Source organism: Streptococcus equinus (assembly GCF_900104225.1).
Lineage (GTDB): Bacteria > Bacillota > Bacilli > Lactobacillales > Streptococcaceae > Streptococcus > Streptococcus equinus_D.
This window is the reverse complement of sequence record NZ_FNJK01000010.1, coordinates 1-41,738: the sequence shown is the minus strand read 5'-3', so window position 1 is coordinate 41,738 and position 41,738 is coordinate 1. Positions and strand designations below refer to the sequence as shown.

At 38.2% G+C, this 41,738-nt stretch carries 38 protein-coding genes and 1 pseudogene; 29 read left to right on the top strand and 10 right to left on the bottom strand.

What is annotated here, in order from left to right; all coding sequences use genetic code 11:
* The 8 genes and pseudogenes from BLP98_RS09035 to BLP98_RS09000 form a co-directional block, all read right to left on the bottom strand.
* Positions 1-770 (bottom strand): annotated as a pseudogene (locus BLP98_RS09035) (hypothetical protein); the annotation flags it as partial.
* Positions 771-947: 177 nt separating this feature from the next.
* Positions 948-1,817, bottom strand: coding sequence for a DUF4299 family protein (locus BLP98_RS09030; protein ID WP_074482977.1), 870 nt, complete (start codon positions 1,815-1,817; stop codon positions 948-950).
* Positions 1,818-1,832: 15 nt separating this feature from the next.
* The gene (locus tag BLP98_RS09025) at positions 1,833-2,312 is read right to left on the bottom strand and encodes a hypothetical protein (protein WP_074482976.1); all 480 of its coding nucleotides are present in this window, start codon (positions 2,310-2,312) and stop codon (positions 1,833-1,835) included.
* Positions 2,309-4,261: a T7SS effector LXG polymorphic toxin gene (locus BLP98_RS09020; RefSeq protein ID WP_074482975.1), complete on the bottom strand. Its 1,953-nt coding sequence runs from the start codon at positions 4,259-4,261 to the stop codon at positions 2,309-2,311. The genes BLP98_RS09025 and BLP98_RS09020 overlap by 4 nt, the downstream gene beginning before the upstream one ends.
* Entirely contained in the window at positions 4,262-4,960 is a 699-nt protein-coding gene (locus tag BLP98_RS09015; RefSeq protein ID WP_081341185.1) for a DUF4176 domain-containing protein, read from the bottom strand.
* Positions 4,957-5,244: a hypothetical protein gene (locus BLP98_RS09010; RefSeq protein WP_074482974.1), complete on the bottom strand. Its 288-nt coding sequence runs from the start codon at positions 5,242-5,244 to the stop codon at positions 4,957-4,959. Before BLP98_RS09010 ends, BLP98_RS09015 begins: the two co-directional genes overlap by 4 nt.
* Positions 5,245-5,252: 8 nt before the next feature.
* Complete coding sequence (locus BLP98_RS09005; protein ID WP_074482973.1) at positions 5,253-5,693, bottom strand: YwqH-like family protein; 441 nt, start codon at positions 5,691-5,693, stop codon at positions 5,253-5,255.
* 129 nt (positions 5,694-5,822) lie between these two features.
* Positions 5,823-6,821, bottom strand: a complete 999-nt coding sequence (locus BLP98_RS09000) for a LacI family DNA-binding transcriptional regulator (RefSeq protein WP_074482972.1) — start codon at positions 6,819-6,821, stop codon at positions 5,823-5,825.
* Positions 6,822-6,973: 152 nt separating this feature from the next.
* On the opposite strand from BLP98_RS09000, the gene BLP98_RS08995 reads away from it, so the two are divergent.
* The 12 genes from BLP98_RS08995 (at position 6,974) to BLP98_RS08940 (ending at position 22,857) form a co-directional block, all read left to right on the top strand.
* On the top strand, positions 6,974-8,146 hold the full coding sequence (locus BLP98_RS08995; RefSeq protein WP_074482971.1) for a galactokinase: 1,173 nt from the start codon (positions 6,974-6,976) through the stop codon (positions 8,144-8,146).
* Between the two features lie 19 nt (positions 8,147-8,165).
* Entirely contained in the window at positions 8,166-9,638 is a 1,473-nt protein-coding gene (gene galT, locus BLP98_RS08990) for a UDP-glucose--hexose-1-phosphate uridylyltransferase (RefSeq protein ID WP_200795921.1), read from the top strand.
* A gap of 11 nt (positions 9,639-9,649) precedes the next feature.
* Complete coding sequence (galE, locus tag BLP98_RS08985; protein WP_074482969.1) at positions 9,650-10,648, top strand: UDP-glucose 4-epimerase GalE; 999 nt, start codon at positions 9,650-9,652, stop codon at positions 10,646-10,648.
* A gap of 77 nt (positions 10,649-10,725) precedes the next feature.
* Positions 10,726-11,607: a GNAT family N-acetyltransferase gene (locus BLP98_RS08980; RefSeq protein ID WP_074482968.1), complete on the top strand. Its 882-nt coding sequence runs from the start codon at positions 10,726-10,728 to the stop codon at positions 11,605-11,607.
* Positions 11,608-11,678: 71 nt separating this feature from the next.
* Positions 11,679-12,023: a preprotein translocase subunit YajC gene (gene yajC, locus BLP98_RS08975; protein WP_074482967.1), complete on the top strand. Its 345-nt coding sequence runs from the start codon at positions 11,679-11,681 to the stop codon at positions 12,021-12,023.
* 134 nt (positions 12,024-12,157) lie between these two features.
* Complete coding sequence (locus BLP98_RS08970; protein WP_074482966.1) at positions 12,158-12,913, top strand: isoprenyl transferase; 756 nt, start codon at positions 12,158-12,160, stop codon at positions 12,911-12,913.
* Between the two features lie 12 nt (positions 12,914-12,925).
* Positions 12,926-13,720: a phosphatidate cytidylyltransferase gene (locus BLP98_RS08965; protein ID WP_074482965.1), complete on the top strand. Its 795-nt coding sequence runs from the start codon at positions 12,926-12,928 to the stop codon at positions 13,718-13,720.
* A gap of 94 nt (positions 13,721-13,814) precedes the next feature.
* Positions 13,815-15,077 carry an RIP metalloprotease RseP gene (rseP, locus tag BLP98_RS08960; protein ID WP_074482964.1) on the top strand — a complete coding sequence of 421 codons (1,263 nt, stop codon included), beginning with the start codon at positions 13,815-13,817 and terminating at the stop codon, positions 15,075-15,077.
* 149 nt (positions 15,078-15,226) lie between these two features.
* Positions 15,227-17,083: a proline--tRNA ligase gene (locus tag BLP98_RS08955; RefSeq protein ID WP_142349373.1), complete on the top strand. Its 1,857-nt coding sequence runs from the start codon at positions 15,227-15,229 to the stop codon at positions 17,081-17,083.
* Between the two features lie 176 nt (positions 17,084-17,259).
* Complete coding sequence (locus BLP98_RS08950) at positions 17,260-21,654, top strand: PolC-type DNA polymerase III (protein ID WP_074482962.1); 4,395 nt, start codon at positions 17,260-17,262, stop codon at positions 21,652-21,654.
* Between the two features lie 110 nt (positions 21,655-21,764).
* Positions 21,765-22,211: a MarR family winged helix-turn-helix transcriptional regulator gene (locus BLP98_RS08945; RefSeq protein WP_074482961.1), complete on the top strand. Its 447-nt coding sequence runs from the start codon at positions 21,765-21,767 to the stop codon at positions 22,209-22,211.
* A 100-nt stretch (positions 22,212-22,311) separates the two neighbouring features.
* Entirely contained in the window at positions 22,312-22,857 is a 546-nt protein-coding gene (locus tag BLP98_RS08940; RefSeq protein ID WP_074482960.1) for an NADPH-dependent FMN reductase, read from the top strand.
* Between the two features lie 357 nt (positions 22,858-23,214).
* Here BLP98_RS08940 and def read toward each other — a convergent pair whose 3' ends face one another.
* Positions 23,215-23,829 carry a peptide deformylase gene (def, locus tag BLP98_RS08935; RefSeq protein ID WP_074482959.1) on the bottom strand — a complete coding sequence of 205 codons (615 nt, stop codon included), beginning with the start codon at positions 23,827-23,829 and terminating at the stop codon, positions 23,215-23,217.
* A 66-nt stretch (positions 23,830-23,895) separates the two neighbouring features.
* A complete protein-coding gene (locus BLP98_RS08930) occupies positions 23,896-24,567 on the bottom strand; it encodes a Crp/Fnr family transcriptional regulator (RefSeq protein ID WP_074482958.1) in 672 nt (223 codons plus the stop codon).
* A 61-nt stretch (positions 24,568-24,628) separates the two neighbouring features.
* On the opposite strand from BLP98_RS08930, the gene BLP98_RS08925 reads away from it, so the two are divergent.
* From BLP98_RS08925 to rpsI, 17 genes are all read left to right on the top strand, one after another.
* The gene (locus tag BLP98_RS08925; protein ID WP_074482957.1) at positions 24,629-25,789 is read left to right on the top strand and encodes an MFS transporter; all 1,161 of its coding nucleotides are present in this window, start codon (positions 24,629-24,631) and stop codon (positions 25,787-25,789) included.
* Between the two features lie 157 nt (positions 25,790-25,946).
* Positions 25,947-26,216: a 30S ribosomal protein S15 gene (gene rpsO / locus BLP98_RS08920; RefSeq protein ID WP_003063161.1), complete on the top strand. Its 270-nt coding sequence runs from the start codon at positions 25,947-25,949 to the stop codon at positions 26,214-26,216.
* Between the two features lie 478 nt (positions 26,217-26,694).
* A complete protein-coding gene (adhE, locus tag BLP98_RS08915; protein ID WP_074482956.1) occupies positions 26,695-29,376 on the top strand; it encodes a bifunctional acetaldehyde-CoA/alcohol dehydrogenase in 2,682 nt (893 codons plus the stop codon).
* 145 nt (positions 29,377-29,521) lie between these two features.
* Complete coding sequence (locus BLP98_RS08910; RefSeq protein ID WP_006531339.1) at positions 29,522-29,752, top strand: GlsB/YeaQ/YmgE family stress response membrane protein; 231 nt, start codon at positions 29,522-29,524, stop codon at positions 29,750-29,752.
* A gap of 216 nt (positions 29,753-29,968) precedes the next feature.
* The gene (pnp, locus tag BLP98_RS08905; RefSeq protein ID WP_074482955.1) at positions 29,969-32,161 is read left to right on the top strand and encodes a polyribonucleotide nucleotidyltransferase; all 2,193 of its coding nucleotides are present in this window, start codon (positions 29,969-29,971) and stop codon (positions 32,159-32,161) included.
* A 45-nt stretch (positions 32,162-32,206) separates the two neighbouring features.
* Positions 32,207-32,962 (top strand): SseB family protein, encoded by a 756-nt coding sequence (locus BLP98_RS08900; RefSeq protein WP_074482954.1) that lies wholly within the window; start codon positions 32,207-32,209, stop codon positions 32,960-32,962.
* Positions 32,963-32,977: 15 nt separating this feature from the next.
* Entirely contained in the window at positions 32,978-33,595 is a 618-nt protein-coding gene (gene cysE / locus BLP98_RS08895; protein ID WP_074482953.1) for a serine O-acetyltransferase, read from the top strand.
* Between the two features lie 32 nt (positions 33,596-33,627).
* A complete protein-coding gene (gene cysS / locus BLP98_RS08890) occupies positions 33,628-34,974 on the top strand; it encodes a cysteine--tRNA ligase (protein WP_074482952.1) in 1,347 nt (448 codons plus the stop codon).
* Positions 34,967-35,368: a Mini-ribonuclease 3 gene (locus BLP98_RS08885; protein WP_074482951.1), complete on the top strand. Its 402-nt coding sequence runs from the start codon at positions 34,967-34,969 to the stop codon at positions 35,366-35,368. The genes cysS and BLP98_RS08885 overlap by 8 nt, the downstream gene beginning before the upstream one ends.
* Positions 35,369-35,428: 60 nt before the next feature.
* On the top strand, positions 35,429-36,178 hold the full coding sequence (rlmB, locus tag BLP98_RS08880; RefSeq protein WP_074482950.1) for a 23S rRNA (guanosine(2251)-2'-O)-methyltransferase RlmB: 750 nt from the start codon (positions 35,429-35,431) through the stop codon (positions 36,176-36,178).
* 48 nt (positions 36,179-36,226) lie between these two features.
* The gene (locus tag BLP98_RS08875) at positions 36,227-36,739 is read left to right on the top strand and encodes an NYN domain-containing protein (RefSeq protein ID WP_074482949.1); all 513 of its coding nucleotides are present in this window, start codon (positions 36,227-36,229) and stop codon (positions 36,737-36,739) included.
* A gap of 156 nt (positions 36,740-36,895) precedes the next feature.
* The gene (locus BLP98_RS08870; RefSeq protein WP_074482948.1) at positions 36,896-37,756 is read left to right on the top strand and encodes a DegV family protein; all 861 of its coding nucleotides are present in this window, start codon (positions 36,896-36,898) and stop codon (positions 37,754-37,756) included.
* A gap of 82 nt (positions 37,757-37,838) precedes the next feature.
* Complete coding sequence (locus BLP98_RS08865; RefSeq protein WP_074482947.1) at positions 37,839-38,321, top strand: ABC transporter permease; 483 nt, start codon at positions 37,839-37,841, stop codon at positions 38,319-38,321.
* Between the two features lie 111 nt (positions 38,322-38,432).
* A complete protein-coding gene (locus BLP98_RS08860; RefSeq protein WP_074482946.1) occupies positions 38,433-39,062 on the top strand; it encodes a helix-turn-helix transcriptional regulator in 630 nt (209 codons plus the stop codon).
* A gap of 105 nt (positions 39,063-39,167) precedes the next feature.
* Positions 39,168-40,124, top strand: a complete 957-nt coding sequence (locus BLP98_RS08855; RefSeq protein WP_074482945.1) for a ketopantoate reductase family protein — start codon at positions 39,168-39,170, stop codon at positions 40,122-40,124.
* 202 nt (positions 40,125-40,326) lie between these two features.
* Positions 40,327-40,773, top strand: coding sequence for a 50S ribosomal protein L13 (gene rplM, locus BLP98_RS08850; protein WP_074482944.1), 447 nt, complete (start codon positions 40,327-40,329; stop codon positions 40,771-40,773).
* A gap of 22 nt (positions 40,774-40,795) precedes the next feature.
* Entirely contained in the window at positions 40,796-41,188 is a 393-nt protein-coding gene (gene rpsI / locus BLP98_RS08845) for a 30S ribosomal protein S9 (RefSeq protein WP_003067667.1), read from the top strand.
* Positions 41,189-41,738 lie beyond the last annotated feature (550 nt).

The following is a 41,738-nucleotide window of genomic DNA, read 5'->3' as shown; positions in this document are numbered from 1 at the left end:
TTTGTATAAGGACCAGTTTGAGGTAAATCAGAAAAGTTTTCACCTCCCATGTAACCTGAACGTTCCCAAATATCTGGCAATCCTGATTCTCGTGTGATTGCCTGAATAGAATCTTCTTGGAAACCGAACTTCCCTAGCCAATCATAATTTACTCTACCGTTTTCAATTGATTTAACATATCTAGCATGAATAGGCACTTGAATATCGGTTTTATCTTGAATACGATAGTATGCTTTTTGTAGATTCTCTACCTTTTCTTCTAGTGATAGATTGCTATCTCCAACCTCTTTAAGAAAATTAGCATATTCTTCATAGCCATTTAATTGTTTAGGAATTGATAAGGCTTTTGAGTCGTTAATGTCAGTTACTACAAAATCTATTTTATTTATTGTCTTTGTATTATTAAAAGTAACAGATTTTATATTCTTTTTGTTTAATTTCCCAAACAATTTATCAAATTTAGAAACTTTCACCCCATCTTCAACTTTACCAACGGTTGAGGCGACTTCCTCGGTTTTGGCGAGTTTAGCGAGGTTGCTTGCTTCGTCGACGTATTTGAGTTTGCCAACAGCAGCAGGGCCGACAAGTGTGGCGACATCGAAGAGGTAGCCACCGATTTCAAAAGTGTTTCCTGAGGTGATATTATGAAATACTTGGCTGGCAGAATTTTCAATGCCTTTATAAACGGCTTTCCAAGCATCTATATCGCCGTGTTGGAGTTGTTTGATGAAAATATCTGTGGTAAGGATAGCCATTCCAGCACTTGTCACATCATCTTTAACCCATTGAGGTGTTTTTAGGTTAAATAGGGGACTTGCGCCCCATTCAATTCCTTCGAAAGCTAGTTGGCCAAGTTGAACAGCTCCAAGGGCCAGTTGGTCAATGGTTGTTTAGAAAGGATTATAGAAATAGGCGCATTGTGCGCCTAAATATATATTATGAAAAGTTTATTGTAAGCTATTGATTTTTTCTTTGGACAGTGGCTTAACTGCAACAGATTTGGCATCTACCATAAAAATACCATCAGTTAATGATGTTAAGAATTCTTCGTAACCAACATCAGCAAGCTTTTTTCCTTTGGTATCCATGATAAATAAACGTGGAGTTAACATTTTTTTACCTTGGTACTGTTTCTGATGTTGAAATGTTAACTCAGGTGTTGCAGGTAAAACAGTTAACACTTCGCTATTAAGATAATTGACAGGAAGGATGAATTCATCGTTGTTTTGTTCAATTTTAAAAACTTGTTGCTCTGAAAAATAAGCATTAATTTGTTGGGTCAGCCCTAGTCGTTTATCATAACTATCCAAAAATTGGTCATCAGGAACATTAATAATTTGTCCAAAGTAATTCTGATTAATAAAAATAGGTCGTCTAATACCTGATAATTGGACACCTGAGTGAACTTGAAGTTCTTTTACTAATTTACTAATAGCTTTTAAAAGAACAGGTGTGAAACGGTAGTTTAAAATACTATCACGTGTAAATGTTTTTCCTTGACTTTGTACAGTATTCACCTCAAGAGTCACCAGTAACATGTTTAAAAACATTAAAGCACCAGTCCAATCAGAAGGTGTTGCTAACTCTGAAATTGAAAGCTGATATTCAGAGCTTTCATAAGAAAGGCGAAAGCCAAATGTTGATTTTCCTTTTACTGCAAAAAGAACAGATTGGAAAAGTGAAATTTTAGAATTTGCACTTGGTGTATTTTGTGCATCTTTTGCAGCAACGCTTATACATTCAAAAATGTCACTTTGAAGTAAATCTCCAATAGTTAATATCTTATCGCTGTTAATTGTAAAAATAATTGATTCCAATACGATGTCCTTTCTCTAGTCAATTGGTAAATCTTTTCTTGTCCTTAAAATTGTAACCTCACTGACAGGGATTCGAGAAGAGTGGTAGAAACGGTGGCCGTATTGATTATCTACAACTTCAGCGCCCTCCCAGATATTATTTGCTTTTAAAAACTCCACATCATCAGTAACAATAGTAATCCATGAGTCAGGTTGATCAAAATTATCGTCACTTGATTGGAAGATTTCACATTCTCTTCCATTGATTAATGCAGTATCAGTGATACGGTATTTTTTTTCGATTTCGTTTTTGGGTATTAATTTTTTATAAGTGACTAGATACCCTTTCTCTATTTCTCCAGTATTGTAATTTTGGTATACAATAATTTCTTCTTTTATTGCTTTATACCCCTCTTTTAGTGATTCTTTACTATCTGAAACTAAAAAATAATTATTGCCATCTGTGCTGTAACCAGAAATGGCTTTACCATTATGTACTATAAAATTTTTGTTCATTCTATTCCTCCGATATAATTAAAAACTCCATTATTGTCAGATATACCAACTAAAATTTCATTTCCATCAATATTTAAAAACATTTTAGCGCCTTCTAATAGATGGATTCCTTCTCGATTATTTGAATTAATGTTATATTCTGGTATTGAATATTTTGTGGATTTAGTAAAACCATTTCCTGTTGCAGGGTCTGGATCTAAACCGACTCCATTATGCTCTCCTAATGGAATATTTATATACTCTGTATCTTCGGTTTGAAATTCAATACGAACATAGCCACTAGTAATAATATTACCATCAGCATCAACAAATTTTGAACCGTCATAATCTAAACGTAAACCTTTAACGGCTTCTTCAATATTAGTGATATTAGTGACATCTTCTCGTTTGGTAATATATCCCCTAATTCCCCAAGCATTTTCTCCGAAATAATTATCCGCCTCTTCGATTGGAATAATTTTTTGCATGACAGTTTGGCTTGTTGGATGTGGAATGGCATTCCGAATATCAACCATCATATCATATTCAGCTTGGGTCATATCTACAACACGAGTAGCACGCAACCTGTTGAAATTTGCCATAGTTGTATTATGTTCAATGAGTTTTTGTTGGATGATTTCATAAGTTGACTGTCCAACCTTCACCCCATCTTCAACTTTACCAACGGTTGAGGCGACTTCCTCGGTTTTGGCGAGTTTAGCGAGGTTGCTTGCTTCGTCGACGTATTTGAGTTTGCCAACAGCAGCAGGGCCGACAAGTGTGGCGACATCGAAGAGGTAGCCACCGATTTCAAAAGTGTTTCCTGAGGTGATATTATGAAATACTTGGCTGGCAGAATTTTCAATGCCTTTATAAACGGCTTTCCAAGCATCGATATCGCCGTGTTGGAGTTGTTTGATGAAAATATCTGTGGTAAGGATAGTCATCCCAGCACTTGTCACATCATCTTTAATCCATTGAGGTGTTTTTTGCTTAAATAAGGTATTGCCACCCCATTGGATGCTTTCGACAGTCAGGTGACTAATCTGGGCGGCACCCAGAGCTAAATCTCCTATAGTTTCACAAGCTTTTGATATGAAACCTAGACGTAGAGAGATTTGGTCTTTGACATAATTAGCCCCAGGAACATTCAAATTAAAGTCTTGAACCTCTTGGTTAGCCCATTTGAATAATTTTGTGGTTTCGTCATTGACGTTTTGTAATAAAGCTTCAACTGGATGATGCTTAGCCCAGTCTTTTTTGGCTTTTTGCTCAGCTTGTTCTTTAGCTAGTTTTTCTTGTTCTGTGAGTTGTTTGTCGACAGATTTGATGCCTTTAGCGAAATTGACATCACTGATAAAGCTAAGGTACTGGCTGTCGGTGTATGGTAAATCAGTAGTCTGGCTAACTTGATTAACTTCTGTATCAATGGCAGCAAGCAAGTCAGCAGAAGTAGGTGCAGTTCCACTACTATCAAAACTTGTGACTTTATCAATCGTCGTGCTTAGGAGCTGGCTTGCGGTGTCGCTATCTGCATCGTAGTTACTCTGAGGACCTGATAGTGAGATTAAATCACTAATACTAGCATAGATGCTAGAAATATTCTCCTCTTGCGCTCCATGTTGGTTTTTGAAATTGTTTAGATTATCTTTTAGTTGATTGAGATAATCTTCGTCTAGTACTGCGCTATTTGAAGTTTCTCCGATGCTTGAGTGAAAGCTTGATAGCAGACTTGAAAACTCACTAGCCATGACTTTTGATGTATCTGCTAAACCAACAAGGACAGCAGCATCAACGTTGTTCAGTTGTTGGTAGATAGCTTGTCCGGTCTTTCCTTGGAGAGCTTCAGATGTGATGATTTTGTTGACGCTATTTTTTGCGTCTGTTAATTGTGTCTCTATTCGGCTGGCTTCTTGATTGAGTTTGTTAGCAGCCTTGTGGAGTTCTTCGAGGTCAACGTGAAATCCCATCTAGTCACCTCCCCCAGCTTTTTTGAGGAAAGCATAAGCTTCGTTTTTTGTCATAAATGACGTTGATAAACGTTTTTCTTGAAGCTGTGTTTGTTTTAATTTTTGACTAAATGATTTTTCGTAGTCGTCTTCATAACCACGCGCAACGACCTTTCCAATCATCATGTTTGTGATTGTCATTGGAGTGATTGGTGGGAAGCCGCCAAGCGGCCATAGCTGCGCTTGATAATCAACGACGTAATTTCCGATGCTATCAGCAACAGGTAGTTTGCGACCTGTGATAATCACCTTTGCTCCAGGAGTATGTGAGAACATTTCTCTGAGTTGATCTGGAAAGAGTCGCGTATCAAGTTCGACAACACTTCCTAGTGGCAGAATCTTGCTGTAAACTAAGTCAATCAATCCCATAAAAATGAGAAAGTTTTCCAAAGACAGGGTGATTTTATATTGTTTATCACGTGTGATAATAACATTATCTTCTTTATAATGAAAGTTTATTTCGATAGGGGCACCTAAAAATGCTTGATAGACGTAGCTTTCTTGATTTTGACAAAAAGCTATGTAGCATTCTCTAAGAATATCTAATTGTCCCCCAACGTATGTCCCAAATTGTATTAAGTCATCTGTTACCAAGTCAGAAAGCGCATCGTTTTCTGACAAAAGCTTAGTAAAAATTGTATTCAAATCTTCATTCATCATTTAAACCTAACCGTATTCTTCTTAATTTGATTAGCAGCTTTTTTATCTTCTGCGACAATCTTATCAGCTACTTTGGTCATTTTTTTAGCATTTGCTGCAGAATATGTTTTGAAGTGTTCTAAAGTCGTGTTGAAGTTATTTTCAATATCAACAAAGGTTTTAAAACGTGTTAAGGTTGTCTTACCAATAGAAGAAACCTTAATGTCTTCAATATCTGAAATGCCATTAGCCGCCGTAGAAACGAGGCTTTTCCAATTCTTTTCATCAAGACTAACTTTTACCATAAAGCACCTCAACGAATTAAAGCTAGGCAATCGCTAGCTGATTTATTAAAGGCGCTAATCAGACCGCTGAGAGAATTTTGCGATGCTTGACGTTTTTGAATTTCGTTAGTCAATGTGTCCACATTAGCTTTATGAGTGCTGATGTCTGACGTAATATCAGATACAATCGTTGTTGCATGACCATCAAATGTTGTTCGAATACTTCCCTTGAAGTTGGCATTATCCATATTATCAACAAGGGTTGAGTTGATAGATTTTTTGACTTCTTTGTAAGAAGTGATGGCAGTTTTTAATGAAGATTTTGCGGCTTTTAAACGCTCAATTTCTTCTTGTTTAGCATTATAGGTCGATTGAAGTTCATTGGCTCTTTGCTGAAAAGTAGTAGCGAGAGCACGGTTGACAGCATTATTTTTCTGCCTTTGAACTTCATCGTTAAATGACTTCTCCATAAAATATCTCCTAATTCCCATTTTTACCCTAGATTATACCATATTTTCTTTTTTAATTTTAATTTTTAGATAACTTTTAGTTTAAAAAATAAAAAAAGCGCCCTCAGCAGAGAGCGTTTAGATAGTGTATTATTTCGTACTTTCGCGAAGGGTTAATGTGGTTGCGAGTCGTGTCATGGTTGGGACGGTATGACGTTTGATCAGTTGATGATTTAAGATATCTACGGCTGTGCGTCCCATTTCTTCGGTATAAACGGTGATACTTGAAAGAGCAGGAAAGACTTGTTTAGTCAAGGCAGTATCATTGAAAGAAATGAGGCTGACGCGGTCAGGCACGGCGATGTTAGCTTCTTGAAGGGCACGAAGGGCACCAATGGCTAAAGTGTCGTTGGCAACAAAGAAAGCTTGTGGGAGGTCATCACCTAGTTCAGTGATGGCTTTTTTCATTAAGGCATATCCTGAAGGCGCTGAAAAATCTCCTACAAAGACATAGTCAGGGTTGTAGAGGTTATTTTCATAGGCGTAGTTCTTAAAAGTACGGAAGCGTTGGTCAACAATGAGTTCTTTTTGGTCAGTTGTACGTTCTTCACCAGCAATCATTCCGATTTTAGTAAATCCTTTTTGCATGAAGTAATCAAGAACTTTCACAACGGCATTATCAAAATCAGTTGTAACGCAAGGGTGGCCAGCGTTTAAAGTGTCACTGTCAACGAAAACCAGGTTTTTAGAAAGAGTTTCGAGGCGGTTAATTTGTTCACTTGAAAATTTACCAATGGCAATAATGCCACTGACATTTTCTGAAATTGTCAAAATATCATTATTAAAATAACGCACGACATCATAGCCTAATTCTTGGGCGCGTTTTTCAAGACCGATACGAATACTATAGTAGTAAAGATCATTTAGTTCTTCTTGTTCGCTATACCATTGAACGATAGCAATCTTTTGACGTTCTTGCATAGCGTTGGTGCTGCGTTTGTGTTTTTCGTAACCTAACTCTTCAGCAACGGTCAAAATACGGTGTCTTGTTTCCTCACCGACTGAGAGGGTTTTATCTTTATTCAGTACTCGTGAGACAGTTGCGGATGAAACATTTGCTAACTTTGCGATATCTTTTAATGTAGCCATAGGTCTTCCCTTCTTTCTTGATAGTATTATATCACATCATTAGGAAAAATAAAACTTTTAAGTAAAACTTTAGTAAATATCATTGACTTGTTTTAACTAAGGCAGTAAAATGAAACCGTAATCATAATAAAGCAAGAAAAAAGGAGACCCTCATGAATACGAAAGAACTTAATCAAGCTTTTACTAATGTTTTTGGAACAGAAGCCGATGCTACATTTTTCTCACCAGGTCGTATTAATCTAATTGGTGAACATACGGACTACAATGGTGGTCATGTTTTTCCAGCAGCTATCACTCTTGGAACATATGGTGCTGCTCGAAAACGTGATGATAAAACTTTTCGTTTTTACTCAGCAAACTTTGATGAATTAGGTATTATTGACGTGGATCTTGATCATCTTGTCTTTGATAAAAAAGATAGTTGGACAAATTATCCAAAAGGTGTCATTAAATTCTTGAAAGAAGCAGGGCACACCATTGATAATGGGTTTGAGCTTTATGTTAACGGTAATATTCCAAATGGTTCAGGCTTGTCATCATCAGCTTCGCTTGAACTTTTGGTAGGAATTGTCGCTGAAGAATTATTTGACCTAAAATTAGACCGCCTTGACTTAGTAAAAATTGGTAAACAAACTGAAAATGACTTCATCGGTGTGAATTCAGGAATTATGGACCAATTTGCTATTGGTATGGGAGCTGATAAACAAGCCATTTACCTTGATACTAATACGTTAGAATATGACCTTGTTCCACTTGACCTTGGTGACAATGTTATTGTCATCATGAATACGAACAAACGTCGTGAATTGGCTGATTCAAAATACAACGAACGCCGTGCTGAATGTGAAAAAGCTGTTGAAGAATTGAATCAAGTGCTTGATATCAAGACACTTGGTGAATTGGATTTGCAAGCTTTTGATGAGTACAGTTATCTCATTAAAGATGAAAATCGTCTCAAACGTGCTCGTCACGCAGTTTGGGAAAATCAACGTACCCTTCAAGCTAAAGAAGCTTTGATGGCAGGTGAACTTGAAAAATTCGGTCGTTTGGTTAATGCGTCTCACGTCTCACTTGAACACGATTATGAAGTTACTGGTATCGAGTTAGATACCCTTGCTCATACCGCTTGGCAACAAGAAGGAGTTCTTGGAGCTCGTATGACAGGAGCGGGCTTTGGTGGTTGTGGTATTGCTATTGTTGCTAAAGACAAAGTAGATGAATTTACTAAAACTGTTGGACAAGTTTACACTGAAACTATTGGATATGCGCCAGCCTTTTACATCGCTGAAATTGCTGGTGGTTCACGTGTCCTTTCACGAAAATAAAGAATAAAAAGAAGATAAAATCATGAAACTTTTAGATACTTTTGTCGCGAAAATAATTGAAGCTAGCGACTATACTGAAGATGATATGTTTTACTTGCGTAACCGAATCCTTGCCCTTGTGGGCGAGGAAGGTGCAGAGCAAGAAACTAAAGAAACAGAACTAATTGCTCTCAAAGAAGAACTGGTTAACCTAGCTGTGAAAAATGGCAAGGTTGGTGACTTAATGGCTGAAAGAGATTGCTTGGGTGCTGAATTGATGAACTTTATCACTCCTGTCCCAAGTCAGGTAAATCGTAAGTTCTGGGACACTTATGTTCAATCTCCTCAACAAGCTGTCGCAGATTTTTACGATCTCAGCAAACGAAATGACTACATTAAAGTAGCCGCAATCGCTAAAAATATCGCTTTTACTGTGCCGTCACAGTACGGTGATATTCAAATTACCATCAATTTATCAAAACCTGAAAAAGATCCCAAGGCTATTGCTGCAGCTAAGTTAACTAAGGCATCTTCTTATCCAAAATGTCAGTTATGTATGGAAAATGAAGGCTATCAAGGTCGCCTTAATCATCCAGCGCGTGCTAATCACCGTATCATTCGCTTAAATTTAGGTGATGAAAAATGGGGTTTCCAATATTCGCCTTATGCTTACTTCAACGAACATTGTATTATTTTAAATACTGAGCATGTTCCGATGGTTATCAGCAAAGATACCTTTGAACAGCTCTTAGATATTGTCGATATTTTCCCAGGTTATTTTGCTGGGTCAAATGCCGACTTGCCGATTGTTGGTGGGTCAATTTTAACTCACAATCACTACCAAGGAGGACGACATGTCTTTCCGATGGAAATAGCAGAGCTGGACAATGAATTTCATTTTAAAGGCTTTTCTGATGTGACAGCTGGTATCGTCAAATGGCCAATGTCAGTCATTCGCCTTCGTAGTAAAGACAAAATTCGTTTAGTTGAATTGGCTGAAAAAATTCGTTTAGCTTGGCGAGATTATTCTGACGCGAGTGTTGATGTGGTGGCTTATACAGGCGATACGCCACACCACACAGTGACTCCGATTGCGCGTAAACGTGATGGGCAATTTGAACTAGATATCGTTCTTCGCGACAATCACACCACTGCTGAATTTCCTGATGGTGTTTATCATCCACATGCTGATGTGCAACACATTAAAAAGGAAAATATTGGACTAATTGAGGTAATGGGCTTAGCTATTTTGCCACCTCGTCTCAAAAATGAACTGCTAGAAGTTGAAAAATATCTTTTGAACCAGTATAATGAAATCGCTGCCTATCATAAGGATTGGGCAGATGAGATAAAAAAACGTTCGGATATCACGACTGATAGCGTACATGATATCGTACAAGAAGAAGTCGGCCGCGTTTTTGTTCGCGTTTTAGAAGATGCAGGTGTTTACAAACGTGATGAAAAAGGAAGAGAAGCCTTTATGCGCTTTGTGAACAGCGTGGGGTTAGAATAGGAGAAAAATAAATGTCAATTTTAGTGCTTGGTGGGGCTGGTTACATTGGCTCTCACATGGTTGATCGTTTAATTGAAAAAGGTGAAGAAAAAGTTGTTGTTGTCGATAGTTTGGTAACAGGCCACCGTGCAGCGGTTCATCCTGATGCAACATTCTATCAAGGCGATCTTGCTGATCAAGATTTCATGCGCAAAGTCTTTACAGAAAATCCAGACATTGATGCTGTGATTCACTTTGCTGCTTATTCATTGGTTGCTGAATCAATGGAAAAACCACTTAAATATTTCGATAACAACACTGCTGGTATGATTAAATTGCTTGAAGTGATGAATGAATTTGGTGTTAAATACATTGTCTTCTCATCAACTGCAGCAACTTATGGTATTCCAGATGAACTTCCAATTAAGGAAACAACACCTCAACGTCCAATCAATCCATACGGTGAAAGTAAACTCATGATGGAAACAATCATGAAATGGTCTGACCAAGCTTACGGCATTAAATTTGTTCCACTTCGTTACTTTAACGTGGCTGGTGCTAAACCAGATGGTTCTATCGGTGAAGATCATGGACCAGAAACACACTTGTTGCCAATTATCTTGCAAGTGGCACAAGGTGTTCGTGAAAAAATCATGATTTTCGGTAATGATTACAACACACCGGATGGTACAAATGTGCGTGACTACGTTCACCCATTTGACTTGGCAGATGCTCATTTACTTGCTGTAAAATATCTTCGCGAAGGTAACCCATCAACAGCCTTTAACCTAGGTTCTTCCACTGGTTTTTCAAACCTTCAAATCCTTGAAGCAGCTCGTAAAGTAACGGGTAAAGAAATTCCTGCAGAACTTGCTGACCGTCGTCCTGGTGACCCAGATACCCTTATTGCGTCATCAGATAAAGCGCGTGAAATTCTTGGTTGGAAACCACAATTTGATGATATTGAAAAAATTATTGCTTCTGCTTGGGCATGGCATTCAAGTCATCCAAACGGATACAATGACCGTTAATAAATGATTATAGTCTGAGGCAAGTGCCTCAGGTTTTTTGTGCATCATGAGGATGTGCTAGAAAAAGGAAAAAGATGATGTCAATAATTAAGACACCTTGTTTAGATAAAGAGCAAAAATTACAGGTAGAAGCATTAATCAAAGAAGTTCAGACTTTTGATGGGACTCACCGCATCCCGTATTTATCGAATAATCTCAATTTTGATCAGGAGATGCCAGCTTTCTTTTTAGCTTATGAGAAGAATCAACTTGTGGGGGTGTTGACAGTCTATGCTGATGAGCCAGACGAGGCAGAACTTGCTATTTTGGTTCACCCAAACTATCGCCGTCTAGGATATGCTAAGCAATTATTTCGTGTTTTCCGTGAAACCATGAAAGAGTATCAGTTGAGTTTTACAGTAATGTCGGAGCAATCTTTCTTAGCAAAACACCCAGATGTGCTGGCTAATCTTGGCATGACTTTAGAAGATGATTTTGAGTATTGGCTTAGTCGACAACGAAAAGCCTATTTGCTTGAAAAGCGTGACGATTTGTCGGTCATCAAAGCTAGTAGAGAACACCTTGAAGCGATTGCAGACTTTCAAGCAAAAGCTTTTGGAGATCCTTATGAGGTTGCACTGCGCTATGCCAAAGAAGCTCTAGTTGATGAGACTGAAAAACTTTATATTGTGATGAAAGATGACAAAGTTGTTGCTTCTTGCACGGTGGATTTTAGCACGACTTACAATTACCTTTATGGCTTAGTAGTTGCCGAAGGCTACCGTGGTCAAGGGATTGGGACTTATTTTATGAAAGTGCTTATCAATAGCCTGTTAGCTGAAAATGAGAAGGTCTTTCAAATTGCGGTTGAATCAGATAATTTAGCAGCTAAACGTCTTTATGAAAGTTTAGGTTTTGAAGAACAAACGCAGGTTGTCTACGCTAAGGTGACTGACGCTAGTAAACTTTGGGAGATTTAACGGTCATTTCTTGCGTTGTCAAGGGGAATTTGGTATAGTTGTCATTAAGCTTATATTTATGGAGGATTCTTATGCCAACAGTTATTATGTTGCTCGTTATGGTTGGTTTGATTTGGTTCATGCAACGTTCTCAAAAGAAACAAGCACAAGCCCGTCAAGATCAACTTAAAGCATTGCAAAAAGGTGATGAAATCGTAACAATCGGTGGTCTTTATGGTGTTGTTGACGAAGTTGACACAGCTAACCAAAAAATGGTTTTGGACATCGATGGTGTTTATTTAACATTTGAATTAGGTGCTTTGAAACGTGTTGTTAACAGAGCTGAACAAGAAGTTGTTGAAACTGCTCTTGTTGAAGAAGCTGTTGAAGATAACCAAGAAACAGCCGAAGACACAGCTGTTGAAAGCAAAGATTAATAATAGAAATTTCCAGATGAGAAATCATCTGGCTTTTTTTATGCCAATATTCCCTAAAAGCCACCAATTAAGTAGAGAAAAAATGGCTATTTTATGGTAAAATATTATGATGAGTATGCTTTTAAGGAAATTGTATGTTTAAATTTAAATTTAGAAAAAAAGAAGAGGCTGTCAGCCTAGACAAAATTCCTAATCATATTGGAATTATTATGGATGGTAATGGTCGTTGGGCCAAAAAACGCATGCAACCACGTGTCATGGGACACAAGGCTGGTATGGATGCTTTGCAAGACGTGACGATTGCTTGTTCAGAACTTGGTGTAAAAGTTTTGACTGTCTATGCTTTCTCAACAGAAAATTGGTCACGACCCGAGGACGAAGTCAAGTTCATCATGAACTTACCGGTTGAGTTCTTCGACAAATATGTTCCTGAATTAGATGCCAATAACGTTAGAGTACAAGTGATTGGTGAGACATATCGTCTACCGCAAGCTACTTTTGATGCTATGAAACGTGCTTGTGAACAAACTAAACATAATTCTGGACTTATTTTGAATTTTGCCTTGAACTATGGTGGCCGTTTAGAAATCACAGAAGCGGTTAAAAATATTGCACAAGAAGTGCTTGAAGCTAAAATTAGTCCAGATGATATTACAGAAGATGTAATTGCCAATCACTTGATGACTAATCATTTGCCGTATTTGTATCGTGATCCGGATTTGATTATTCGTACAAGTGGAGAACTTCGTCTTAGTAATTTTCTACCATGGCAATCAGCATATAGTGAATTTTATTTCACACCAGTTTTATGGCCTGATTTCAAAAAAGACGAGTTGATTAAGGCGATTGCCGAATACAATCGACGTCATCGCCGTTTTGGTGGAATCTAGAAAGGAAATATCATGAAACAACGTGTGATTTGGGGGGCAATTGCCTTATTGATTATGCTGCCTTTTCTATTGCATGGGGGTCTACCGTTCCAAATTTTCGTAGGCTTTTTAGCAATGATTGGTGTGGCAGAAATGTTACGCATGAAACATCTCGAATTTTTCTCAATTGAGGGTGTTTTAGCAATGTTAGGTGCTTTTGTTTTGACAGTGCCTTTGGATAACTACTTTACATCACTACCCATAGATTCTAATTTTGCTGTCTATGGTTTGCTAGTTTTCTTGCTTTTGGCAGGAACAGTTATCAATAGTGATGAGTATTCATTTGATGATGTCTCTTATCCAATCGCAGCTAGCCTTTATGTTGGTATTGGTTTCCAAAATTTGGTCAATGCTCGCATGGGTGGCTTAGACAAAGTGCTCTTTGCTTTGTTTATTGTGTGGGCAACTGATATTGGTGCTTATATGATTGGTCGTCGATTTGGTCAACGTAAGTTGTTGCCGAAAGTTTCTCCGAATAAAACAATCGAAGGTAGCCTAGGTGGTATTGCTTGTGCTGTTGTCGTTTCATTAATTTTTATGTTAATTGACAAAGCTGTATATGCACCGCACAATCTATTTGCTATGTTTATTTACGTCATCTTGTTTAGTATTTTTGGTCAATTCGGTGATTTGGTTGAAAGTGCTATTAAACGTCACTTTGGTGTTAAAGATTCTGGAAAACTGATTCCTGGTCATGGTGGTATCTTAGACCGCTTTGATTCAATGATTTTTGTTTTCCCAATTATGCATCTATTTGGTCTTTTCTAATTGAGTTGTTTGGCAATTGCCACAAACTTTTGGAGTTTGCTTACTAGTGAATGGTTATTAGGATAATAATGTTACTGGTATAGAGAGGAGCAAAATGCTCGGAATTTTAACCTTTATTATTGTTTTTGGAATTTTAGTTATTGTCCACGAATTTGGTCATCTGTATTTTGCTAAAAAAGCAGGTATCTTGGTGAGAGAATTCTCTATCGGAATGGGCCCGAAAATCTTTTCACATTTTGACAAAGAAGGTACAGCTTATACTTTTCGTATTCTTCCTTTAGGTGGTTATGTGCGAATGGCTGGTTGGGGTGACGATACTACTGAAATCAAAACGGGTACGCCGGCTAGTTTGACTTTGAACAAAGATGGACTAGTCACACGCATTAATTTGTCACAAAAACAATTAGACAATACAGCTCTTCCGATGAATGTGATATCTTACGATTTGGAAGATAAACTTGAAATCACAGGCTTAGTTCTGGATGAGCAAAAGACCTATGCTGTTCATCATGACGCAACAATTGTTGAAGAAGATGGTACAGAAATTCGCATTGCGCCTCTTGATGTGCAATATCAAAATGCAACTGTCTGGGGTCGTTTAATGACAAACTTTGCTGGTCCTATGAATAATTTTATTCTGGGAACTTTAGCCTTTATCTTACTTGTCTTTATGCAAGGTGGTGTCCCGAATACAGCGACAAATGCTATTCGTGTAACTGATGGTGGTGCCATGCAAGCTGCAGGGGTTAGAGATGGAGACAAGGTCTTAGCTGTTGGAAATTACAAAGTCTCAAATTGGTCAGAATTGACTGAGGCCGTTGCCAAGTCAACCAAGGGCATTTCAAAAGATGCTACTATTTCTGTTAAGGTAAAAGATACATCAGGAAAAACGAAAACTTTAGATGTTAAACCTGTAAAAAGTAATGGTAGCTATCTCATCGGTGTCTCTTCGTATTTGAAAACAGGCTTTTGGGACAAGATTACTGGTGGCTTCCAGATGTCTTGGCAAAGTGCCATGCTGATTTTAAATGCTTTAAAAGGTATTGTGTCAAACTTTAGTTTGGATAAACTAGGTGGACCTGTTGCCATGTACCAAGCTTCAAGTCAAGCAGCTTCTTACGGATTGACATCGGTGATTAATTTGCTTGCTGTTTTGTCAATCAACCTTGGAATTGTAAACTTAATTCCAATTCCAGCTTTAGATGGCGGAAAAATCTTGATAAACCTCATTGAGATTGTTCGTCGCAAACCACTCAAACAAGAAACGGAAACTTATATCACTCTAGTTGGGGTTGTCATCATGATTATTTTGATGGTAGCTGTGACTTGGAATGATATCATGCGAGTTTTCTTCTAAATTTAATTCATTTAGTACATCATTTTAAATATAAATACACATTTTTTAGAAAGGAATTGACACGGTCTTTCCTAAATTATGGGCATAAGTGAGCTACTTGTTTTTAAAGCAGCTTACTTATTTTCATGATTTGACCGCAATATTTTATTATGAAACAATCACAAATGCTTATCCCAACGCTTCGCGAAATGCCAAGCGACGCTCAAGTTATTAGTCATGCTCTTATGGTTCGTGCAGGTTATGTTCGTCAAGTGTCTGCAGGTATCTATGCTTACCTACCACTTGCTAACCGTACCATTGAAAAATTCAAAAAAATCATGCGTGAAGAGTTTGAAAAAATTGGTGCTGTTGAAATGCTTGCACCAGCACTTTTGAATGCTGATCTTTGGCGTGAATCAGGTCGTTACGAAACATACGGTGAAGACCTTTATAAACTTAAAAACCGTGATAAATCAGACTTTATCCTTGGTCCAACACACGAAGAAACATTTACAAGCCTTGTTCGTGATGCGGTTAAATCATACAAACAATTGCCATTAAACCTTTACCAAATCCAATCTAAATACCGTGATGAAAAACGTCCTCGTAACGGACTTCTTCGTACACGTGAATTTATCATGAAAGATGGTTACAGTTTCCACGCAGACTACGAAGGATTGGACGAAACTTACGAACAATACCGCAAAGCCTATGAAGCAGTATTCACACGAGCAGGACTTGATTTCAAAGGTATCATCGGTGATGGTGGTGCTATGGGTGGTAAAGACTCTCAAGAGTTTATGGCTATCACTCCAGATCGTACAGATCTTGACCGTTGGGTTGTTCTTGATAAATCAATTGCATCAATCGATGAAATTCCAGCTGATGTTTTAGAAGACATCAAAAAAGAATTGTCATCATGGTTGGTTTCAGGTGAAGATACAGTTGCTTACTCAACAGAGTCAAGTTACGCTGCTAACCTTGAAATGGCAAGTAATGAATACAAACCATCAACAAAAGTTGTGGCTCAAGAAGATGTTAAACGTGTAGAAACACCTAACTGTAAATCAATCGATGAAGTAGCTGCTTTCTTGAATGTTGATGAAGAACAAACAATTAAAACTCTTCTTTTCATCGCTGATAAAGAACCAGTTGTTGCTCTTCTTGTCGGAAATGACCAAGTTAACGATGTTAAATTGAAAAACTACCTTGGTGCTGACTTCCTTGATCCAGCAACTGAAGAAGATGCTGTTAAAGTCTTCGGAGCTAACTTTGGTTCACTTGGCCCAGTTAACCTTCCTGAAAATGTTCGTATCGTTGCTGACCGCAAAGTTCAAGACGTTGCTAACGCTGTTGTGGGTGCTAACGAAGATGGTTACCACTTGACTGGTGTTAACCCAGGTCGTGACTTCGAAGCAGAATACGTTGATATTCGTGAAGTTAAAGAAGGTGAAATTTCACCAGATGGTAAAGGTGTTCTTAAATTCGCTCGTGGTATCGAAATCGGACACATCTTCAAACTTGGTACTCGCTACTCAGAAAGTATGGGAGCAACAATCCTTGACCAAAACGGTCGTGCTGTGCCAATCATTATGGGATGTTACGGTATCGGTGTTAGCCGTATTTTGTCAGCTGTTATCGAACAACACGCTCGTCTCTTTGTTTCAAAAACACCAAAAGGTGCATACCGCTTTGCATGGGGTATTAACTTCCCTAAAGAATTGGCACCATTTGATGTGCACGTCATCACAGTTAACGTGAAAGATGAAGAAGCACAAGCTTTGACAGCTAAAGTTGAAGCAGAGTTGGTTGAAAAAGGTTATGAAGTATTGGTTGACGACCGTAACGAACGTGTCGGCTCTAAATTCTCAGATAGCGACCTTATCGGACTTCCAATTCGTGTGACAGTTGGTAAAAAAGCTGCTGATGGTATCGTAGAAGTTAAAATTAAAGCAACTGGTGATACAATCGAAGTGAACGCTGAAAACCTTATTGAAACACTTGAAATTTTGACAAAAGAAAATTAATAATAGTAAGGTCGGGCATCTAGCTCCGGCCTTTTTGTTTTGTCTCGAAAAAAGCTCACTTTTATGATAAAATTGAAAGACGATATTGATAGATAAAAGAAGTGAAAAAGTAGCATTTGTCTCTTTTTTACCTAGTATAAAAGATTAGATTTTGGAATTGAGGTAATTGACGTTTTATGTCAGAGTTATTTAAAAAATTGATGGAGCAAATCGATATGCCGCTTGAAATGCGACAATCTTCTGCTTTTTCATCTGCAGATATTCGTGAAGTTAAAGTACACTCAGTATCCCGCCTTTGGGAATTCCATTTTTTATTTGCAGAGATTTTGCCGATTGAGATTTATCGGGAGTTAGCTTATCGTTTGGTTAATACCTTTAAGCAAGCAGATATTACAGCGACTTTTGACATCAAGGCTGAAAAAATTGATTTCTCACAGCCGCTTTTGCAGGCTTATTATGAAGAGGCGTTTGAACACTCACCATGTAATAGTGCTAGTTTTAAAGCCTCATTTAGCAAGCTTCAAGTGTCATACGACGGTCATAAATTATTGATTGAAGCGCCAGCTTTTGTTAATAATGAGCATTTCCGAAAAAATCATTTGCCTAACCTTGCACGTCAATTTGAGGCCTTTGGTTTCGGAAACTTGATGATTGATATGGTTTCAAATGAAGCTATGACACAAGCGCTTCGAGAAGATTTTACAACTAGTCGTGAAGCTATGGTGGAAAAAGCTGTTCAGGAAAATCGTGAAGCGGTTAAATCTCTTGAAGCCTCAATGCCACCAGTTGAAGAAGCACCAAAACCAAAATTTGATTTTAAAGAGCGTGCTAAACAACGCCGTGCTGGTTTTGAAAATGCTGAAATCACTCCGATGGTCGAAATCACAACAGAAGAGAACCGCATTGTCTTTGAAGGAATGGTTTTTGATGTTGAGAAGAAAACAACTCGTACAGGTCGTCACATCATCAATTTCAAAATGACGGACTATACATCAAGTTTTGCTATGCAAAAATGGGCAAAAGATGATGAAGAGTTGAAAAAATACGACATGATTGCTAAAGGATCATGGCTTCGTGTTCGAGGAAACATTGAAAATAATAATTTCACGCATGCACTGACAATGAATGTGCAAGATGTTAAAGAAATTGTTCACCATGACCGCAAGGATTTGATGCCAGAAGATCAAAAACGTGTGGAATTTCATGCCCATACTAACATGTCAACCATGGATGCTTTGCCAACGGTTGAAGAGTTGATTGATACAGCTGCTAAATGGGGGCATAAGGCGGTTGCTATTACTGACCATGGAAATGTTCAAAGTTTCCCTCATGGTTACCATAGAGCACGTAAAGACGGTATTAAAGCCATTTTTGGTCTGGAAGCCAATATTGTTGAAGACAAGGTTCCTATTGCTTACAATCCTGAAGATTTAGAGCTAAATGAAGCAACTTATGTTGTATTTGACGTGGAAACAACAGGGCTTTCTGCTGTTAATAATGATTTGATTCAGATTGCGGCTTCAAAAATGTATAAAGGTAATATTGTTGAGCAATTTGATGAATTCATCAATCCAGGTCACCATTTGTCAGCTTTTACGACAGAATTGACAGGGATTACGGATAATCATGTTCGCAATGCAAAACCAATCGAACAAGTGCTTCAAATGTTCCAAGATTTCTGTAAAGATACCGTGCTTGTTGCCCACAATGCAACCTTTGACGTTGGCTTTATGAATGCCAATTACAAACGACATGGCATGCCAACAATCACACAACCAGTCATCGATACCTTGGAATTAGCTCGTAACCTTTACCCTGAATACAAACGTCATGGTTTGGGACCATTGACCAAACGTTTTCAAGTATCGCTAGAACACCACCACATGGCCAACTACGATGCCGAAGCAACTGGTCGTTTGCTCTTTATTTTCTTGAAAGAAGCGCGTGAAAATCATGGCCTTACAAACATGATGGACTTGAACACAAAATTGGTGGCTGAAGACTCATATAAAAAAGCCCGTGTCAAACACGCAACCATTTATGTTCAAAACCAGACAGGGCTGAAAAATATCTTCAAGCTTGTCAGTCTTTCAAATGTTAAATATTTTGAAGGTGTGGCTCGTATTCCAAGAACAGTTCTTGATGCTCATCGCGAAGGACTCTTGCTAGGAACAGCATGTTCTGAGGGTGAAGTCTTTGATGCAGTTTTGACATCAGGTGTGGATAAAGCTGTTGAAGTGGCTAAATATTATGATTTCATCGAAGTCATGCCACCAGCTATTTATGCGCCGCTGTTAGCACAAGGAACGATTAAAGACGAAGAGGGTATTCGACAAGTTATTCGAGATTTGATTGAAGTAGGTCGTCGTCTTAATAAGCCAGTGCTTGCAACCGGAAATGTTCATTACATTGAACCAGAAGATGAGATTTACCGTGAAATCATTGTACGTAGTTTGGGACAAGGGGCACCGATTAACCGTCCGATTGGACGTGGTGAAGATGCTCAGCCAGCTCCATTACCAAAAGCCCATTTCCGCACAACCAACGAAATGCTAGACGAATTTTCTTTCCTCGGTGAAGACTTGGCTTATGAAATTGTTGTTAAGAACACCAATGATTTCGCAGAGCGTTTCGAAGAAATCGAAGTGGTTAAAAAAGATTTGTACACGCCTTTCCTTGAAAAATCAGAAGAGCGTGTTGCAGAAATGACTTATCAAAAAGCCTTTGAAATCTACGGTAACCCTCTACCGGATATTGTCGACAGACGTATCGAAAAGGAATTGACCTCAATTTTGGGTAATGGATTTGCCGTGATTTATTTGGCGTCTCAAATGCTGGTTATTCGTTCCAATAAACGTGGTTACTTGGTTGGTTCGCGTGGATCTGTTGGTTCAAGTTTCGTGGCAACCATGATTGGGATTACCGAAGTTAACCCAATGCCGCCACACTATGTCTGCCCAAATTGTCAGCATTCAGAATTCATTACTGATGGTTCTGTCGGATCTGGTTATGACCTTCCTGACAAGGATTGCCCAAACTGTGGCACACGTTACAAAAAAGATGGACACGATATTCCGTTTGAAACTTTCCTTGGATTTGATGGAGATAAGGTTCCCGATATCGATTTGAACTTCTCTGGTGATGACCAACCGTCAGCTCACTTGGATGTTCGTGATATTTTTGGAGAACAATATGCCTTTCGTGCCGGAACCGTTGGTACGGTCGCTGACCGTACAGCTTACGGATTTGTTAAAGGTTATGAACGTGATTACGGGAAAATGTACCCAGAAGCAGAAGTTGAACGCTTGGCACAGGGAGCTGCTGGGGTGAAACGTACAACGGGTCAACACCCGGGTGGTATCGTTGTTATTCCAAACTATATGGATGTTTATGACTTTACACCAGTTCAGTATCCAGCCGATGATTTGTCGGCTGAATGGCAAACAACTCACTTTAACTTCCACGATATCGATGAAAACGTCTTGAAACTTGATATCCTCGGTCATGATGATCCTACCATGATTCGTAAATTGCAAGATTTATCAGGTATTGATCCAAAAGATATTCCAGCTGATGATCCAGATGTTATGGCACTTTTCTCAGGTACAGAAGTTCTTGGCGTTACGCCTGAACAAATCGGAACACCAACAGGAATGCTTGGTATCCCAGAATTCGGAACAAACTTTGTTCGTGGAATGGTTGAGGAAACCCACCCAACAACCTTTGCAGAATTGCTACAGTTGTCAGGATTGTCACACGGTACCGACGTTTGGTTGGGAAATGCCCAAGACTTGATTAAAGAGGGGATTGCCACCCTAAAAACCGTTATCGGTTGTCGTGATGATATCATGGTTTACCTCATGCACGCGGGGTTAGATCCGAAAATGGCCTTTACCATCATGGAACGTGTGCGTAAGGGACGCTGGTTGAAGATTTCTGATGAGGAACGTAATGGCTACATTCAAGCGATGCGTGACAATAATGTGCCTGATTGGTACATCGAATCTTGTGGTAAAATCAAGTACATGTTCCCGAAAGCCCACGCGGCAGCCTACGTATTGATGGCCCTTCGTGTGGCCTACTTCAAGGTTCACTACCCACTTTATTACTACTGCGCTTATTTCTCAATTCGTGCCAAAGCCTTTGATATCAAGACAATGAGTGCTGGTCTTGATGCCGTTAAAGAACGCATGGCTGAGATTTCAACCAAACGTAAAAATAATGAAGCTTCAAACGTTGAAATTGACCTTTACACAACACTCGAGTTGGTCAATGAAATGCTTGAACGTGGTTATAAATTTGGTCAGCTTGACCTTTACCGCAGTGATGCGACAGAGTTCATCATTGACGGTGATACCCTTATTCCACCATTTGTAGCTATGGACGGTCTTGGTGAGAACGTTGCAAAACAAATTGTTAAGGCGCGTGAAGAGGGCGAATTCTTATCAAAAATGGAACTTCGTAAACGCGGTGGTGTCTCAGCAACATTAGTTGATAAAATGGATGAGATGGGAATTCTTGGCAACATGCCAGAAGATAACCAATTAAGTCTATTCGACGATTTCTTCTAATAAGCCAATTTTAGAGAAGTTCTCAAAGTGAGGGCTTCTTTTTTGAGCTCTGCTATTTGTCAAAAATCTTAGTGAGTGATATGATGTAAAAAAAGCAGAAAGAGGTAGCGATGAGCGATTTCAAAAATACCGCTGTAAAAGCCATGGTTGTTTTGCGAAAAGCGTATCGAACAATTGATGCTAAAACGTCAGAATCATTCAAGGAAGATGATTTAACACAAACACAATTTGCAGTCTTGGACGTTCTTTATAGCAAAGGAGCGATGAAGGTTGGCCAATTAATTGATTGTATCCTAGCGACTTCGGGGAATATGACAGTGGTTATTCGTAATATGGAGAAAAAAGGCTGGGTAGTACGCCAAGCTTGTCCGGGTGATAAGCGTGCTTATCTGGTTAGTTTGACTGATGTAGGTCGTCAAGTCATTGAGCATGCTTTGCCACTTCACATGGCAAAAATTGAAGAGACTTTTTCAGTTTTAACTGAGGAAGAACAAGATCAATTAATACGACTTCTGAAAAAATTTAAACCGCGTGAGCAAAATAATTTACAAAAGTAAAAATAAACTATAAAATGACAACATAATAACAAATCACTAATTAGTGATAAATGATTTTTGATTATTAAAATACTAATACCTTTTTGTTAGGAGAAATATCATGAAAAAAATTCTATTTGTTGTCGGTTCATTACGTGAAGGTTCTTTCAATGCTCAAATGGCAAAAAATGCTGAAAAAGCACTTGAAGGAAAAGCAGAAGTTTCTTACCTTGATTGGTCAGAAGTACCAGTCTTTTCACAAGATTTAGAAGTTAATACACCAGCCGCTGTTCAAGCTGTGCGCGATGCAGTTTTGGCAGCAGATGCCATTTGGCTCTTCTCACCAGTTTATAACTTTGCTATTCCAGGTTCTGTTAAGAACTTGCTTGATTGGTTGAGCCGTGCTCTTGATCTTTCTGATCCAACAGGTCCATCAGCGCTTAATGAAAAAGTCACAACTGTTTCTATCCTTGCAAATGGTGGACACGAACCAGTGGCAGATGCTTATCGCGCATTATTCCCATTCATTCGTACACAATTTGTTGATGAAATTACTACAACACAAGTGAATGACTCAGCATGGGTTGACGGTAAGTTTGTGGCGACTGATGATGTTCTTGCCAACCTTGATAAACAAGCTCAAGCACTTCTTGCTGCAATTGATTAATGATTAATCTAAGCTTTTTAAACATTTAACGAATCCGTGAGTGAGCTTTCCTATTTTTGCTTAACTCACTATCTTCACAGTAATATTGGTTTAGCCTTTCAATATAACGCTGTGACTAAATAAAAAGAGGTTGGGATAAAAGTTCCCAGCCTCTTTATTTATATAGTTATAATAAACAAAACACAGTGTCAAAAACGGTTTGAGGATAGACCGTTTTAGGTCAGCAACAAGAAATTGAGATTTGCTGAGAAATCAAGTTTCTATGAAACTACTGATTCGCTTTTTAGTTTTTATTTGTCCCACTCTCGTTTGTTATATACAAAAAAACTGAGGAAATGTCCTCAGTTTCTCTATGTATTATTCGACAATTAGCATACCGTCTTTGATAGCAAATGGGTTCTTTTCGTTGATGTGATCGTAGAACATGATACCATTTGTGTGGTCAATTTCGTGTTGAACGACGATTGAGTTGTAACCTTTAAGTTTGATGCGGTGTTTTTCACCATTTTTATCGAAGTACTCAACTGTAACACGAGAGTGTCGGACAACGTATCCTTCAACGACACGGTCAACAGACAAGCAGCCTTCACCATCAGCAAGCGCTGCATCTTGAACTGAGTGTGCAACAACTTTCGGATTGTACATCACTTCTTGGATGCTGTAAGCTTCTTTTGGTGGGTTACCATCTTTATCTTCCATATTTGGCACAAGAACGGCAATGATTCGTTTTGAAACATTCAATTGTGGTGCTGCAAGACCAACACCACCGCGCAAGCCCATTTTTTCAGCTGTTACAGGGTCTTGAGAATTTTTCAAGAACTGCATCATTTTTTCACCTAAAATGATTTCTTCATCAGATAATGGGAATGTGACATCATCACAAATCTTACGCAAAGTTGGATGACCTTCGCGAATAATATCGTTCATATTGATTAAATGACTTGGTTTAGCTAATTTTTCAATAACTGACATATTTTCTCCTCAAATTATTCTATATAACACTATAGCATAAAAATGCTGAACGAGAAAGCTAAAGGCTCAGTTAGTAATCTTCAAGTCAATGAGTTGCGCCATATCTTTGATATAATAGTTAGGGCGACGTTTTTCAATAATTCCTAAATCGATAAATTCATGAATGACACGAAGTAAATGACGGTAGCTGACACTGAAGGAATCAGCAAGATTAGTTAATTCTAGTTTGAAGACACCTTTATCTTCGATAGCCAAGATATGAGTAGCTAGGCGTTCTTTAAGTGTGTAATTCAAGTTCGTTGAGGCATGGATGTTTTGCTCATAAAGCGACTGAGCAAGTCCTCTGCTAAGATTTAGGAGTAAATCATTATCAGCTAATAATTCTTCGCGAATTCCAGTCAAGGGAAGTTGGATAACCAGAGTATCTTCAAGAGCAACAACTGAAGAGACAATCGGTTGATTAGTTAATAATTCAATATCACCGATGAGGGTTGGTTTTTCCTTGATATCTAAAATATGTTCTTTACCGTTAAAGAGACGGCGAACAATTTTCAATTTTCCTTTAGCGAAAAAAGAAAGTGCCGTTAGGGCTTCTCCTTGGTGACAAATAGCATCTCCGGCAGCTAATTCGCGAACTTGCAATTTATCAAAATAATGTCTTGGAAAGATTTTTTCAAGCTGATAGTCTTGGATATATTTTTCTAAAGACACACAGACCTCCTTTGTGACAAAAGTCATATTTTTATGCGCTAACTTTGATTATACTGGAAATGATGAAAAAAACAAGTAAGGAGTTTCTATGAAAACATTTTTGGAGAAATTTAGTCTCCTATCTTTATCTTTAATGCTGGTCTCGACTCTATCACCGTCGACAGCATTACCCCAAATGATTACAACATTTCATCAGCAAGGATACGCTGTTAGTCAAGTTGAATTTTTATTTTCACTATCATCTTTTGCAATTCTTGCCATGTTGTTGTTAAATCCAATAATTGAACGTCTGATTTCTGAGCGTCTCAGCATTATTCTTGGACTTTTATTAATTGCCTTTGGTGGTAGTATGCCTGTAATGTTGCAGAGCTACTCATTAGTTGTGGTCTCACGTGTTTTACTTGGTATTGGAATTGGTTTTATTAACTCACGTGCGATTAGTATCATTAGTGAAACTTATGCTGGTAGAGAACAAGCTCAAATGCTTGGCCTTCGTGGATCGTTTGAAATTATTGGTAACGCCTTGTTGACCATGATTGTTGGTTTTCTTGTTGTTCTAGGTTGGTCATGGACGTTTAGTGTTTATTTATTTGCTTTACCAATTCTCGTATTCTACCTTCTCTTTGCACCAAAAGCTAAGGGAAAAGTTAAAGATACCCCAAAAGAATCACGTGCTAAGTTTACAAAAGCTGATATTTTATATATTGTTGGATTATCGCTGTTAGCTGGTTTTGTAATTAATATTAACAGCGCAAATAGTCTTCGAATCCCAGTTATTGTTGACCAATTGCATCTTGGAAGTCCTCGTCAAGCCAGCTTAATCTTGAGTGGCATGATGCTTATGGGAATTCTTTCAGGAATTTGTTTTGAAGGTTTGCTTGGACGCTTTAGCAAAAACTTGATTACCATTTCAATGATTCCATTTGCTCTTGGACTATTTATGGTAGGTTTTGCTAACAATCTTTGGGTGATGCTAATCGGTGCAATGCTATCAGGCTTCTGGTACAGTATTGTGGTTACCTGCGTCTTTAGTGATGTTTCAACTAACGTTTCACCGCAATTAATCGGAAATGCGACTACGCTTATCTTGATTTTCTGTAATCTTGGTGGGGCAAGCGCAGCTATTGTTTTGAACCTCTTCTCAAAATTTAGTCCACAACCAGGCTTTGCCTTTATCATTTACGCTGTTATCAGCTTGGTTATTTGCCTAGGTTTGATTATTAAAACACGTTTTTCAAAGAAAAATTAATTTGTGTTAAAGTCACGTTAAATTAAGGGAAAACCTTTGACAAAAGCAGAAGTAATCTGCTACAATAAGGACTGTCGTAAGACAAGTAACTTCTTCTTGGTCGTAGGATCCGCCAAAAACCTACCACTCGGATGAAGCAATATAAAGGAGAAAAATTATGGCAATCTCAAAAGAGAAAAAAAATGAAATCATCGCTCAATACGCACGTCACGAAGGTGACACAGGTTCAGTTGAAGTTCAAGTAGCTGTTCTTACTTGGGAAATCAACCACCTTAACGAACACATTAAACAACACAAAAAAGACCACGCTACTTACCGTGGATTGATGAAAAAAATCGGTCACCGTCGTAACTTGTTGGCATACCTTCGCCGCACAGACGTTAACCGTTACCGCGAATTGATCGCATCACTTGGTCTTCGTCGTTAATCTGACGTTCGGTCGAGCAAAAGCTTCTTGGATTTTCCAAGGAGCTTTTTTTGTATATTCAGTTACTTATTTTGAAAGATATTGAAGGACAGATTTTTAATGAAAATGAGTTTTTGCTGAAGATGAAAATGTCAAAAGTGGCAAAAGTATTAGTGTAAAAGGAAAAGATAGGTATATAAATGTATCCCCTTACATTAGCTTTACAATAAAAATGAAAAAGCTTACAAAAAATACTTGACCTTTTTTTGAAAAAGGGTTAATATGGTTGGTGAAGAATATCACAATGATATGATGATTAAAGAATTTAACTTTTGATTTTGTGTAGTTTATGTAGTGAAGAGAACCTCAAGTAATAACGTTGAGTTTTGAAATTCCAGACTATACGGTCTTGTTTTTATTTTAGTATCAATCATTAATATAGTTCTTCTCAAAAAATGAGGCACTTATTTTTAAGGGTACTTATAAGGAGGTTTTCTTAATGGCTAAAGCAACAAATGCAGATGTAAAGAATAACGAGTTGAGCGCAGAAGAATTGGCTCAACAGTACACTGGAGCTCTTGTCGAAAAAGCTCTTGAAGCTGAACGTGTTTATGCAACTTATTCACAAGAACAAGTTGATAACATTGTCGCAGCGATGGCTCTTGCAGGTTCAGAAGCTTCGCTTGAATTAGCAAAAGAAGCTCATGCAGAAACTGGTCGTGGTGTCGTTGAAGATAAAGATATTAAGAACCACTTCGCTACTGAGTATGTTTATGAACGTATCAAAAATGAAAAAACAGTAGGTATCATTGGGGAAGATAAGGTTTCAGGAAGTATCCAAATTGCTGCACCTCTTGGTGTTTTGGCTGGTATTGTTCCAACAACAAACCCAACATCAACAACCATGTTCAAGATTTTGGTAGCTCTTAAAACACGTAATGCGATTGTCTTTGCTTTCCACCCACAAGCGCAAAACTGTTCAGCACATGCCGCACAAATTCTTTATGATGCCGCAGTGAAAGCTGGTGCTCCAGAAAACATTGTTCAATGGATTGAAACACCATCTCTTGCCAATACATCAGCGCTTATCCAAAATCCGAAGATTGCTTCTATTTTGGCAACTGGTGGACCTGGCATGGTAAATGCCGCTCTTAAATCAGGTAACCCATCAATGGGTGTTGGTGCTGGTAATGGTGCTATCTACGTTGATGCAACAGCACACGTTGACCGCGCTGTTGAAGACTTATTGTTATCAAAACGTTTTGATAACGGTATGATTTGTGCCACTGAAAACTCTGCAGTTGTTGAAGCACCGATTTATGACGAATGGCTTCAAAAAATGCAAGATAAAGGTGCCTACCTTGTACCTAAAAAGGACTATAAGAAAATCGAAGACTTTGTCTTTAACGACAGACACGGAGTTAATGGTCCGGTTGCCGGAATGCCTGCGACTTGGATTTGTGAACAAGCCGGTGTCAAATTACCAGAAGGTAAAGATGTTCTCTTGTTTGAACTTGATAAGAAAAATATCGGTGAAAAACTATCTTCTGAAAAACTTTCTCCACTCCTTTCAGTTTATAAAGCTAAAGATCGTGCTGAAGGTGTTGAAATTGTTGAAGCACTTCTTGACTACCAAGGTGCAGGACACAATGCTGGTATTCAAATTGGTTCCCAAGCAGACCCATTTGTTGCTGAATATGGCGACGCTGTGAAAGCATCTCGTGTCTTGGTTAACCAACCAGATTCAGTCGGAGGTATCGGTGATGTCTACACAGACGCACTTAAAGCTAGCTTAACACTTGGAACAGGATCATGGGGGAAAAATTCATTGTCACACAATCTTTCAACTGGCGATCTCTTAAATGTTAAGACAGTTGCCAAACGTCGCAACCGTCCTCAATGGATTCGCCTACCAGAAAAAACTTACTACGAAAAAAATGCCATTTCTTACTTGCAAGATGAATACGAACCAATGCAACGTGCTTTGATTGTTGCTGACCCAGGTATGGTTCAATTTGGTTTTGTTGATACTGTCCTTGCTCAATTGGCATTGCGTGATGAAAAAGTTGCGACATCAATTTACGGCACTATCAAACCAGACCCAACACTTGGTCAAACGATTGAAATTGCCAAACAAATGCGTGATTTCAAACCAGACACAGTTATCGCAGTCGGTGGTGGTTCTGCTCTTGATGCAGCTAAAATTGCACGTTACATCTATGAATACTCACTTGATCAAGAAGCTGATTTCCTTGACAGCTATGAGAACGTCAGCGAACTCTTCTTACGTTTGCAACAAAAATTCATTGATATCCGTAAACGTATCGTAAAATTCAAACATCAAACAGCAACTCGTCTCTTCTGTATCCCAACAACATCTGGTACAGGTTCAGAAGTAACACCTTACGCTGTTATTACTGATGATCATACTCACGTTAAATATCCATTGACTGACTATGAATTGACACCACAAGTTGCTATCGTGGACCCAGAATTTGTTATGACAGTGCCAAAACGCACAGTAGCTCTTTCTGGTCTTGATACTTTGTCACATGCCCTTGAAGCTTATGTTTCAGTTATGGCATCTGATTTGACTCGTCCATGGTCACTTGAAGCTATCAAGTTGGTTATCGAAAACTTGGAAGATTCATATAACTATGATCCTAAACACCCAACACTTCGTGGTGAACAAGCACGTGAAAACATGCACTACGCAGCAACTCTTGCTGGTATGGCCTTCTCAAATGCTTTCTTGGGTATTAACCATTCAATCGCACACAAAACTGGTGGTGAATTTGGCCTTCCTCACGGTTTAGCTATCTCAATTGCTATGCAACACGTTATCCGCTACAACGGTGTGGCTGGAAATGTAAAACGTTCAGTCTTCCCACGCTATGAAGAATACCGTGCACAACGTGACTACGCTGATATCGCTCGTAGCCTTGGTCTTAAAGGTAAAGATGATGCAGCATTGGTAGAAGCACTTTGCGAACGTATTGATGCTTTGATGAAAGCCGTTGATGTTGACCCTCGTCTTTCTGCTAACGGTGTTACAAAAGAAGCCTTTGATGCAGCTGTTGATAAATTAGCATCACTTGCTTACGATGACCAATGTACACCTGCTAACCCTCGTCAACCATATATTGCTGAGTTGAAACAATTGTTGATTGACATGTTCTAATACCTCTTCTTAACAATTGTATTAGTTGACATTTTTAAGCCTCCCTTTGGGAGGCTTTTGTGGTAGAATGAAAGTGTTAATAAAAACGGTTAATCAGGGATTTTTGTAAGACCTGTCTAGAGATATTGCATTAAAGGAGACTGTTATGATTGGATCATTAATTGTTGGGGCTTTGATTGGGATAATCGCAGGAGCTATCACTAAGAAAGGTGAGTCAATGGGCTGCATTTATAATATTTTTGCAGGTCTAGTGGGCTCATTTGTTGGTCAAAGTTTGTTTGGTTATTGGGGACCTAGTCTTGCTGGCATGGCAATTTTACCATCTGTACTTGGCGCCATTATCGTTATTGCAGTTGTTGATTTATTTTTTGGGTAATTATTTGATAAAACGCTATAAGAAGAAGCAGTTACTGTTTGGTAGCTGCTTTTTAATGATTCTTAAAAAACTGTGCTGCAAGCTCTGCTATTTCCTATAAAATGTGATAAAATAATGGAGATACGTGGTTTTATGCAAAGACGAGTTTATAAGTCTTTTACAGACTGGTTTTTGTAGAAAACAGACGTATCAAAATAAAATGTTAGAGGAATAAAAATGTCAAAACAAACTTTTGAAACGACTTTTGCAGGTCATCCACTTGTTGTTGAAATTGGTCAAGTTGCTAAACAAGCTAACGGTGCTGCAGTGATTCGTTACGGTGAATCAACTGTTCTTAGTGCAGCTGTCATGTCTAAAAAAATGTCAACTGGTGACTTCTTCCCACTTCAAGTAAACTACGAAGAAAAAATGTATGCTGCTGGGAAATTTCCTGGTGGTTTCAACAAACGTGAAGGTCGTCCAACAACTGATGCGACATTGACAGCACGTTTGATTGACCGTCCAATTCGTCCAATGTTTGCTGAAGGTTTCCGTAACGAAGTTCAAGTGATTAACACTGTTCTTTCTTATGATGAAGATGCTAGCGCACCAATGGCAGCCATGTTTGGTAGCTCATTAGCCTTGTCTATTTCAGATATTCCATTCAATGGACCAATCGCAGGGGTTCAAGTGGCTTATATCGATGGTGAATTTATCATCAACCCATCAGCTGAACAAAAAGAAGCATCTCTTCTTGAATTGACTGTTGCCGGTACAAAAGAAGCCATCAACATGGTTGAATCTGGTGCTAAAGAATTGTCAGAAGACATTATGCTTGAAGCTCTTCTTAAAGGACATGAAGCAGTTCAAGAATTGATTGCCTTCCAAGAAGAAATCGTTGCAGCTGTTGGTAAAGAAAAAGCAGAAGTTGAATTGCTACAAGTTGACCCAGAATTGCAAGCTGAAATCATTGCAGCCTACAATGCTGACCTTCAAAAAGCTGTTCAAGTCGAAGAGAAAAAAGCGCGTGAAGCAGCAACTGAAGCTGTCAAAGAAGAAGTAACTGCTGTTTACGAAGAACGCTACGCAGATGATGAAAACTATGAAACAATCATGCGTGACGTGGCTGAAATTCTTGAACAAATGGAACATGCCGAAGTTCGTCGCTTGATTACAGAAGATAAAATCCGTCCTGATGGTCGTCGTGTTGACGAAATCCGTCCATTGGATGCTGAGATTGATTATCTTCCAAAAGTTCACGGTTCAGGTCTCTTCACACGTGGACAAACTCAAGCCTTGTCAGTTTTGACACTTGCTCCAATGGGTGAAACTCAAATCGTTGATGGACTTGGTGCTGAGTACAAGAAACGTTTCTTGCACCACTACAATTTCCCACAATTCTCTGTTGGTGAAACTGGACGTTACGGTGCACCAGGTCGTCGTGAAATTGGTCACGGTGCTCTCGGTGAACGTGCTCTTGCACAAGTTCTTCCAAGCCTTGAAGAATTCCCATATGCTATCCGTCTTGTAGCTGAAGTTTTGGAATCAAATGGTTCATCTTCACAAGCATCAATCTGTGCAGGTACCCTTGCTCTTATGGCTGGTGGTGTGCCAATCAAAGCACCAGTTGCTGGTATTGCCATGGGATTGATTTCAGATGGTAGCAACTACACAATCTTGACAGATATTCAAGGTCTTGAAGACCACTTTGGTGATATGGACTTTAAAGTTGCTGGTACACGTGAAGGTATTACGGCACTTCAAATGGATATCAAGATTGAAGGTATCACTCCTCAAATCTTGAAAGAAGCTCTTGCCCAAGCTAAGAAAGCTCGTTTTGAAATCCTTGATTTGATTGAAGCAACTATCCCAGCTCCTCGTACTCACTTGGCACCAACAGCACCAAAAATTGATACTATTAAAATTGATGTTGATAAAATCAAAGTGGTTATCGGTAAAGGTGGCGAAACTATCGATAAAATCATCGAAGAAACTGGCGTTAAAATCGATATCGACGAAGAAGGAAATGTATCTATCTACTCATCAGACCAAGCAGCTATCGACCGTGCCAAAGAAATTATTGCTGGTTTAGTTCGTGAAGCTAAAGTTGGTGAAGTTTACCACGCTAAAGTTGTTCGTATTGAAAAATTCGGTGCTTTTGTTAACCTCTTTGATAAGACAGATGCCCTTGTTCACATTTCAGAAATTGCATGGACACGTACAGCTAACGTTTCTGACGTTCTTGAAGTTGGTGACGAAGTTGATGTTAAAGTTATCAAAGTAGATGACAAAGGACGTGTTGATGCGTCAATGAAAGCTCTTCTTCCACGTCCACCAAGAGCTGAAAAACATGAAAAAGAACACAAAGGGCACTCACCATTTGGCGGACACTTGCGTGATCACAAAGAAAAACACGATAAAATCGACTAATCACTTTTTGGCTTGCTCATCTTTTTATAAATGTGGAGTTTAACGATGACAAATTTAAATGAACTTGATATTCGTTTGCGCGCGTTTGTTAACGCACCAGACAACTTTTTAGATAGCATTGCGCTTGTCAATGTTTTGCACAACATCCCAGTTTTGGCTAGTGATCAACCTTATGCTCTTGATATTGAAGGGCAAAAGGTGACTCCTGTCTTTTCTGATAAGGAAGATTTGGAAACTTTCAAATCTGAACAAGCTAGTGCCAATGATCAAAATTGGGTTGAACGTCCAACTTTGGATGTTTTAAAAGAAGTCATTGAAAAAGGATTAACTGGAATTGTCTTTAACCTTAAGAAAACAGGCGATTTTGGCAATTCAACTATCTTCAAAAGTAGTGAATTAATCCAATTTTTGAATGCTTACACAACTATTTTGAATAAACTTATGGGTGAAGAAAACCTTGCGGCTGATACTTTGGACAAATACTACCTTGTCCCAGCCTTTGTTCACCCACGTGACGATAAAAGCTTTGACCGTATGTTCCCAACAATGTCTACACCAGAAGGTAAAAGCTATGTTCCAGCCTTTTCAAATCTTCAAAGCTTTGCTAAATGGTATAACCACAAAGATTTTGGAACACCATTTCGTAATGCTCAAGGAAGTATTTTGACATGGCGTTTGGCTGATATTTATCAACCTGGACACGGTGAAAACGACATTGATGAAACGGTCGGAGTTGCCATTAATCCCTTTGATGACCAACAAATTCTTGTTGATTGGTCTGAAATCGACGAAGACGAATAAAAGAAAGGAGAAGATATGGGTTGGTGGAAAGAAACCATTGATATTGTAAAGAAAAACGATCCAGCGGCTCGTAGCTCTCTGGAGATTATACTAACTTACCCTGGTGTCAAAGCTTTGGCTGCGCATCGTATCTCACATTTCTTGTGGAAACATGGCTTGAAATTATTAGCGCGCATGCATAGCCAATTCTGGCGCTTTTGGACACAAATTGAAATTCACCCAGGAGCTGAAATTGCTGAGGGTGTCTTTATCGACCATGGTTCTGGTCTTGTTATTGGTGAAACAGCTATTGTGGAGAAAGGTGTTATGCTCTATCATGGTGTAACCCTTGGTGGAACAGGTAAAGATGTTGGAAAACGTCACCCAACTGTACGTGAAGGAGCACTTGTTTCTGCCCATGCACAAGTTATTGGACCTATCGAAATCGGTAAAAATTCTAAAGTAGGTGCAGCAGCTGTTGTTGTTTCAGATGTTCCTGCAGATGTAACAGTAGTCGGAGTGCCAGCGAAAGTTGTTCGTGTTCATGGTAAAAAAGATGAAAATGCTATTCATGACCTCGAAGAACATCGTGAGTATTACACATCAAAATTGGAAGAAGCACGCTATCAAAGTTTACATTCATCAAAACTTTAATGGAAAGATAAATGGAGATTGGAGGAAGGAACATGACAATTAAGATTTATGATACAATGACTCGAAGTTTGCGCGATTTCGTGCCAATTACTGAAAATACAGTTAACATGTACGTCTGCGGGCCAACAGTTTACAATTATATCCATATCGGAAATGCTCGTAGTGTTGTTGCCTTTGACACTATTCGCCGTTACTTTGAATACCGTGGTTACAAAGTTAATTACATCTCTAACTTTACTGATGTTGATGATAAAATCATCAAAGGTGCAGCAGAAGCTGGCATGGATACGAAAGCTTTCTCAGATAAATATATCGCTGCTTTTATGGAAGATGTTAAGGAACTTGGTGTAGAACCTGCAACAAAAAATCCTCGTGTCATTGATTACATGGATGAGATTATTGCCTTTGTTAAAGATTTGGTGGATAAAGGTTTTGCTTATGAAGCAAACGGAGACGTGTATTTTCGTGTCGCTAAAAGCAAAAACTACGCTAAATTAGCTAATAAAACCTTAGAAGACCTTGAAGTAGGTGCCAGTGGTCGTGTAGATGGTGAAGGTAACATTAAAGAAAATCCTTTGGATTTTGCACTCTGGAAAGCTGCTAAACCTGGTGAAGTTTCTTGGCAAAGCCCATGGGGACAAGGTCGTCCAGGCTGGCACATTGAATGTTCAGTAATGGCGACAAGTATTTTGGGCGATACCATTGATATCCACGGTGGTGGTGCTGACTTAGAATTTCCACACCATACAAATGAAATTGCTCAATCAGAAGCTAAAACTGGTAAGACATTTGCAAACTATTGGATGCACAATGGTTTTGTTAACGTGGACAATGAAAAAATGTCAAAATCACTTGGAAACTTCGTAACAGTTCATGATATGTTAAAAACTGTCGATGGCCAAGTGCTACGTTTCTTCCTTGCGACACAACAATACCGCAAACCAGTGAACTTTACTGAAAAAGCAGTTCATGATGCATCGGTTAACCTTAAATATTTGAAAAATACCTTTACCTTGCCACTTGGCGAAGCTGTTGATGCAGCTGAACTTGCAAAATTCAAGGCTGATTTTGAAGCAGCCATGGATGATGATTTCAACACAGCAAATGGTATTACAGTTGTCTTTGACATGGCGAAATGGATTAATTCAGGGAATTATGACCAAGTAACCAAAGATACTTTTGCTAAAATGCTTGCTGTATTTGGTATTGTTTTTGAAGAAGAAGTGCTTGATGCGGATATCGAAGCATTGATTGAAAAACGCCAAGAAGCCCGTGCAAATCGTGATTTTGCAACAGCAGATGCTATTCGTGATCAGCTAGCAGCTCAAGGTATCAAATTGCTTGATACTAAAGATGGTGTGAGGTGGACACGTGACTAAGGTAGATGTCAATCTGATTAATGGTATTGCTCTTGCATTTGAAGGTGATGCGGTTTATTCTATGTACGTTCGTAAGCACTTGATTTTTCAAGGTTTAACGAAACCTAATCAATTACACCGTAAAGCTACAAGATACGTCTCAGCCAAAGCTCAAGCTATGTTGATTAATCTAATGCTTGAAGAAAAGCTTTTGTCTGAAAAAGAAGAAGAAATCTACAAACGTGGTCGTAACACCAACAGCCACACTAAAGCCAAAAATGCTGATGTCGTGACTTATCGCATGTCAACAGGGTTTGAAGCGGTGATGGGTTACCTTCATATGACAGATCAAATTGATCGCCTGGAAGAACTTATCGATTGGTGTATTCAAGCTGTTGAAAAAATTGAAGATTAAGCAAAAAATAAAAATAGCCAGTTCTCGCATGAGAGCTGGTTTTCATGTTATAATAACACTATGAAGAACAAAGATTTTAATGAAGCAAACGACATCGTTTACGGTGTCCATGCAGTAACGGAAAGTTTAACGGCTAATACAGGAAATAAACTCTACATTCAAGATGATTTACGTGGAAAAAACGTTGATCGAATTAAAAGTCTAGCAGCTGAAAAGAAAGTTTCTATCTCTTGGACGCCTAAGAAGACACTTAGTGAGATGACTAATGGTGCTGTTCACCAAGGTTTTGTTTTACGTGTATCAGAATTTGCTTATGCTGAATTAGATAGCATTTTGGAAAAAGCTGCGCAAGAAGAAAATCCGCTTATTCTTATCTTGGATGGGCTTAATGACCCACATAATTTTGGCTCAATCTTGCGAACAGCTGATGCTACAAATGTTACTGGTGTAATTATTCCAAAACATCGTGCAGTAGGTGTAACTCCAGTAGTATCTAAAACATCAACAGGTGCTGTTGAGCATGTGCCAATCGCACGTGTAACAAACCTTAGCCAAACACTTGATAAGTTAAAAGAACAAGGTTTCTGGGTGTTTGGTACAGATATGAACGGAACACCATCTCACAAATGGAATACTTCAGGGAAATTAGCATTAATTATTGGTAACGAAGGTAAAGGTATCTCACCAAATATCAAAAAACAAGTCGATGAGATGATTACGATTCCGATGAACGGTCATGTTCAAAGTTTGAATGCTAGTGTCGCTGCAGCGGTATTAATGTATGAAGTTTTCCGTCATAAAGTAGACTAAGATTCATGTAAAGCCAAAAAAACTAGCCATCCATGAAAGGAATAAAAAATGAAGAAAAGAGTCCTCTTAGTTGATGGTTACAATATGATTGCCTTTTGGCAGGAAACGCGTCAACTGTTTAAGACAAATCGATTAGATGAAGCGCGAAATCTTTTGCTACGCAAGCTCAATAATTACGCTCATTTTGAAAATCTTGACATCATTTGTGTCTTTGATGCGCAATATGTTCCAGGTGTTCGTCAACGTTACGATCAATATAAAATTCAAGTCATTTTTACAGAAGAAGATGAAACAGCAGATTCTTACATTGAACGTACAGCTGCTGAGTTAAATACTCCACGTCACCTTGTAGAAGTGGCTACCAGTGACTTAAATGAACAATGGACCATTTTTTCACAAGGAGCTCTTCGTGTCTCAGCACGTGAGTTGGAACAACGTGTTAACACTGTTAAGTCAGATTTAGATAAAATGTCAAAATATATCGATTTAACCACACCAAAGCTTCGCCCATGGAATGACGGGCAAATGGATCAATTAAAACAGTTACTTGATGACATTTAAACTAGTAAACTTTTTAAAGGAGCTCGCTAAATGCGGGCTTTTTTGTTATAATAAAAAATAAATCATTTGATAATCAAAGTATTTTTGGTGAATGATTGTTATTTTAGACAATATGTTAGTTAAGAAAATAGTTTTAAGTGTTAAAAAGGGAGAATTATGACTTTTAAATTAATAACAGATTCAACGGCAGATTTAGATGAGAATTGGGCAAATGATCATGATGTTGAAATTTTAGGCTTAACAGTTCAGCTTGATGGGGAAATTTATGAAACAGTAGGTCCTAATCGTTTGACTAGTGAGAAATTGCTTGAAAGTATGAAAAATGGTGGAAAACCAACAACTAGTCAAGTCAATGTAGGTCAATTTGAAGAATCTTTTCGTCGTCACGCTGAAAATGGCGATAAAGTCCTTTATTTAGCATTCTCTTCTGTGCTTTCTGGGACTTATCAAAGTTCAATGATTGCGCGTGATTTAGTGTTAGAAGAATATCCAGATGCTACGATTGAGATTGTTGATACGTTAGCTGCTGCAGGTGGTGAAGGGTATTTGTCTATTCTTGCAGCTGCAGCGCGTGATGAAGGTAAAACACTTGAAGAAACAAAAGCGATGATTGTCGATATTTTGCCACGTCTACGAACATATTTCTTGGTTGACGATCTTTACCATTTGATGCGTGGTGGACGTCTTTCAAAAACGTCAGCCATCATGGGCAGTTTAGCTAATATTAAGCCACTTTTGTGGATTGAAGCTTCTGGTAAATTAGTTCCTTTGGCTAAAATTCGTGGACGTAAAAAAGCATTGAGAGAAGTGGTTTCACAAGCGACACAAGCATTAGCTCACAGGACAGCTGTGGTTGCCTACGCCAATGACATTGAAGGGGCTGAAACGCTTAAAAAATCATTGTTAGAACACGAAGATATTGACAATGTTCTTATTATGCCATTAGGCCCAATCATTTCAGCACACGTCGGACCAGGGACATTGGCTGTCTTTACTATCGGAAAAGAAGCACGATAAAATCAAAAAAGTGGACTTAGTCTGCTTTTTTTGTAAAACATAATGACGGTGGTATTTAATATTTGAATTGGAGTGAGGGAAGATGGTTGTAGCTATTGAGACGGTTGGTTTGTGTCTGTTCTTTTTTATCTTGTGCTTTTTAGGGACAGGAACTGATGATAAAAATTTAAAAAGTTTTTCATCGTATCCAGATGAAGTTCAGACTTTGATAAGAAATAATGAGGATTATCGAGCAAAAGTTAAAACAACTAATAAGTGTGTGGCATTCTTGCTAAATTTTTTAATCTTTTTGGTAATATTATTTATTTTGGGAATAGCTATTAGAAAGCCAAACTTTTTACACAATTTCATTTGTTTAAGCATTATAGGACAAGGATTGAATTTGTTTGATTTACTTGTGATTGATTTAATTTGGTGGAGACGTACAAAACGTATCCGTTTTACAAAAATGCCTGAAAAGAACTTGTATCAGAATCCTAGAAAACATATAGAATCATTTACAAGAGCTTTTGTGATGTATCTTCTAATTGCCGTAATAGATGGTTATTTGTTGCAATTTTTGTAACGTCAAATTGCTAAATGGGATATGTCAAAGAGTTTTGCTATGATGTCAAAAGGTATTTGCTAGTATTCAAATGAAAAAAAGAGGATAATTTTGGTGAAAGGTGGAAAAAGAATGAACATCAGTGAATTACGAAAACAAGAAAAATTGAGTCAGGATGATTTTGCTAATATTTTTCATGTCTCAAGACAGACTGTATCAAATTGGGAAAATGGAAAAAGCTATCCAGATGTAGAAATGCTGATTAAAATTAGTGATTATTTTGGCATCTCTGTTGATCAATTAGTCAAAAAAGAAACAAAATCAAGTGTTTCAAAAAATCCTGAGAAGCAGAAGAAGTTGTGGCCAATGCTTGCTGTAATTGCCACAGTGGTTTGCCTTATCGGAGCATTCTTTTTGTATAACTATAATGAAGAACACTCAGTCAAGTTTTCAATGAAAAAAGATAAGACTTATGGTCAAAGTGCAACTAGCCAAAAAACTTTAGAAGTTGCTAAAGGTTATTTCACATTGCCAGAAGATGAAAAGTTGAATCTTAAAGTAAATGGGATGACAGACGATGGAGATTTACATTTAAGTATTGTTGATGAAAATAACAAGTGTTGCTATCAACTTGATGGCGATGAATTAAAAGATAGCCAAAAACTTTACTTTAAAAAAGGGTCTTATAAAGTTCAAATCACTGCTGACAATTATCACGAGAAGGTTGTTAGTCTGGACTATGATGTTCGTGTTAAAGGGTGAAATTCATAATAGTTATAACCAGCCATAGAAAAATTCAATACCCTCAATCTGCTTTATTTTTTGAGAGAAGTGATATAATTTTAAAAAATCAAGGGAGGTAGATTGATGACTTTAACGTATGCAGTACTTGGAAGTGGTGCAATGGGATTACGATTTGGACTATTGCTGAAGGAACATTTGGGAGCTCAAGTAGACTTTATTGATACTTGGCAGGAACAAGTTGATACAATTCAAAAACAAGGCGGTGTTTACCAGTCGCGTGATGGCGAAAACCGCCATTTGGTTCCGATTGATATTTACCTACCAGAAAACTACCATGGAAAACCAGATGTCTTGATTATTTTTGATAAACAGATGCATCTACAAAAATTATTAGAGCGAAGTAAACATTTCTTCAATAGTAGTCAATACGTTTTTACTGGCATGAATGGCATGGGGCACATTGAAAAGATTAATCACTATTTTGTTCCTGAAAAAGTTTTGGCAGGGACTTGTTTAATTGGAACAGTTTTAAAAGCTGCAGGAGATGTCGATTTTATCGGAAAGGCTGGCGCAGGTTCAATTAATTTAGCTGCACAGTCCGGTCATGTCGATAGCGTTCAAAAGCAGATTATTGCTGATTTTAGTGCATCAAACCTTAATCCAAATCTGACGGATAATTTTTTAGGAACACTTTATACAAAGGTTGTTTTTAATTCAGTTATTAATACGATTTGCACCCTTTTTGAAATCTGCATGGGGCAATATATTGATTATGAAGGTGCAGAAGCTTTAGGAAAACAGTTAATTGATGAAGCCTATGATGTTGCAGAGTTGGCTGGAATAAAACCACTTGGCAGTCGTGAGCAAGAATGGGAGACTATTCGATATGTTAGTGCAGAAACGAGTCCGCTTCACTACCCATCAATGTATCAAGATATGAGTAAAGGTAGGGAGACAGAAGTTGATTATATCAATGGTTATATTTACGATTTAGGTGTAGCCAATGGTTATCAAGCTAAGACTCACGACTTCTTACGTCACTTGGTTCATTTAGCTGAAAATACTCGGAAATTCCGCTAACCGCTTTCGACAAAAAGTGCAGAAAAAAGCTAAAAAAACTTAGAAAAGATGGTTCGTAAGTATTGACTTACTACCACTTTTTTTGGTATTATAATAAACGGTATTGTTTACCCCATTTGTAAGGCCCCGGAACCTTTCAAATAACTCGTGGACCGGAACATCCACATTTTGTAAACAAAAACGAATTCGTATAGGAGAACTCATGAACAAAACAACATTCATGGCTAAACCAGGCCAAGTTGAACGTAAATGGTACGTTGTTGACGCAACAGATGTACCTCTTGGACGTCTTTCTGCAGTAGTTGCTAGCGTACTTCGCGGAAAAAACAAACCAACATTTACACCACACACTGATACAGGTGACTTCGTTATCGTTATCAATGCTGAAAAAGTTAAATTAACTGGTAAAAAAGCAACTGATAAAATCTACTACACTCACTCAATGTATCCAGGTGGATTGAAACAAATCTCAGCAGGTGAACTTCGTTCTAAAAATGCTGTTCGCTTGATTGAAAAATCAGTTAAAGGCATGCTTCCACACAACACTCTTGGACGTGCACAAGGTATGAAATTGAAAGTCTTCGTTGGTGCTGAACACACACACGCTGCTCAACAACCAGAAGTACTTGATATCAAAGGACTTATCTAAGAGAGAAAGGAGCATCAATTAAATGGCACAAGCACAATACACAGGTACTGGTCGTCGTAAAAACGCTGTTGCACGCGTACGTTTGGTTCCAGGTACTGGTAAAATCACTGTTAACAAAAAAGATGTAGAAGAATACATCCCACATGCTGACCTTCGTCTTGTTATCAACCAACCATTTGCAGTTACTTCAACTGTAGGTTCATACGACGTTTTCGTTAACGTTGTAGGTGGTGGATACGCAGGTCAATCAGGAGCTATCCGTCACGGTATCGCTCGCGCATTGCTTCAAGTAGACCCAGACTTCCGTGATTCATTAAAACGCGCTGGTCTTCTTACACGTGATGCACGTATGGTTGAACGTAAAAAACCAGGTCTTAAAAAAGCTCGTAAAGCTTCACAATTCTCAAAACGTTAATCAACACGATTATATCAACGTTTCAAGACATTCAAGATTTTTATCTTGGATGTCTTTTTTTGCTTTTAAAAGCTAAATAGCTATCGCATTTGCTGAAAATCTGCGATATAAGGCTCTTTTAGAGCATAATAAACGTATGGTAAGAAAAAAACTAAGCATGAAAAACAGAACTGCTTTTAAGGGCTTAAAATAACTTTCAGGATTGATGCTAATGCTGTAAAAAAACTATCAAAAAAGTGTTGACAGTGAAAGTTAAGTTTAGTATACTAAATAAGCTGTTGTTTGAGGCAGCAAACATTTCAGAAGGCTTTAAAAAAACTTAAAAAAAGTTCTTGACAAAGCGTGATAGAAATGATAAACTAATATAGCTGTTGTCCGAGAGGATAGCGGTAACAAGTTTGAAACAAGTTTGAAAATTTCTTGAAAAAGGTGTTGACAACAAGTTTTAAATTTGATAGAATATAGAAGTTGTCTCTGATGAGACAAAGACCTTTGAAAACTGAACAATACGAACCAAACGTGCGGGTTACGGAAGTAACCTGTCAAAGAA

Bases quoted from the DNA above. Each gene is read 5' to 3' on its own strand.
- BLP98_RS09025 (WP_074482976.1), bottom strand. From the start codon at position 2,312: ATGAACAAAAATTTTATAGTACATAATGGTAAAGCCATTTCTGGTTAC.
- BLP98_RS09020 (WP_074482975.1), bottom strand. From the start codon at position 4,261: ATGGGATTTCACGTTGACCTCGAAGAACTCCACAAGGCTGCTAACAAA.
- BLP98_RS09015 (WP_081341185.1), bottom strand. From the start codon at position 4,960: ATGATGAATGAAGATTTGAATACAATTTTTACTAAGCTTTTGTCAGAA.
- BLP98_RS09010 (WP_074482974.1), bottom strand. From the start codon at position 5,244: ATGGTAAAAGTTAGTCTTGATGAAAAGAATTGGAAAAGCCTCGTTTCT.
- BLP98_RS09005 (WP_074482973.1), bottom strand. From the start codon at position 5,693: ATGGAGAAGTCATTTAACGATGAAGTTCAAAGGCAGAAAAATAATGCT.
- BLP98_RS09000 (WP_074482972.1), bottom strand. From the start codon at position 6,821: ATGGCTACATTAAAAGATATCGCAAAGTTAGCAAATGTTTCATCCGCA.
- BLP98_RS08995 (WP_074482971.1), top strand. From the start codon at position 6,974: ATGAATACGAAAGAACTTAATCAAGCTTTTACTAATGTTTTTGGAACA.
- galE (WP_074482969.1), top strand. From the start codon at position 9,650: ATGTCAATTTTAGTGCTTGGTGGGGCTGGTTACATTGGCTCTCACATG.
- BLP98_RS08980 (WP_074482968.1), top strand. From the start codon at position 10,726: ATGTCAATAATTAAGACACCTTGTTTAGATAAAGAGCAAAAATTACAG.
- yajC (WP_074482967.1), top strand. From the start codon at position 11,679: ATGCCAACAGTTATTATGTTGCTCGTTATGGTTGGTTTGATTTGGTTC.
- BLP98_RS08970 (WP_074482966.1), top strand. From the start codon at position 12,158: ATGTTTAAATTTAAATTTAGAAAAAAAGAAGAGGCTGTCAGCCTAGAC.
- BLP98_RS08965 (WP_074482965.1), top strand. From the start codon at position 12,926: ATGAAACAACGTGTGATTTGGGGGGCAATTGCCTTATTGATTATGCTG.
- rseP (WP_074482964.1), top strand. From the start codon at position 13,815: ATGCTCGGAATTTTAACCTTTATTATTGTTTTTGGAATTTTAGTTATT.
- BLP98_RS08955 (WP_142349373.1), top strand. From the start codon at position 15,227: ATGAAACAATCACAAATGCTTATCCCAACGCTTCGCGAAATGCCAAGC.
- BLP98_RS08950 (WP_074482962.1), top strand. From the start codon at position 17,260: ATGTCAGAGTTATTTAAAAAATTGATGGAGCAAATCGATATGCCGCTT.
- BLP98_RS08945 (WP_074482961.1), top strand. From the start codon at position 21,765: ATGAGCGATTTCAAAAATACCGCTGTAAAAGCCATGGTTGTTTTGCGA.
- BLP98_RS08940 (WP_074482960.1), top strand. From the start codon at position 22,312: ATGAAAAAAATTCTATTTGTTGTCGGTTCATTACGTGAAGGTTCTTTC.
- def (WP_074482959.1), bottom strand. From the start codon at position 23,829: ATGTCAGTTATTGAAAAATTAGCTAAACCAAGTCATTTAATCAATATG.
- BLP98_RS08930 (WP_074482958.1), bottom strand. From the start codon at position 24,567: ATGACTTTTGTCACAAAGGAGGTCTGTGTGTCTTTAGAAAAATATATC.
- BLP98_RS08925 (WP_074482957.1), top strand. From the start codon at position 24,629: ATGAAAACATTTTTGGAGAAATTTAGTCTCCTATCTTTATCTTTAATG.
- rpsO (WP_003063161.1), top strand. From the start codon at position 25,947: ATGGCAATCTCAAAAGAGAAAAAAAATGAAATCATCGCTCAATACGCA.
- adhE (WP_074482956.1), top strand. From the start codon at position 26,695: ATGGCTAAAGCAACAAATGCAGATGTAAAGAATAACGAGTTGAGCGCA.
- BLP98_RS08910 (WP_006531339.1), top strand. From the start codon at position 29,522: ATGATTGGATCATTAATTGTTGGGGCTTTGATTGGGATAATCGCAGGA.
- pnp (WP_074482955.1), top strand. From the start codon at position 29,969: ATGTCAAAACAAACTTTTGAAACGACTTTTGCAGGTCATCCACTTGTT.
- BLP98_RS08900 (WP_074482954.1), top strand. From the start codon at position 32,207: ATGACAAATTTAAATGAACTTGATATTCGTTTGCGCGCGTTTGTTAAC.
- cysE (WP_074482953.1), top strand. From the start codon at position 32,978: ATGGGTTGGTGGAAAGAAACCATTGATATTGTAAAGAAAAACGATCCA.
- cysS (WP_074482952.1), top strand. From the start codon at position 33,628: ATGACAATTAAGATTTATGATACAATGACTCGAAGTTTGCGCGATTTC.
- rlmB (WP_074482950.1), top strand. From the start codon at position 35,429: ATGAAGAACAAAGATTTTAATGAAGCAAACGACATCGTTTACGGTGTC.
- BLP98_RS08875 (WP_074482949.1), top strand. From the start codon at position 36,227: ATGAAGAAAAGAGTCCTCTTAGTTGATGGTTACAATATGATTGCCTTT.
- BLP98_RS08870 (WP_074482948.1), top strand. From the start codon at position 36,896: ATGACTTTTAAATTAATAACAGATTCAACGGCAGATTTAGATGAGAAT.
- BLP98_RS08865 (WP_074482947.1), top strand. From the start codon at position 37,839: ATGGTTGTAGCTATTGAGACGGTTGGTTTGTGTCTGTTCTTTTTTATC.
- BLP98_RS08860 (WP_074482946.1), top strand. From the start codon at position 38,433: ATGAACATCAGTGAATTACGAAAACAAGAAAAATTGAGTCAGGATGAT.
- BLP98_RS08855 (WP_074482945.1), top strand. From the start codon at position 39,168: ATGACTTTAACGTATGCAGTACTTGGAAGTGGTGCAATGGGATTACGA.
- rplM (WP_074482944.1), top strand. From the start codon at position 40,327: ATGAACAAAACAACATTCATGGCTAAACCAGGCCAAGTTGAACGTAAA.
- rpsI (WP_003067667.1), top strand. From the start codon at position 40,796: ATGGCACAAGCACAATACACAGGTACTGGTCGTCGTAAAAACGCTGTT.